Origin of the sequence: Nitrosomonas sp. (assembly GCA_016703745.1) — a bacterium.
Classification (GTDB): domain Bacteria; phylum Pseudomonadota; class Gammaproteobacteria; order Burkholderiales; family Nitrosomonadaceae; genus Nitrosomonas.
The window spans coordinates 1614667-1672337 of sequence record JADJBK010000006.1 but is presented as its reverse complement, the minus strand read 5'-3'; the positions used below and the strand labels follow the sequence as shown (position 1 = coordinate 1672337).

Sequence of the window (57671 nt, the reverse complement as noted above, 5' to 3'; positions counted from 1 at the left end):
CTGTAAGGTAATGCAGAGGAGAATAATCCAGAAAATTGTGATTGCGTAGATGGGAGCGTTGGACGGTTACGAATAATCCAGAAAATTATGATTGCGTAGATGGGAGCGCTGGACGGTTACCCAGCAGTTTGTACACCCGTGCATCGATTTCGTTGCTGCAGTCAATGAAATTCACGCGACCCATCTTTCCGGTAGCTACAGCACATCAGCAAACCCCTTACGGGTTTTCTGAAACCAGGCGTAGCCCGCCCACGCTACTACTATGGCGATAGCCGTATAGATGCCAAGCCCAGTCCAGTCGGGTAACTTCCCCCAGATGAGCACGGCTCTTGCCTGTTCGATAATAAAGGTAAGCGGGTTGGCCATAAGCCATGGCTGAATTGCTTCTGGCAATGCGGTTACAGGATAAAAAACGGGGGCAAGAAACAGCATAACGGTAGTGACAATGCCAATGGCTTGCCCGACATCCCGCAGGAAAACACCGAGCGAGGCCAGTATCCAGGCAAGACCCAGGGTAAGAATGATCAGCGGCAGTAATACCAGCGGGGTAAAAACAGCGGTCCAGTGCAGATATCCATTGAATAGCACGAAGGCAATCAGCAGCACACCCAGGCTGACCAGACTGTGAAACAGCGCAGCCCCCATGCTGATGGCCGGCAGAATTTCCAGCGGAAATACCACTTTCTTGACATAGTTAACATTGGAGAGAATCAATCCCGGCGCGCGGTTAAGCACTTCGGAAAACAGACCATGCACGATCATACCGACAAACAGCACCACGGCAAACTGGGTTTTACTTTCTTCGTCACCTATCCCCCAACGCGCCTTGAAAACCACAGAAAAGACGAAGGTGTAAACGGTAAGCATAAGTACCGGATTGAAGAACGACCAGGTAAGCCCCATGACGGAACCTTTATAGCGCCCCACCACTTCGCGCCGGATCATCTGCTCGATAAGCCGACGGTTATGCCATAGGCTCTTGCTCAATGCCAGCAGCGAAGTTGGACGGACAGCATGGGGATTAAAAGTCATTGCTGGGTCAGTCATACGAAACACTCCGGTTTGAATAAAAATTAGGTTGCCTGATTAGCTAAATTGTTGCCTGATGTTTTCAGTGCGGATCTGAAATCCCGGAATGATTACGGGCAGAATTTATTCCATTTCTTTTAAGGGTTTAATACCATCCAGCGTGGCGAAACACACTCGGTTGATCGTTTGCAGAAAATCCTGCAGATAATGAAGTGAGGCAGTATCTTCCCGGGTTGATAAATACAGGTTACTCCACAGACCATTTGCACCAATGCGCCGGGCGATGACGTAATCGTAATCCAGATAATTTTTGATTCCCCAGCCTGGTAATGCAGCAATACCCCGTCTGCTTGCCACCAGTTGCAAAATGGCCACCGTAAGCTCGGCAGTTCGCCTTTGCCAGATTATCCCTGCAGGCATCAATACTTGCCGGATCAGATCAATGCGTGTTTCTGGCACAGGATAGGTAATCAGCATATCCTGAGAAAAATCCGCCGCATCGAGTATGCGTTTCTTGCTGAGCACATGCCCCGGCGCCAAAACCGCCAAAATCTCGAAACAAAATAACGGAAAATGCACAATGCCTGGTTGAGGCTGGTTTTCAGAGCCAATGACGACATCGGCTATTCCTTTTCTAAGCAGCCCGACAGGATCGCTGTGAAACCCGGAAACCAGATCCAGCTCAACCGCAGGCCAGTCCGAACGGAATGTATCCATGATCGGCATCAGCCAGTCGAAACAGGTGTGGCATTCCAGCACGATGCGCAGGCTTCCTGCCGTCTGCTGGGTGATTTTTGCCAGATCACGTTCTGCTACCCGAATATCTTCCAGTATTTTCTCTGCCAGTTGCACGAGGCGCTTTCCTGCATCGGTCAACTGCACCGCATGTCCGCTACGCTGAATAATGGGTATTTGGTAATAATCCTGCAATACCCTGATTTGATGAGACAAGGCGGATTGCGTCAGATGCAGGCGTTCCGCCGCAAGCGATACGCTACCGGTTTCATGCAATGCATTCAGGGTACGAAGATGGCGCAATTCCAGCATATATGAATACTATTCATGATTAATTACAAAAACTATCATTTGATTCATTATAACGCATCCTTGACAATGTCTATTTCTCAATCAGCATAATAAGGTGCAACCATGACACTTACCCATAATCTCGGATTTCCCAGAATCGGCGCGCAGCGAGAGCTGAAAAAAGCGCTGGAGGCTTACTGGAATGGAAAATCCACAGCAGAGCAGTTGTTGGCAACCACCAGTAAAATTCAAACGACTAACTGGCAGATACAACAACAATCCGGGATTGATCTGATTCCGGTGGGAGATTTTTCGCTGTATGACCATGTACTCGACATGACGATGCTGCTTGGCGCCACCCCGCGACGCTTTGACGCGGATTCCCACAAGCCGCTCGATCTGTATTTTGCCATGGCACGCGGCAATGCCAGACAACCCGCAATGGAAATGACCAAATGGTTTAACACCAATTACCATTACATCGCACCGGAATTTGATGCCGACACCCCATTCAGGCTCGCCTCTACAAAAATTTTTGAAGAAATAAAAGCCGCGCAGGCCTTTGGCATCACTCCCAAGCCGGTTCTGGTCGGTCCTTTGTCTTATCTCTATCTGGGTAAGGAAACCGTTGCCGGGTTTGACCGCCTGCAGCTCTTGTCACGCTTGCTACCGGTCTATCAGCAAATTCTGCAGGAAATAGCAGCCCTCGGCGTAACCTGGGTACAGATCGATGAGCCAATACTGACGCTGAATCTCGACCCTGGCTGGGCAGAGAGCTTTCTGCCCGCTTACCAGACGCTCGCTACAACGGGTTGCCAATTGATGCTGACCGGTTACTTCGGTTCAGTCGCACATCACGCCGCCGTACTTGCCACGTTGCCGGTCGCTGGATTGCATCTTGATCTATGCCGCGCACCTGAGCAGCTCGATTCCTTTTTAAGCCATGATTTTACGGATAAGGTACTCTCGCTCGGCATCATTGATGGGCGCAATGTCTGGCGTGCCGATCTGACTGCCAAGTTGCAAACTCTGCTCCACGCCTCATCCACAAGAGAAACTCCTGTTTGGATTGCACCCAGTTGCTCATTGTTGCATTGTCCGGTTGATCTGGCGCAGGAAAGCCAGCTTGATGCAGAAATCAAGAGCTGGCTGGCTTTTTCTGTGCAGAAACTCCAGGAAATCTCCACCCTTGCGCGGGGCCTGAATCAAGGGCAAGCCTCGATCAGCGCGGAGTTATCCAGCTCCGATCAAGCCATTCAATCGCGGCGCGAATCAACCCGCATCCATAACCCGGTTGTTCGCCAAAGAGTCGCCACGCTCGATGCAGCCGATTATGCGCGTAGCCATCCTTTTACTGATCGACAAGTCGCACAACAGCAGCGTTTCAAATTACCGCTGTTACCAACGACCACTATCGGTTCCTTTCCGCAAACATCCACTATTCGCCAGACGCGTGCCGCTTTCAGGAAAGGTGATATCAGCCATCTCGATTATCTTGCCGCCATGCGTGCAGAAATCAAGGATGTCATCCACCGACAGGAAGCGCTCGGACTCGATGTACTGGTACATGGCGAGCCTGAACGCGGCGACATGGTGGAATATTTTGGTGAACAGCTGTGGGGGTATGCGTTCACCGAACTCGGCTGGGTGCAAAGCTATGGGTCACGCTGCGTCAAACCGCCGATTCTCTACGGCGATGTCTACCGCCCGGAAGCGATGACCGTGGAATGGCTCAGTTACGCACAAAGTCTAACCAAAAAACCGGTCAAGGGCATGCTGACCGGCCCGGTTACGATGCTGATGTGGTCATTTGTGCGTGATGATCAACCATACGCACAAACCGCATTGCAGCTGGCGATGGCCATTCGTGACGAGGTTCGTGATCTCGAAAAGACGGGTATTGGCATGATTCAGATCGATGAACCGGCCTTTCGGGAAGGCTTACCGCTGCGCAAAACGGAATGGCAGGCGTATCTCGACTGGGCTGTGAAAGCATTTCGTGTGGCAAGCTGCGGTGTTCGGGATGACACGCAAATCCATACCCATATGTGTTATTCCGAGTTTCACGATATCCTGCCTGCCATCGCCGCGCTCGATGCCGATGTGATCACGATCGAAACTTCGCGCTCGCGTATGGAATTACTGGATGCCTTCGCGCAGTTTTCCTATCCGAATGAAATAGGCCCGGGTGTCTATGACATTCATTCACCAAGGATCCCGGATGAAGCAGAAATGCAGGCTTTACTACAGAAAGCCACAGCAACGATCGACCCACGGCATTTGTGGGTCAATCCAGATTGTGGCCTGAAAACCCGCAACTGGCCTGAAACCAGCGCAGCTCTGGAAAAAATGGTGCGTTGCGCCAGAAGTATGCGCAGCATCCTGCAAGGCTAAGGAACGCTACCGGAGTGAAGGCTCAAAACCTTCACTCTGCTGCAACGAAGTAGGTTGCCACTTGCCTCAAATCGTCCAGCTCCAGCGTCCCAGCAAGAAAACGCAAGCGCAAATAGGCAAGCAGATAGTTATAGCGTGCCTCGGCCAGATTGACCTGAGCCCCATAGAACTGACTTTGCGCATCCAGCAGATCGAGATTGATACGAATTCCGCCACGAATACTTTTCTCGGTCGCTTCTACCAACAAACGTGCCGAGTCAACGGCAATTTCCAGTGATTGAATCCGCAAAATACTACTTTGCAGCAGTTGATACTGTCTGCGTAATTCCAGCATGGCCTGATCGGCCATGGCATCCAGTTCTGCCTCGGCACGCGCCAGATTTGCGCGCGCCTGATTGGTGATTGCATTGACCCGGCCTCCCGCAAAAATGGGAACATTGACTTCCACGCCAACACTGGCCAGCCGGGCATCACGATCCGCCGTAACAAATGATGCCGAATTATTTCGGCTGAGGCTGGCAACCAGATCTACTCTGGGTGCATGTCCTGCTCGACTGCGTGTGACTTCCTGTTTACTGGTTTCCACCAGATAACGCTGCGTTACCAGTTCTGCATTTCTCGCTTGTGCCATTTCACGCCAACTCTCAAAGTCAGCAGGAGCGAGGGGTTGTATCTGAAAAGCTTTACCCAGGGTGGTCAGGTGTTCAACCGGTTCTCCAACCAGTGCGGACAGGACAAGACGCGCGGCATCCCAGGCATCCTGAGTTTCAATCAGCTGCGCCTGCGCCAGAGCAAAACGGGATTGGGTTTCCAGCACATCGGTACGGGTGCCTTCCCCACGTTTGAACATGTTTGTATTCACCTGCTGCAACTCCGCCAGCGCATCACGTTGTGCTTTTGCCAAGGCCAATCGCTCTTTCGCCAGGAGTGCCTCGAAATAAACCTCGGTCAACCGCACGATCAGTCTATCCGCATCACCTTCAAATTTGGACCGACTGGAGTTGGCGCGCGCCACCCCCTGGCGGTAGCTTGCCACCGCTTCCATATTCAGCAGGGGTTGGCGCAAGGCAAGCGTGGTCACTTCATTGTTGAAATTGAGTGGGGCGCTGATTCCACCCTGACTCAGGGTTCCGCGATTAATCCCCTGTGTATGGGTCAACGTCAGACTGGGCAGCAAGCCTGACAAACCAATTTTTTCATTTTGTTGCCCGGCTTCATTTTCGTGTATAGCTGATCGAAAAACGGGATCATTGATCAAAGCAAGTTCATAAGCTTGCAGCAAATCAACGGCATACGCACTACCCAGTGGCAACAGCCACAGAGCCAGCATTATTTTATATTTTGGCAAACTCAATCGCACAACTAGTCTTCGCTCAGTGAGGTGTGGATTCTGTCCAGAATCGGTTTCAACAGATAATTCATCAAGGAACGCTCACCGGTCTTGACAAATATTTCCACCGGCATGCCGGCGCGGATCTGATGCTTGGCCAGCAAGGCCATGCTCTCGGACTTGACCTGTGCTTTCATCATGTAATACGGAATGCCGGTCTGTTCATCCGTAAAACGATCCGCTGATACCTGAGTCACCTCTCCCAGAATATGCGGGGTTTTGTTCTGATTAAATGCAGAAAAGATCAGATCCACTTCCAGGCCCGCATGCACCCGGTCGATCAGATGCACCGGAATCTGTCCTTCGACCACCAGCACATCTTCACTGGGAATAATATCCATCATGCGCGCGCCGGGAGCAACCACGCCACCTTGTGTAAACACGCTTATCCCCGCCACGAATCCATCCACCGGAGCTCGAACCAGTGCATTATCCAGTTCAAAATCCTGTGCGATCAAGCGACTTTGTAATGCCTGCGCTTCACGCTGAATGTCGGTCAGTTGCTGGCGCACTTCGCCCTGGTATTCTTCCACTCGCTGCACGCGACGCAGTTCCAGTTCAGCGATTTGCCGCTGAATCCGGCCTATATTTCCCACATCTTCAGACATTTCCCCCATCAACTGGGCACGCGCACGTTCCAGTTCCAACACGCGGTTACGCGGCACGAAACCCTCACCGGCCAGCGCCAGCATATTTTCCAGCTGTTCCTGCAGAAACCCGAGTTGCTGTTGTTTACTGCTGCGGGAAGCGTTGAGGCCGCTTAACTGTCCTTTCAAACCTGCGATATTTTCATGGATCGCTGCCAGATCATGCTTTACGACAGATTGCCGTGAGGTAAATAATTGATTCTGCAGTGCGACTACTTCCGCTACGCGTGGATCGTGCTGGTTTTCTAACAGGTACACAGGAAAGACAATGGTGGTGCGATTATCGCGCTCGGCAATCAGGCGGGCTTCCACCGCGCGCGCGGTAATCAATTGTGCGCGGGTAATTTCTGCCTGTGCCTTGACCTGAACATCGTTCATTTTTACCAGATGTTGTCCAGCCAATACTTTTTCACTTTCCTTGACCAGAATCTCATCAATAATTCCACCTGTCTGATGTTGTACCGCCTTGCGGTTGGTTGATACGATCACCGAACCAGACAGCGGTACTCCCTTGTCCAGGGGCGCAAAAGTCGCCCATAACAAAAATCCCCCCACGCCGACCAGGACAATCAACCAACCGAGACGGGCATGACTGGTTTCATCGGTATCGACCTGAACCGGTAACTGCGCGGGAGATTGATCATTCACTTTATTAATTTCCATTGACTTGCACCTTCTGCACTCAGTTAGCGGTATTCGTCAGTATTCCGGGGGTGCCGGGCGGGGAGGCGGGTTGTTGTGCCGCCTGCTGTTGCTTATGTTGCTCTGTCAGAGCAGCCATGACCTGATCGGTTGGGCCAAATAATTTGGCCATGCCATCCTGCAGTAACAGCAATTTGGTTGTCGCCGACAAAATTCGCGTTCGATGTGTAATCACCACGATGGTTTTACCTCTTTTACGCAAATCGAGAATCCCCATCAGTAGCGCCTGCTCACCGATATCATCCAGATTAGAGTTGGGTTCATCCAGTACGATCAGCGAGGGATCACCATACATGGCGCGTGCCAGGCCAATACGCTGTTTTTGCCCACCGGACAGGCCACCCCCCCCATCCCCCAGCAGCGTATCGTATCCTTTGGGCATAGTCAGAATCATTTCATGCACGCCAGCGCGTTTAGTTGCCAGGATTACCTTGTCTGCGTCAATCTCGCCAAAACGGGCAATATTTTCACTGATGGTGCCGGCAAACAGTTCGATATCCTGTGGCAGATAGCCAATGAATGCGCCGAGCTCGTCCTTGTTCCATTGATAGACATCCGCCCCATCCAGTCGCACCTTGCCGCTCGCTGCAGGCCACACGCCCACCAGCAACCGTGCCAGTGTTGATTTTCCCGAACCACTCGGCCCGATCACGCCCAGCACCTCACCGGGCGCAATCGCAAAACTCAAGCCCTTGATCACCGCAACCTTTGATCCCGGAGGGGCGGCCATAATATTTTCTACCGAAACTCGTCCTTCCGGCCTGGGTAGCGCCATACCGGCCTGCCGCAGCGGGTTTTCAGTCAGTAATTTGGACAAACGCTCATAAGCACTGCGCGTCTGTCCAAATTGCCGCCAGACACTAATCAGTAGCTGCACCGGGCCGATGGCTTTACCCAGCAGAATAGAGCCGGCAATCATCATCCCGGGAGAAATGCTGTCTTCCAGCACCAGCAACGCGCCCAATCCCAACATAATCGATTGCAATGCGACCGCGACCGCCTTGCTAATCGCCGTAATCGTGCCGGATTTTTCACTTGCCTGCGCCTGCAGATTCAGAAAGCGGCGATGCAGTTCATACCAGCGTGTCTGCAGATTAGGCAACATGCCCATGGCTTCAATCACCTCGGCATTGCGCAGATTGTTATTTGCCAGAGCAGACGATGCGACCGCAAGAGAATTGGCTTCCGCCAGCGGTTTATGCGAGAGCCGTTCATTGAGAAAAGCCAGCAATACCAGCAACGCGGTACCAAACAGGGCAAATAAGCCCAGCCAGACATTGAACAGAAAAATTACTAACAGATAAACCGGAAACCAGGGCGCGTCAAAAAAGGCAAACAGGGCATTACCGGTCAGAAACTGCCGCAGGTTGGTCAAATCCTGTAGCGCCTGACCGGCATTACCATTGGCCTGTCGCAGGTTTTGCTCAAAAGCGGCGGTATACACCCGCCGGTTCAGCTTCATGTCAAATTGTGCACCAATGCGGATCAACACAAAACTGCGCACATATTCCAGCGCCCCCATAAAAATATAGGCGCCCAGCATAATCAGTGTCAGCATCAGCAGCGTCATCTCATTACGGCTGGTCAGCACGCTGTCATAGAGCTGCAGCATATAGAGCGCGGGCATCAGCATCAGTAAATTGATAACTGCACTAAACACGCCCACTGTCCGGAATGCCCGTTTAAAGCTGGCCAGAATCTGCGCCAGCTCGCTTTGTGGCGATTGGCTGTTTTTTGGTAATGGCAGACTAGCCATAGCCCCCCCCCATCGGTAAAACAGCGCGACCATATGATTCAATCAAGCACGACTTTTTCAATACAAAGCAAAATTTTGCTGGAAAATCGTTCGTTATCAACACAACTCTTTCTTATTTAAGGTAAAAGGACCGGGAGTATAGCTAAAGTCATGAATAGCAGCTGAATAATCAAATACCAAATCCTGATTCATTCTGTCAATCATGCCTGGAGTGATATGCCGAAAGCGCGGTAACATTCTCACCATCTTCACAACAGCGTGTATCAGCCATTCCGGGAAAAAAAGCAATCGCGGTGTTCGTTCCATCGCGGCGAAAATCTTTTCTACCATACGGTGATAGGCAAGCGTCTCACTACCGGCGATATTGTAAACCTGATTGATTGTCTGCCCGGATAATAAAGCAGCCAGACACGCACGGGCGACATCTTCCACATGAACCGGTTGCCGCAACCCCGTTGCCTGGCCAGGCAACGGGAAGAAACCGAATCGGCGAATGAAACGGACAATCTGCATGATATTTTGATCCCGCCCCTGACCGTAAATCAAGGTGGGTCGCAAGATTGTCCAGCTCACGCCCTGCTGTTTCGCCCAATCCCCAAGACGGGATTCACCTTCCGCCAGCTGATGAGCCAATATTTGCTCGCTGCTATCAGTGGACTGACTTTTGGTCAACACACTGGTGGAGGACAACACCACTATTCGGCGCACCCCTTGGGCAATCAGCCAGTCAAATTTTTCCGGCAATGTCCAGATTGGCGCGAGATAAAACCAATCTGTGATTCCTGCGTCATCATCCCTGTCAATATTTTCTGGATGAATCTGTCGCCATGAAACGGCCGCTTGTTGTTCCTGAAAAAAGGTTTCCACATTGCGGCGTGTATACGCCACAACCTGCCAGTCATTTTTCAGCAATTCGCTCACCAGAGACTCACCGACAAAACTGGTTGCACCGATTACACCGGCAGATCGTTTATTCACGATGAAAACCTGCTGATTTTAATAAGCTCGCACCGGCATGATAAAGCACAACCATGCCAAAACGCATCCACACCCCGGTGGCCACTAGCCAAGTCAGTACAACAGGATAGCGATTCAAAAAAAATTTTCGGTAAAAACGCAGCATCCCCCTGTGTTTATGCCAGGCAACGAAAAAAGGACGTGCATGACTACAAGCTCCCTGAAAATGCAATACTGACACATCCGGCACAAACAGGATTTTCCAGTTTTTCTGCCGAAATCGCATACACCAGTCCAGATCTTCACAATGCAGAAAATACCCTTCATCCCAATTACCTACTACATCGATCGCCTGCCGACGAACCAACATCAATGCCCCGGAGATTGCTTCCACTTCAATGGGGTGATTCGGCAGTGGCTGCCGGTGTAAATGAAAATCAAACAAAAGTGCTGGAAAGCAGGGAGCAAAGCGATGCAGACCTGTTGCTCTGACAAACGCGCGCCATGGCGTGGGCATCGCGCGGCGGCTGCCCCCCTGCTCACTACCATCAGGATTGAGCAGGCGACCACCCACCATACCTGTCTGCGGATCTGACTCGATAACCTGTTTCAGTCGCTCTACAGCACCTGGACTGATCAGACTGTCCGGATTGATGAAAAGTATATAGGGTAATATGGCCTCGCGCATACCCAGGTTACAACCTGCTGCAAAGCCTACATTTTTTTGCAAGGAAATAATGTTAAGTCGGCGGTCATTAAGAAACGCATCGTTGAGTCTGGCAAGACTCGTATCTGTCGAAGCATTATCCACAACGATAATTTGCCCTACTTGTGTTGACAGAGCCAGGGCACAATCAACCAGTAATTCTCCGGCGTTGTAGTTTACGATTAAAGCAGTGATCGGGACTTGATAATTCAGGTTCATCCGGTAAATTTTTGGTGGGACAGTTGACTTATGGTTAAATTTGTTTGAATTGGCAATACCGCTGTCAGTTGAAAATCCGCCTGCCATACACGTTGACGTTGATAACTGGTACACGGAAAATTCGAGTATTTATAACGAGTCTAACCGTTACCTTTTCAGAAAAAATTCAACCTGATATTCCACCCACCCTGGCAGGGAAACTTTATTATACTACCGCTACCTGTCAAAACCTGTAAGCTGTGACCAGGCAATTCCGGTGATGTATTTATTTAACCCGATCCCCTTTTTCGGCCTGCTCACATCAAACCAATTTGTATTAAATGCTGGTTTTAGCATAACCATAAAATAGTTATAACTTGTTATCGCTATAACTGTTCGCAATAAGCCATACGTAAAAAAATTTATGCTGAAAATAGAACCCTTCTGGCACGATTGTCTGGCACAGTTTGATCAGGAATTAAATGGCCAGCAATTTAATACCTGGATCAAACCATTGCGGCTGGAAACCTCGCTGGAAGATGAAAATACCCTGATACTGATCTCACCTAATCGTTTTGTTCAGCAATGGGTCCGTGATAATTTTATGAATCGTATCGAACAAATCGCGCAGCAATATTTCTGCCAGGAAATTTTACTCAAGCTTGTTCTGGACGAAAGCAACAAGGATCAGCCTGAAATTAAACCCGATCCGGTATCGGACCACACAAAAATAAAAAAAATTAACGGAGTAAAAGCTAACCGTAAATCTCCCGCTAATGTAATCAAAAAAACGGATGGCAGTTGTCTGAACCCTAATTTCAATTTTGAGACACTGGTCACTGGCAAGGCCAATCAGCTGGCGCGTGCAGGAGCATTACAGGTTGCGGAACGCCCCGGCATTGCCTACAACCCCTTGTTTATTTATGGTGGTGTGGGATTAGGGAAAACTCATTTACTCCATGCGATCGGAAACGAGATATTACATTCGAACCCGGCTGCCAAAATACGTTATGTCCATGCTGAAAAATATGTTTCGGATGTGGTCAGTGCTTATCAACACAAATCATTTGATAAATTCAAGTCTTATTATCATTCCCTGGATTTACTCCTGGTAGATGATGTCCAGTTTTTCAGCGGAAAAAACCGCACCCAGGAAGAATTCTTTTATGCGTTTAACGCGCTTGTAGAAGCTCATAAACAAGTCATTATCACTTCTGATTGTTACCCTAAAGAAATCAGTGGGATGGAAGAGCGGCTGGTCTCAAGATTTGGCTGGGGACTAACCGTCGCCATCGAGCCACCCGAACTGGAAATGCGGGTGGCAATCCTATTGAAAAAAGCGCAAGCCGAGAAAATGAAGCTCGACGAAAATACGGCTTTTTTCATTGCCAAATATATTCGCTCCAATGTTCGAGAGTTAGAGGGAGCGCTGAAACGTGTGTTGGCCTATTCCTGTTTCACCAACCTGCCTATTTCCCTGGAACTTGCCAAAGAAGCGTTGAAGGATTTGCTGGCGGTTCAAAACCGGCATATTTCAATTGAAAATATCCAGAAAACCGTAGCAGAGTATTACAAAATCAAACTTACCGATATGTTCTCCAAAAAACGTACCCGGATTATTGCCCGTCCCCGTCAGATTGCCATGGCAGTTGCCAAGGAGCTGACCCAGATGAGTTTACCGGATATCGGCGAAGCCTTCGGTGGAAGGGATCACACCACTGTATTACACGCACATCGTAAAATCATGGAATTACGCCTGTCTGACCCGACTATCAGCCGGGATTTCAACGCGCTGCTGCATATTCTGCGTGGTTGATATTCCTGTATACGGAAGTGGTATGGATTGTGGATAACTATCCTTTTTCCAGACAGAAAAAATTTTATCCACAACTTATCAATAAACCATACGGTATTTATACCCTGATTAAAATAGGTATAACCTTATGATATAAAAATAAATTTATTTTTATACCGTTTTTGGTAATGCCTTATTAACTATTATTATTTTTTTTATTAAATGAAATTATTAATAACTGATCTCAATTTATTACTCAAACCACTCCAGATGGTTAGCGGTGTCGTAGAACGCAGACAAACACTGCCCATCCTGGCGAATGTATTGGTTGAAATTGGTGATGGAAAACTGAAATTTGTCACCTCTGACATGGAAATCGAGAGTGAGGCTACTTCTTCCAGTGAAGAATTGATCGCTATTGAACCCTTGCATACCACGGTATCGGTCAGAAAATTATTGGATATTCTGCGTGCACTCCCCAAAAATACGCCACTTGAAATCAGCAAGCAGGAAAACCGCTTGCTGATTATTTCAGGAAAAAGTCGTTTTCATCTTCAACTTTTGCCAGCAGAAGCCTTTCCACGGATGCATCAGGAAGTTGACAGTAATAAAATTACCTGCACGCTGCCTCAGAGAATCCTTAAAACACATTTACAACATGTTATCCATGCCATGGCCCAGCAGGATTTACGCTATTATTTAAATGGAATGATTTTTGCAATAGAAGCAGACAGATTAACGCTGGTAGCAACAGATACCCGTCGTTTAAGCCTTTCCAGTGTATCCTTAAATGAACACTTTGAAAAAAGTGTGACCATTCTGCCAAGAAAAGCAGTACAGGAGCTTGCCCGCCAACTGGAAGAGAGCGATGCGCCCGTGACAATTGAAGTTACTCCTAAAATTTTCTGTTTTATTTTTCCGGAAGCGGTATTGACATCCAAAACCATTGCCGGAAACATAATTGACTACAAGGCTGTGCTTCCCAAGGAACGGAACTATCAATTCTCATTGAATAGATTGGAATTTCTTTCGGCACTCAAACGGTTGGTGATCATATACAATCAGAATGATCCTTTCCACAACGTTCAATTTAAGCTTGCTGATAACAGCGTCCTCCTGTCAGTTGTAAATCTGGATCAAGAGGAAGCCAGCGAGGAAATTAAAACCAATTATCAGCTTGATCCTATCGATACCGTGTTCAATATACTGTTATTCATAGAAATACTTAATGATATAACCTCTGAAGTCATTGAATGCTCATTTGAAGAAACCCATGAAGATCGGTTATTGATCACCGTACCAGGTGAAAATGATTTTCTGCATATCCTGATGCCGATGAAAAGGTAAATAACACACTGTTTCAGCAATTTTGATTACTTCTATTTTAAATAAAGCGACCCTCGGTAATGAACGACAATCCATCCAGATTTACTAGCAAAAACAGTGACAATCCACAAGAATACAATTCTGACAATATCAAAATCCTGAAGGGACTGGACGCAGTTCGCAAACGCCCTGGAATGTACATTGGCGATACCAGTGATGGAACAGGATTGCATCATATGGTGTTTGAAGTGGTCGATAATGCCATCGATGAATCACTTGCCGGTTATTGCGATGATATCCTGGTCATTATTCATCCTGATAATGCAGTCAGTGTTCATGACAATGGCCGTGGTATACCCACGGGAATCAAACAGGACGATGATCTGAAACGCTCAGCGGCTGAAATTGTTATGACAGAATTGCATGCGGGAGGAAAATTTGACGATAATTCTTACAAAGTTTCCGGTGGCTTGCACGGTGTGGGAGTATCAGTGGTCAACGCCTTGTCGGAATGGTTACGCTTGACGATTCGTCGCGAAAGCAGGGTCTATCAGATGGAGTTTCGGAATGGTGTCGCGGTGGCACCCCTGAAAATTATCGGTGAGTCTGAAAAAACCGGAACAGAAGTCCATTTTCTGGCCAGTCAGGCCATTTTTGGTGACATCACCTATCATTATGAAATTTTTGCCAAACGGCTGCGTGAACTTTCCTTTCTGAATAATGGGATCAAGATCAGACTGGTTGATCAACGCGAAGACAAGGAAGAAACCTTTGCGTTTAGCGGCGGTATCCGTAATTTTGTCGAATATATAAACCGTAGCAAAACAGTGCTGCACCCTAAAATTTTTACAGCAAAAGGCATAAAGGAAGATATTTCAGTCGAAGTTGCCATGCAGTGGAATAACAGCTACGCCGAGCAAGTATTATGTTTTACCAACAACATTCCTCAGAAAGATGGCGGCACCCATCTGACCGGGTTGCGTGCCGCGATGACACGTACCCTGAATAACTACATCGAACAAAATGAGCTTGCAAAAAAAGCCAAGGTAGATACTACCGGCGACGACATGCGTGAAGGGTTAACCTGTGTGCTCTCCGTCAAGCTGTACGAACCTAAGTTTTCCTCGCAAACCAAGGAAAAACTGGTGTCTTCCGAAGTTCGCCCCGTAGTCGAAGAAGTAGTATCACAAAAACTTTCCGATTTTTTGCTGGAAAATCCAAATGAAGCCAAATTAATTTGCAGCAAAATCATAGAAGCGGCCAGAGCGCGCGAAGCAGCGAGAAAAGCACGTGAACTGACTCGCAGAAAAGGCGTGCTCGACAGCATGGGATTACCCGGAAAACTGGCAGATTGTCAGGAAAAGGATCCGAGTTTGTGTGAAATTTATCTGGTGGAAGGAGATTCAGCCGGAGGATCAGCCAAACAGGGAAGAGATCGTAAATTCCAGGCAATCATGCCGCTCAAGGGTAAAATTCTAAATGTTGAAAAATCACGTTTCGACAAACTGATTTCTTCGCAGGAGATCATTTCCTTGATTACTGCGCTGGGAACCGGCATTGGCAAGGACGAATACAACCCCGATAAACTGCGTTACCATCGTATTATCATTATGACCGATGCGGATGTGGATGGAGCTCATATCCGCACATTACTGCTGACTTTCTTCTACCGGCAAATGCCCGAGTTGATCGAACGTGGCCATGTTTATATTGCCCAGCCACCACTTTATAAAATCAAGCATGGCAAGCAGGAACGCTATTTAAAGGATGATCATGAGCTGAAACGCTACATGTTGAGCCTTGCACTCAAGGGAGCCGAACTATACCCCGGAGAGAATCGTGCCCCATTAACGGGCGAAACACTTGCCAGCATGGTTGACATTTATCTCCTTGCAGAAGCCGTTATTGAACGTATGAGCCACCTGATCGATCTTAAGGTTTTATACGCCCTATTGAAGCAACCGGAAATTGATTTAAGCTCGCTCGCGAGTGCAGAGGTTAGCGCACGCAATCTGACTAATATCGTGCAACAGGAAGCGCAGATTACAGCCGAGTACAATGAAGCATTTGAGCGCTATCGACTGAAAATAACCCGTAGCCTGCATGGAAATCAGTTGAATAGTTATCTTGATGAAGATTTTTTACATAGTGGTGATTTTGTCCATATTCAACACGCTGGCCAGATGCTGGATGGCCTGCTCGGAGAGCACGCCAGAATCAAGCGCGAGGAACGAGAATCGCCTATCCGGGAATTCAAGGATGCGCTCATGTGGTTGATGGAAGAGGCGAAAAAAGGTATTGGTATCCAGCGTTATAAAGGATTGGGTGAGATGAACCCGGATCAGCTGTGGGAAACAACCATGGATCCCAAAAACCGGCGCTTGTTACGTACCCAGATTGAGGACAGCATTTTGACTGATGAGATTTTTACGACACTGATGGGTGATGTGGTAGAACCCCGCCGTGCATTTATCGAAAATAACGCGTTACGTGCCAGAAATATTGATATTTAACAAGTAATAGTAGGAAAATAGTAAAAAATATGAACTTTTAAAAGCGCTCTGTTGGTCCGATATATTTAGAGGATACCAATCATGCTTGCCAAACGTAATAGTGATCAGCCAACAAAAACTGCGCAGATCCATCTCCTGCAACTGCACGAATCCTCGTTCATTCGCTGGCTGTATTTCGTAATTGGTTTGACCGCACTTATAGCAGGTATTCTCGGTATTTTCCTGCCAGTTTTACCCACTACCCCATTTATTTTACTGGCAGCGGGCTGCTTTGCACGCAGTTCCGAGCGTTTTCATGTGCTGTTGATGAATCATCGTATTGCTGGTCCAATCATTTGTGAATGGTGTGAATACCGTAGTATGCCCCGCAAGGTCAAGCGCTGGGCTTATCTGTTCATGACATTGTCTTTTGGCAGCTCCATTCTGATTGTCTCCTCCTTATGGTTGAAAGCCATGCTGGTGTTGCTGGCATTATTGCTGGCTTTCTTCATCTGGCGCGTGCCGGTGAGAGAGGTCGAGTCAAACGATAAGCAAAAGATGCCATAATAGCGCCCGCTGAAAACAATCCTGCTGTTTACGTTTTTTCCGCAAACCTGGGGTAGTCGTGCCCAATATTTTTTAGAAACAAACTGTTAATCAATATGAGTTTACTGTCAATTGTCCTTTTGCCTTTTTTTGGCGCACCTTTTGCTGCCATGATTTCCAGGCTGGGACGTTTGCACGCTGCCTGGTTTGCTGGAGCGGTCAACCTGCTGGTGCTCGGCCTCTTGCTTTTGCAGGCGGTTGCTGTATTCGACGGACAAACCCTGCTGTCGCGTTTTGAGTGGATGCCTGCGTTGGGGCTCGATCTGGTGTTTCGTCTCGATGGTCTGGGAATGCTGTTTGCCTTGCTGATTCTCGGTATCGGTTTTCTGGTCATCGTCTACGCGCGATATTACCTCTCCGCGCACGATGACATGGGGCGGTTTTATGCCTATCTGCTGTTGTTCATGGGTTCGATGTTGGGGATTGTACTGGCGGAAAATCTTATTCTGCTGCTAATTTTCTGGGAATTGACCAGTCTTTCGTCTTTTCTGTTGATCAGTTACTGGCAACATCGCCAAGAGTCGAGAAGTGGTGCGCGCATGGCGCTGACCATTACCGGGGCGGGTGGACTGGCTCTGCTGGGTGGATTTTTGCTGCTGGGCGAGATCGTTGGCAGCTATGAATTGACTACCGTTCTTGCTTCTGGTGAGCTGATCCACGCGCATCCACTTTATCTCCCGATGCTGCTGCTGGTGTTATTGGGCGCGTTTACCAAGTCAGCACAGTTTCCGTTTCATTTCTGGCTGCCCAATGCGATGGCGGCTCCTACGCCGGTTTCAGCCTATCTGCATTCAGCGACAATGGTCAAGGCCGGTGTGTTTCTGCTGGCGCGACTGTTCCCGGCTTTATCCGGTACGCCGGAATGGTTCTGGCTGGTTAGTGGCGCGGGCTTGATCACGCTGATCCTCGGTGCTTACATTGCGCTGTGGAAGCATGATCTCAAGGGACTGCTCGCCTATTCGACCATCAGTCATCTTGGTCTGATTACGCTGCTGTTTGGCATCAGCACACCGATGGCAGCGGTTGCGGGTATCTTTCACATCATCAATCACGCTATTTTCAAGGCTTCTCTGTTTATGGCGGCGGGTATCATTGATCACGAAGCAGGCACACGTGACATGCGTCGCTTAAGTGGCCTTTGGCAATTTATGCCCTATACCGCAACACTGGCGATGGTCGCAGCGGCATCAATGGCAGGCGTACCATTGATGAACGGTTTTCTCTCCAAGGAAATGTTTTTTGCCGAGACCCTGCATGATATTAATTTACCATGGGGCTGGCTGCTGCCAGCGGGCGCAACCTTGGCAGGTGTATTTGCTGTGGCGTATTCCTGGCGTTTCATTCACAACGTTTTTTTTGGCGCGGCACCGACGGGTTTGCCAAAAACACCACATGAGCCGCCGCGCTGGATGAAGGTGCCGGTAGAAGTTCTCGTCGTGTTGTGTGTGATTGTGGGCATCTTTCCCAATCTGACGGTCGCGCCACTGCTGGCGGTTGCGGCAAGCGGCACATTACAGACAGCGCTACCGCAGTATACGCTTGCCATCTGGCACGGCTTTAATCCGGCGCTGGGAATGAGCCTGATCGCGCTGGCTGGCGGCATTACTGTCTATCATCTGTTAAGCCATTTTTTCTCGTTGCGACAGCATGGTATCGAATGGCTATCGATGAAAACACTCTATCAGTTTATGCTGGATAAACTGTTCCTGACCATGAATTATGTGACGAACCTGCTGCAGACAGAGTCGCTGCAGCGCATGGTATGGGTGCTGATTCTGTTTGCGATACTGCTCGGCACAGAGGGGTTTACCGGTGAATCATTTTCTCTCACAGGCGAACGGGCATTATTGCCTGTGGATGGTGTCAGTCTGGTTGTTGCCATTGTGATATTGCTCGCGGCAGTGGCAACCGTGCTGTTTCACCGTCAACGACTGATATCACTCATCATGATCGGCACAGTCGGTCTGGGCGTTGCGCTGATATTTGCCAAATTTTCCGCACCTGACCTGGCGCTGACCCAGCTTTCGGTAGAATTTGTGACCATCGTGCTGATGTTACTGGCACTGTATTTCCTGCCGCAAATTACGCCACCGGTTTCCAAACCCATATGGCGGTGGCGTGATGCCACGCTTGCATCCTGTGCGGGCATTGGTGTGGCGGCGTTGGCCTGGGGGGTGCTGACCCGGCCATATGACACGATCGCTGATTTTTTCCTGATGTACAGCTTGCCGGAAGGGGGAGGGAAAAATGTTGTTAACGTTATTCTGGTTGATTTTCGTGGTTACGATACTCTTGGGGAAATTACTGTATTGGCACTAGCGGGCTTGGGAGTTTATGCAATGCTGGAGGGGTTGAAGCTCAAAAGTCTGGCTACTGATTTCAGTACCCAAACCTGGGATGAAGATCGCCATCCACTGATCATGGGTGCACTGACCCGAATATTGTTTCCGCTGATGCTGATGGTGGCTATCTTTATCCTGTTGCGCGGCCATAACCAGCCAGGGGGCGGCTTTATTGCCGGACTGATTACTGCGGTTGCGCTGATTACGCAATATCTGGCGCAAGGTACCGCCTGGACGCAGGTGCGTCTGCCAGTCAACATGCACACCGTGATCGGCAGTGGTTTACTGATTGCCCTCGTGACAGGGTTTGCCAGCTGGTGGTTTGGCTATCCATTTCTGACATCCACCTTCGGCCATGTACAACCGGCCATAACCGGAGAATTTGAGCTGGCCTCGGCGATGGCATTTGATCTGGGCGTTTTTCTCGTGGTGGTGGGCGTGACCGTGCTCATTATCGTCAACCTTGGTATGGTGCACAGCGATAGTCATGTACGCGGCCACTCTACTCATTCTCATCCGAAAACACCTTAATGGAAGCACTAATTGCAATCATCATTGGAACGCTGACGGCTTGCGGCGTTTATCTGGCGCTGCGTGAGCGGACCTTTCCGGTCGTGCTGGGGCTGACATTCCTGTCCTACGCGGCCAACATTTTCTTGCTGGCGATGGGGCGGCTGACGATCGGCGCCCCGCCGATCATTGGACAAAATGGGGAAGTTTATGCGGACCCGATTCCTCAGGCACTAGTGCTGACCGCGATCGTGATCAGTTTTGCCATGACGGCGTTTGTGATTGTGCTATCACTCAAGACCTACAAGGAAATGGGCAATGACCATGTAGATGGAATTCATAAGCCATGATGGCGCATAGTGTCATTGCTCCAGTATTGTTGCCGCTGCTGACCGGCATCATTCTGATATTACTGCGGGAAAAAAATCTGTTACTGCAGCGCAGTGTTAGTGTTCTGTCGATTCTGCTGCAGATTCTTCTGGCTGGAGGGCTGCTCTTTCAGGTTAATGGCGGGGAAATTTTGACGTATTCCCTGGGTAACTGGCCGGCGCCTTTCGGTATTGTGCTGGTAGCAGACCGTCTTGCTGTCTGGATGCTGCTGGTGACCTCCCTGGTTGCCCTGTTTTCCCTGCTCTATGCGTTGAACGGCACCGACAGCAGTGGACACCATTTTCATGCGCTGTTTCAGTTGCAGTTGTTTGGTTTAAACGGCGCGTTTCTTACCGGCGATTTGTTCAATCTGTTTGTTTTTTTCGAAATTCTGCTGATTGCATCCTATAGCCTGCTGCTGCATGGCGGTGGCCGGTTGCGAACCAAAGCCGGTTTGCATTTCGTCGTGATCAATCTCGTGGGCTCGACCCTGTTCCTGTTCGCAGTGGGAGTGCTGTATGGGTTGTTGGGTACGCTCAATATGGCGGATCTGGCAATGAGGATCGCAGTAATGCCGCAGGAGCAGGTTCCCTTGATTAAGGCCGCCGGGTTATTGCTGTTTGGTGTGTTTGCGCTCAAAGCCGCTCTGGTACCGCTTTATCTGTGGTTGCCATCGGCGTATGCACACACATCGGCACCGGTTGCAGCATTGTTTGCCATCATGACCAAGGTCGGTGTCTATAGCATTCTGCGTAGTTACACACTGATATTCGGCTCGCAAGGAGGGCTGGCGGCCAACCTGATCGAACCGTGGCTGTTGCCGCTTGCGTTGCTGACATTGCTGATCGGCATGGCGGGGGTGGTGGCGAGTAAGGGATTGCGTCAGCAAACGGCTTATCTGGTCGTGGCTTCTGTCGGTTCGTTGCTGGTTGCATTGGGGCTCAATACCGAAGCAGGTATTGCAGCAGGTTTGTATTATCTGCCACATTCGACTTTTGCTGCATCAGCCTGTTTTTTACTCGCCAACAGCATTGCCAGTCGGCGTGGCATGTTGACGGACCGGTTTGAATCGGCTCCTCCAATTGAGCATGCGCGGCTACTGGGTGGTCTCTTTTTCGTTACGGCTGTTTTGCTGGCAGGTTTGCCACCGTTGTCAGGTTTTATTGGCAAATTCATGATTCTACGCGCGGCATTAGCACATTCGCAATTTGTGTGGATCATGGCGGTGATACTGATCACCAGCCTGCTGGCATTGGTTGCGCTGGCACGCAGCGGTAGTCTGCTGTTCTATAAGGTACAGGGCGCGCCGGTACCCGCTCGTATGGGTACCCCTTCCATTTTTGCGGAAACCATTCCGATTGTCGGGCTGTTGAGCCTGTGCCTGGCGCTGGTGTTGTTCGCAGGGCCGGTGAGCGGTTATCTGCAGCTCACAGCCGAACAATTGCTGCAGCCAGCCGGATATATCCGTGCCGTTCTGTTGATGGGGGAACCAAACTAATGCGACGACTGCTGCCCCACCCGTTGTTGACCCCCATATTGGCAATTCTGTGGTTGTTACTGGTTAATAGTGTGGAATCCGGACAGATCGTGCTGGGATTGTTTCTGGGCTGGCTATTACCGCAACTGACCATCTCATTCTGGCCAGAGCAGATTCGGATTAAACGACCATGGCTTCTGCTGAAATTCCTGGGTATTTTCCTGCTGGATATTGTTGTTGCAAATTTCACGGTTGCGCGCCTGATTCTGGGTAATCCAAAAAATCTGCATCCGGTATTCGTAACGATTCCGCTTGATGTCCAATCCGAGCTGGCAATCAGCTTTCTTGCCAATGTGATCTCTCTGACGCCAGGAACGGTATCTTCACTTGTGTCACCTGATCATCGTTATCTGCTGGTGCATGCCTTGAATGAAACCGAACCTGATGCACTGATTGCAACTGTCAAATCGCGTTACGAAGCCCCATTAAAGGAGATTTTCGAAAAATGATTTCCATTGCCGTAATGATTGCCCTGACGTTAGTAACATTCGCGGTGGCGCTCAGCTTTTGGCGACTGCTGCGCGGCCCCAGCCTGCCGGATCGCATTCTTGCGCTCGACACGCTCTATATCAATTCCCTCGCGTTGTTGATTCTGCTTGGCATACATCTGGGCAGCGCGCTTTATTTTGAAGCGGCGCTCTTAATTGCCGTGATGGGGTTTATCGGTACGGTAGCCGCATGTAAATATCTATTGCGTGGCGATATCATCGAATAAAGGAAGACCTGCCATGCTCGAATTTCTGATTTCTCTGCTAATTGTTACCGGTGCGGTTTTTGCGTTTATCGGCTCGCTAGGGCTTGCCCGCTTGAAGGATTTCTACACCCGCCTGCACGGCCCGACCAAGGCAACGACCCTGGGTGTAGGCTGTCTGCTGATTGCTTCGGCGCTTTATTTCAGCCTGATCGAGCAAAGCATCAGCCTGCATGAAGTGCTGGTGACCCTGTTTCTGTTCATGACCGCGCCGGTGAGCGCGCACATGCTGGCGAAAGCCGCGCTGCATCTTCGACTGGATTCTCTTGCCAAACCGCCCGTATCGCCACCGGCAGATCTGCGGACCGACCAGCAGGATGCAGCCCATCGTTGACAGATAGTGGAAAAAATACGTCTTTCCAGATTGATGTCGATGCAGGGGCTGTGTTCTCGGCGCGAAGCAGATCGCTTTATCGAGCAGGGCCGGGTTTATGTCGATGGCCAACCCGTGAGCGAGCTGGGCATCAAGGTTTACCCCTCGCAATCCATTACGCTGGATGCCGTTGCGCATGCCGAACAGCAAAATCTGATAACGATATTAATGAATAAACCCGTCGGCTACGTATCCGGCCAGCCGGAAAAAGGCTACCTGCCCGCCATCAGCCTGGTGAACAGTCGTTCACAATATTGCCCCAATCCAGCCACCCTTCGCTTTCTTCCGCAACATATCAACCACATTGCTCCCGCTGGCCGGCTGGATATCGATTCGCAGGGGCTGATGGTTTATACCCAGGATGGCCGTATTGCCCGTCAATTGATCGGTGAACACTCAAAAATCGAAAAAGAATATCTGGTCCGGATTCAAGGAAAGCTGACCCATGAAGGGCTGGCTTTGCTCAACCATGGCTTGCAGCTCGACGGCCAACGCCTGAAACCGGCAAAAGTCAGTCGACTGAATCAGGATCAGCTACGGTTTATTTTGCAGGAAGGCAAAAAACGTCAGATCCGGCGTATGTGTGAGCAAGTGGGATTGCAGGTAACCGGCCTGAAACGCGTGCGTATCGGTCAGGTCAGACTGGCGGATCTGCCGGAAGGCAAATGGCGTTATTTGAGCAGAGATGAATCTTTTTCTCCCTAATTCCAATTTTTGATAGACATGAAAATTATAAAATATATAACTAACTGTTTTTAATAATTTAAACTAATATAATTATTGCTGTTTCTATCTGTAATTGGAATTAGGAGTCGTTCATAGATGACTGTAACACTTATTTTTTTACGGCTTCCAACTGATTAATGATCCAGTCTGGCTCGCCACGTTGTGAAAAAAATCACAACCTGACATAGTGGCTGATCTCCAGTGCAAACTGGCGAAAATCTTGAATGGAATGTTCACAGACAGCATAAACAATTTCCCAATTAATCGCTTCATATTGATGAATTGCAACATTTCTGAAGCCCACGGCTTTTTTTAACCGGTGACCTGTCGGTTCGGAAATGGCGCCGATTTCCTGAAGTATGGTAAATACGTTTCCCATGGTTTGCGGCGCCGCGTGATCGGCGTGACTGATGATATGGCTGCCGATATCAACGCTTAGTTGTACGGCGCGGGTGAGATTGAGTACCAGAATATCCTGCAGATCGATATTCTGTTTCAATTGATCGACACTACCTGGTTTTTTATCTTCTATCCGCTGGATGGAACGCCGAAGGGACTCCAGTTTTTCGGCCAGTACTACCGTATCCATCGATCGCGTCTTTCCTTCAGTATTCTTTCCCGCAGCGGGACAAAATCGGCAGTATTCAGCAGATGACGTGTCAGCAGGCGTGCGTAAACCGTATCGTCTCCCAGCAGGCGCTGACCTTTGAAAACCTCCCCAAGTATCGGTTCCGGAGCGTCATTGACATCAACAATATCCACCGGGCAGCCTAACTCTATGCCGATTGTCTCGATCAATTCCATTTTAAAATGATCGCTTACCGGCGCATCGGTCATGATCGCCAGATCGATATCGCTGCCGAAGTGTTTTTGTCGTTCAGGATTTGCCTGAGAACCAAACAATATTGCCAGCCTGATATTGGGATAGCGTGACAGCAATCCGGTCAATTGCCGCGCAAGCTGTGGCTTGATGGTTGTCATGTTCATAACGCGGACGAAAGCGTCTGGTATGTAAAAAGTGTAAGAAATAACGCGGTTGACATCATAGCATTGACCGTGAATTCATCAATGACCTCGATCAACACGAAAGCCCGATGACACAAAACCAGTCGGGCCTATGCGGACTAACTGATCATGTTAACCAGCACTATGTAGATGATTACCTGTTGGTGATCGCAATTCAAGCAGGCTGAGTATTCTGAGGATAGTACAGATAGGGAAGGCAAATAACACTTCACCCGCAACGGGAAGGTTAGCGAGTGAAGTGTCGATGATTTTTACATCAAGACACTACGTCGACGGGCAGCTACCAAGCCGAACAAACCCAGACCCAATAGCGCCAAAGAAGCGGGTTCGGGCACCTGGTTTCCGCTACAAGCTGGATCATTGGGATTCAGTCTGCAAAAATCAATGATTTCCTGGAGTTTTCTGTTTGCAAAGTCGGTGACAAAAGCTTGCACGACAGTTTGGTCGGTTGTGTTGAACTGGTTTAAATCAAACACTGTACCACCGTGATCAGTAATCAAAGTGGAATAGGAATTAATGGTGCCTGTATTACGCAATACACCGTTATACAGCGCATTATTATCGGTCAACACACCGTCCAGAATAGCAGCGGATACCGCTACACCACCAACCGCACCGCGATTTACTCTGTCGCCATTTGAGGGTTCATCCGTCAGAATGATGATGTTTTTTACAGCATTTGACCGGAATGAAAACAAGGAAGTCTGACCATCCAGCGCATTTAATGCAAATGCAGTGGCGGTGTAGCCTGGTTCAGTTCCACCATTAGTGCGCAATCCCAGTGCGGCAGTAGCGAAGGTTGTTGGATCCGTCAGATCAGTCACCATTCTCGGAACAACCAAGTTGTTTCCATAACCTACCAGCCCGTATTGAGCGTCTACCTGGCCGGTACCCGTCAAAATGCTGGCAAACAATCCAATATTGCTTCTCAGGTTAGCTTGAACGTTACCCATGGAACCGGATTCATCAACGACAAAAATCACGTCGCTCAATATGGGTGCCGCACTCAGAGACGTAGCAAATAAGCTGGAACAAACGGCGATGGCCGAAAATATTTTTTTGTATTGCATGGTAAACCTCATTTATAAAGATAAATTAATAATCGTGCTATCGGGGTATTGCTGCTTAATCAAGTTGAAATTCAAGCAACTCCCAATTTAAAATAAGCACAAAAGATGCCATAAAATATTTTTGTTTATTATCAACAAGATAAACTGTAGTTAGTATTTTCATTGCCCAAAGTGTAAAAATTTCCGACAAGGACGATTTTCTTTTCACGATTAATGATGGATTGTTTGAGGGTTAATTTGCTTCACGGTTTTCCCGGCTATCCGGTAACATCATCTATCACCTGACTTGGTGAATATTCGGTTTTCTACTGATCACTTTTTCAGGATAGTCATACGATGTGTTTTTCGGCACAAGCCAGTTTTATCGTTGGGGGTACGCTTGCGCTTATCGGGGTGAGTGCGGTCAGGCGAGCCAATAATAGCCCGCTTATTTTCGTTGCATTTATTCCGCTACTATTTGCCTTGCAGCAGTGGGCGGAAGGCTTTCTCTGGATAGTGCTGCAAGACGGGTATCCGCCGTGGGCACTGTTCTGGCTGCCCAGTCTGTACGGAATCTTTATTGGCGTGATCTGGCCGGTTTACGCCCCGTTTGCGGTTTATCGGGCAGAAGCCGATGACCATACGAAAAAAATTATTTTGCCGATGCTGCTGGTGGGGTTAGGTTTGGCGGGTTATACCATCATCGGGTTGATTGATGAACCGATCGTGGCGCGGATCGTCAATCAGAGTATCTATTATGACCACGATGTTGAGGGTCAGCAGCTTGTCCTGATAATGTATTTATTTGCCACCTGCGTGCCGTTCATTCTGTCGAGTGACCGATGGCTGAATGTGGCGGGTGGCGTCATCGTGCTGGGGTTCTTAGTGGCATTTTTTGCTTACCGGCAGACGTTTGCATCGGTCTGGTGCTTTTTTGCCGCAGCGGCCAGCGCGTTACTCTATTTTTACATTGCTAATCAGGTTAAAAATCGGCAGGATCGTGAGATACGGTGAATACTTGATCACCTGAAATTCAGAAATCGAATTCAGCAAATCCTCGGCAGCAATTCACCGCTTGGCATATCGAGAATACGTTGGCCGCCGATGGCGGTTTTCATGGTAACGAGCCCTGCTTCGCCTGCCGTAACTTCTCCGATGCAGGCCGGATCACCTTGATTGAAGCTCGCCATGATTTCCCGTGTCTTTTTCACGGCAGTGGGCGTGACAAAAGCAACGAAGCGGCCTTCACAGGCAACATGCAGCGGGTTGAGTCCGAGTAATTCACAAGCGCCGCTGACGGCATCGCTCACGGGAATCTGCTGCTGGTCGATGTCGATCTGTATCGCGGCACTTTGAGCAATTTCGCACAGTACCGCAGCAAGTCCACCACGGGTAATATCGCGCAGGCAGTGAATATCGAGTCCCGCATCGAGTAATGCCATCACGCAATGGTTGAGCGGCGCGGCATCACTCGCCAGATCGCTTTCGAACGAAAGTCCTTCGCGTTGCGCCATCACGGCCATGCCATGGCGGCCAATATCGCCGCTGACAATGATCTTGTCACCGGGTTGTACGGATTGGGGATGGATGCTGACAGCATGGTGCATTTCACCGATGCCGGCAGTATTGATGTAAAGCCCGTCACCCTTGCCTTTTTCGACGACCTTGGTGTCACCCGTGACGATTTTCACCCCGGCGAGATCCGCCGCCCGGCGCATCGAGCAGACCACCTGCCATAGTGTTTCCATGGCCAGACCTTCTTCCAGAATGAAGCCTGCCGATAGATAGCGGGGTCGCGCACCGCACATGGCGAGATCGTTGACGGTTCCAAAGATCGCAAGCGAGCCGATATCACCACCAGGAAAAAACAGGGGTCGAATCACGTAGGAATCAGTGGTAAACACAACCTTGCCAGCCTCGATTCCTCCTACGTCGAGCGTAACGCCATCGTGTCCCGAGAGTAGTTCCGGGTTGTCGAACGCGCGGTAAAACATTTTTTCGATCAGCTGCTGCATCATCCGCCCGCCGCTGCCGTGCGCCATCAGCACGCGAGGATAATCCACCAAGGGAATGGGGCAGGTAAGCGTAAAAGATTCTGCTGTCGTCTTTGTCATGGTATATGTTGCTCCTTGCTGTTCGGGCTGGCCGGGGAGGGCGTGCTTCTGCGGTAATGATAGTAAGCTGCGCAGGCGCCTTCGCCGGAAACCATGGTCGCGCCAAGTGGGTGTTCCGGAGTGCAGGTTGTGCCAAACGCGGGGCACGCAAGCGGCGTCTGGATGCCCTGCAAAACCTGGCCGCTGATACATTCCGCCGATTCTGCAGTGGAAACGTCCGCCACATCAAAACGCCGTTCGGCATCGAATGCCGCGTAGTCATCCGCGAGTGACAGACCACTTGCCGGAATTTCTCCTATGCCGCGCCATTTACGCGCGCTGACCTGAAATACGGTGCTGACCAGTTGCTGCGCATGGCGATTGCCAGCTGCAGTGGCTGAGCGGGCATACTGGTTCTCGACTTCATGGCGGTTTTCCTCCAGCTGGCGCACGCACATGTAGATGCCCTGCAGCACATCCACTGGCTCGAAACCGGTGACGACGATGGGCACGCGGTATGTTTCAGCCAAAGGGGTGTACTGGGTAAAGCCCATCACGGTACAGACGTGACCGGCCGCCAGAAACCCCTGCACCTGGGTGTCTGGCGAAGTCATGATCGCTTCGATCGCAGGAGGAACCAGCACATGGGACACCAGCGCCGAAAAATTCCGGATATCCCGGGTAGCCGCCTGGTGAATGGCCAGCGCATTGGCAGGCGCGGTCGTCTCGAAACCGACAGCAAAGAAGACGACCTGCCGATCCGGATGGTCTGCCGCAATACGGACGGCATCAAGCGGCGAATAGACGATGCGGATATCGGCACCTTCGCCCTTGAGTGACAACAGGTCGCAATCGGAACCCGGCACGCGCAGCATATCGCCGAAAGAGCAGAAAATCACGCCAGGCTTTTGCGCAATGGCAATGGCCTTGTTGACCATCTCGACCGGGGTGACGCATACCGGGCAGCCCGGCCCGTGGATCAAGCGGATCGCTGCGGGCAAGAGATCAGTAATCCCATATTTGACGATCGAATGGGTCTGTCCGCCGCAGACTTCCATGATTGTCCACGGGCGGGTCGTGATCTGCGCGATGGCGGCGAGATATTGCTTTGCTGCCTCGGCATCGCGGTATTCGTCGAGATATTTCATGCACTCTCCTCACCGACTTTTCCGGTAGCGCCAATTTCGTCGAGATAGGTAAATGCTTTGTCCGCCTGAGCCGGATCGATTCTGGAAATGGCGATACCGACATGAACCAGCACATAATCACCGATATCTGCTTCCGGCACGAATACCAGATTGACTTCCTTCACGATCTGCCCAAAGCGTACCCTGGCAAGACGGCCCTCTGCTTCTCCTGATATGGATTCAATTAACCCCGGTATTGCCAAACACATGGTTATGTCTCCTGAAAGATGGGTATCGCGGTCATGATCTGCCCGGCGGCCAGGCCACCATCATTGGCGGGCAGCAGATGATGATGATATACCTCGAATCCAGCCGTTTTCAGTGCCTGACAGGTTTGTTCCTGTAACAGTCGGTTCTGAAAACAGCCACCGCTGAGCAGGATGACTTTTTCGCCAATCTGCTGCGCGACGGCAACGGCCATTTGCGCCAGCGTCATATGGAAATTTGCAGCAATCCGGCCAACCGCATGGTTATGGGCAACCTCATCGATGATCTGACGCAGCATGGGCCGCCAGTCAACATTCAGGCCACTTTCATCAAGCGGTGAAATAACAAAAGGATACACCGTATTGTCCGCCATGGCTGCGGCGGCTGCATGTTGCAGCGCCATCGCGGCTTCCCCCTCGAAGTCGCTCACATGACATAAGCCAGTCAGTGACGCGACCGCATCGAATAGCCGCCCGACGCTGGACGTCATCGGACAGTTTGTCCGGTTGGTGAGCATTTGCTGCAATATTGCCAGTTCGGCTGTGGAGAAATCGTTTGTACTGACATGCAAATCAGCAAAACAGTCGTCGCCGTCGATTGCGTAGCGAACGCCCAGCGCCGCACGACGCGGCTCACGGATCGCCCGTTCGCCACCCGGTAGTGGAAAGGGCAGAAAATGAGCCACACGTTGAAAGCCACGGATATTAATCTGCAGAAATTCCCCGCCCCAGATGGTGCCATCGGTGCCGTAACCCGTGCCATCCCAGACAATGCCAAGCGCCTTGCCGCGTAACCTATGTTCTGCCATGCAGCTGCGTGCATGGGCTTCATGATGTTGTATGCCTGTAAGTGGCAGCCCGAGTTTTTCGGCTGTCCGTGTTGACTGATAATCGGGGTGCAGATCACATGCCACCCTCTCTGGTTGAATGGCGTATAGCGAACACAACGTTTCAATCGTCTCTCGCTGCGCCCTGACAGTTGCCAGCGCTGACAGATCGCCGATATGCGGACTGATAAGCAAGCTGTGCCCGGCTGCAAGCGCAACTGTGTTTTTGAGCTGTCCGCCGGTCGCCATCAGCGGGCGTAATACGGCCTCGTCAAGCTCGATATGGAGAGGCGCATACCCCCGGGAAGCGCGCAGCATCACCGGTTTGCCATGGGATACGAACAACACCGAATCATCAATGCGGTTCGCAATCGGACGATTGTGGGCAAGATACGCATCGGCAATCTGACCAAGCATTGCCACCATCTCCGTCTCATCCTTGCATAGTGGCTCATCCGACAGATTGCCACTGGTTGCGACCACCGGAAAGCCAAGCGCATCAAGCAGCAGGTGGTGCAGCGGCGTATACGGCAGCATCACGCCCAGTGTGGGTTGATCCGGCGCCACCGCTTTACAGACAGCCTGATTTTCTTTGAGGCGTTGCAGCAACACAATCGGTGCCTGAGGGGAGGCAAGCAGGCTGGCTTCTTCAGCAGATAATTCACAAGCGGTTGCTACTTGCGCCAGATCGGGAAACATGACGGCAAATGGCTTACGGCGGCGGTGCTTGCGTGTTCTTAATCGCAGCACGGCTTCCTCGATTCTGGCATCGACCAGCAAATGAAATCCGCCCAGCCCTTTGACCGCAATGATTTTCCCATCACGCAACGCGGTGATTGCCAGCTGCAAGGCGGCATCCGCCGTGGCAACGACCGTTCCGTCCCGGTTGCCGTATTGCAGAACGGGCCCACAGCGCGGACAGGCGTTTGGCTCGGCATGAAAGCGGCGATTTCCCGGATCATGGTATTCCGCCGCACACGGGTCGCACAGAGCAAAGGCCGCCATTGTGGTATTCGCCCGGTCATAAGGCATACCGGTCAGAATGCTGTAACGCGGGCCGCAATCGGTACAGTTGATAAACGGATAACGGTAACGCCGGTTGTCGGGGTCAAACAGCTCTTGTTTGCAGGCATGACAGGTTGCCAGATCAAGCGGTAGATGACGATGATTGCCGGGATTGGCAAGACTGGGTCGAATCACGAACCCCGCGATGTAATGACAGGGAATCAGTCGGGTTTGCAGGCTGGCAATTATCGCATGTGGCGGCTTCTGTTGCGGCAGTGTGTGGATGAAACTCGCCAGCACCGCTGCCTCTCCTTCTACCTCAATTTCAACACCGTTACTACTGTTACGCACCCAGCCGAAAAGCCCCATGCCGGTTGCCAGTCGATGCACATAAGGCCGAAAACCAACACCCTGCACCCATCCGGTTACCTCGATGTGATAGCGTTTTTTCGATAAGGAAATAGTAGCCACCAGAAATAATCAAACCTGTATTTCATTGAATCTATAGGCTGTTTTAGCTAAATACCCCGCTATCATTAACTGGCCAGCCGCACACAACGCTAACGATATTGGAGCCCCAATTGGGCTATTTGCGGTGTGGACAGTTCTCCTTGGTGCAATCTGCATATAAGGACAGAGAATGTTCCTGAAGAATGAACCCTCGTTCTTTTGCAATTTTGGTCTGGCGTTTCTCGATTTCTTCGTCGAGGAATTCTTCAACACGCCCGCATTGCAGGCAGACAAGATGATCGTGATGATTAGTACTGGCAAGTTCAAATACCGCTTTGCCACTTTCAAAGTGATGACGCTCCAGTAATCCGGCTTGTTCAAATTGCGTGAGTACGCGATAAACCGTTGCCAGACCAATATCTTCACCTTCGGCAAGTAACTCCTTGTATATATCCTCCGCCGACAGATGACGAATCTGGCTATTTTCAAATAAATTTAATATCTTTAAGCGAGGTAGTGTCGTTTTAAGACCAATATTCTTAAGCTCGGCGCTCTTTGAATTTCCCGGTTTATTCATGGTTTCATCCTTCAAAAAAAGAGATTTGCTGTATCATACAAGGACTCAAAAGCTTGGTATTTTGGGTCGCTGCCCGCACTATTTACTTTGGACATTCAATTTTATTGCGTTATTTATCTGGCTTCACTCTTCACTCCCGCTGGATCCAGAAAAAATTGCCCGGCATGAATCTATCTTTACTACAGTTACTTCTGCTGTTGCTTTGTTCTGCCATCTTAACCGGCTGTTCCTACCTGCCGGCCTTCCCATACCGAATCAATATCCAGCAGGGCAATGTGGTAACGGAAGAGATGATCGCTAAACTCAAAATGGGCATGACGCGCTCACAAGTTCGTTTCGCATTGGGTTCGCCGCTGATAACCGATCCTTTTCACAACAACCGCTGGGATTATGTCTATCGTCTTGCGCCCAGCGGGCGGGTTGCGGAAGAAAAAAGGCTGACTATTCTTTTTGAAAATGATCGTTTGACAAGGATCGACGGGGATTTTCCTGTACCTGCCACCTTCAGTGAAGCAGAGGAAATTATACCTGCATCTGGACAGCCATTTGATTCAATCGAGAATCCCAACCGCTTGCCTCAGAGTGAAGTAAACGATAGTCGAGCGATTGATTTCATGAAACAAAATCAGGATGAATTTTATAGAGGCAGGGAATGACGATATCGAATATCGCAGTAGCCGGCAGTACTGGCCGCATGGGCAGAACATTGATAGAGGCCCTCGCAGAGACAGAAGACCTGAAGCTGTCAGCCGCGCTGGAGCAACCAGGTAATCCGCTGCTATCTCAGGATGCCGGCGCATTGCTGGGCACGCCTTGCGGGGTTTCGATCAGCTCTAACCATATCGATGCCCTAAAAACCAGTGACATTCTGATTGATTTCACCCGTCCGGCTGGAACGCTGGCCTATCTGGCCGTCTGTCGTGAACTGAATATAAAAATGGTCATTGGCACCACGGGATTTACTGCTGCCGAAAGAACGATTATTCAGGATGCCGCGAACGAGATTGCCATTGTGTTCGCACCAAATATGAGTATTGGCGTCAATGTGTTGTTCAAACTCCTCGAAGTTGCAACAGCCGCCTTACAGAAGGGCTATGACATCGAAATCATCGAGGCGCACCATCGCCACAAGGTTGATTCCCCTTCGGGAACAGCATTACGTATGGGAGAGATTATCGCTCAGGTGGCGAATCGGCAGCTGGATCAGGTGGCAATTTACGGCAGACAAGGTCATACCGGTGAGCGGACTTCCGATACGATCGGCTTTTCGACCATCCGTGGCGGTGATATTGTTGGAGACCATACCGCGCTGTTTGCCGGTATTGGGGAGCGCATCGAAATCACTCACAAGGCAAACAGCCGTAAAACATTTGCCACAGGCGCACTGCGCGCAGCTCGCTTCCTGGCCACCCAAAAATCCGGCCTGTTCGATATGCAGGATGTTTTAGGACTACGTTAACTGTCGAAGCCATTACGTGTCGACTTATGCCATAGGTGATCTGCAGGGCTGTTATCCACATTTTCAGCAGTTGCTGGAAGTGATCGGTTTCAACCCCAGCCGTGACAAGCTGTGGTTGGCAGGGGATGTTGTCAATCGGGGACCAGATTCGCTCGCGGTATTGCGCACATTGATGCAGATGGATGATGCCGCGCTTATGGTGCTCGGCAATCACGACCTGCATCTTTTGATGGTTGCTGCTGGCGTTGCAACAGAACAACCACGTGATACCCTGCAATCTATTTTGCGGGCGCCCGATCGGGAAAACCTGTTGAACTGGTTACGACGTCAGCGTCTGTTTTACCACGAGGACGAGTATGTGCTGGTTCATGCCGGTTTGCTTCCTGGCTGGAGCGTGGATCAAGCAGAATATCTCGCACAGGAAGTTGAGCATTTATTACGCGATGAGCGGTCTTTCCAAGCGTTTTCTCCCAGCATGTATGGCAACGATCCTGACCACTGGCAAGACAATCTGCGAGGAGAAAATCGCTGGCGCGTCATCATCAATGCCATGACGCGACTGAGGGTCTGCACACTTGATGGCAAAATGAATTTTGCCTTTAAAGGCAATCCGGCCGGGATTCCTGCAGGATATTTACCCTGGTTTGATGTCCCGCATCGCGCAAGTAAAACACACACAATCCTGTTTGGCCATTGGTCGGCTTTGGGATTACGCATGGAACGCAATCTCATTTCGCTTGATACCGGCTGTCTGTGGGGAGGGAATCTCACGGCAGTTCGCCTGGAAGATCGCAAGGTTTTTCAGGTTCCCTGCGCCTGATCTCAACTATCGGCGTGTGCGCAATCGCCTGTGCCAGAATGCGGCAAAAACTCTGGCTTTCTGTGCTAGCCAAACCCGGAATGCCATCGTTTTTTGATCGATTATCACCACGTTTGACAGTTGAACGAGCTTTTCGTACATTCAGGCTCCATGTCAAGCGTGCAGCTGAATAGGGCAGAAAATAGAATATGATAAAAAATTATGCAGGAATTAGCCTTTGAAATGAAAAATGTAGATGCTGATAAATAAGTGCCTCGTCTACGGGTATTTTTTGGTTTTACCGTCGCTGTTTACCCTCCGTTCTTACGTCTGAAGTGGAGAAATACTTGAGTCTGATTAAATCCAAACGACGTGTCGCTGATCATGGGGAAGTGTTTACGCCTCCATGGATGGTTGAAGCCATGCTTGATTTGGTGAAAGGTGAATCGGAGCGGATTGATGCGCGGTTTCTGGAGCCGGCATGCGGCAACGGCAATTTTCTCGTGCCGGTTTTGCAGCGCAAGTTAGCAGCAGTTGATTTTAAATTCGGGAAATCTGATTTTGAAAAAAAGCACTACGCCCTTCTTGCATTGATGTGTATCTATGGCATTGAACTGTTGATGGACAACATCAGCGAGTGCCGCGCTAATTTGCTGCAGATATTTGCCGACTACCTCAGGCTGGAACAATCACATGAATGCTATCGCGCGGCATTTTATGTGCTGTCATGCAATCTTGTACACGGTGATGCGTTGACTATGCGCAATAATGATGGCCAGCCTGTTACCTTTGCCGAATGGGGCTACCTTGGAAAAGGCAAATTCCAGCGCCGTGATTTTCGTCTCGATACACTTACCCGGATGTCGTCGCTGGCTAAGGAAGGCTCGCCTGGAGCGTCGCATGTACCAGCACAAGCATCATCTGCTTGAAGGATTTACCAGCAAATACGATGTAACCCGCTTGATCTGGTTCGTCCAAGGTGACGATATTGCTTCGGCAATCAGTTTTGAAAAGAAAATCAAAAACCGCAACAGGCAATGGAAGATTGACCTGATCGAAAAGACCAATCCGGATTGGATTGATTTGGCCGCAAACTGGATGGATTCTGTACCCACCAACACGGAAACCGGCATGCCGCACGCAAAAGCACCGGTCATTCCGCGCGGAGAGCATGTCACCCTGCGCGGTCGCAATCCCGATGTGCTAAGCTGCATCGCCAACCTGTCTAACGACGAAGTATTCACCCCGCCAGAGTTCGCCAACCGCATGCTGGATACCCTGGCCGAGGCGTGGGCGGCCAGCCACGACGGGGCGAACCTCTGGGCGGACAAGACGGTGAAGTTCCTCGATCCGTGCACCAAGTCGGGCGTATTCCTGCGCGAGATCACCCGCCGCCTCACCCAGGGGCTGGCGGAAAAGGCCTCGATGATTTCAGAGAAGCTATGCTTACCGATAATCGCTTGCGCTCCATTGATGGCTACCTCAGTGCGGCAGATGTATTTCCGGGCGTGGGTCTCAAAGGTGGCGTGTGTTACTTCCTATGGGAACGCGACAATCCGGGGCGATTCAATTGACGCGAGACAAAGTCGCTTATATATCAAGCGGGATGACCGAATCTATTTTGTCCGAGGGCGTAGAGAATGACCGCAGAAGAACTCAAGGCCGCCATGGCGGAATACAAGCAGAGTACGAAAACATTGGCATAACAGTGTATGCCGTACTAAAAGACGCCGAGACACCCGGACCGGTCAAACTGGATATCGAGGCTGAAGCACTGGAAAGTCTCAAGGCGCTGTTCATGCAAAGCCTGCGTGAGGCCATTTCGGGGGTGTAAATAATTTTCTTTATTCCTCCTCTTCCGCAGGCAGAACCTTGCGATTATGATCCATCGCGTCATTAAATCCGTCTGGCACCGGCTTGAAGGGTTTACCGAGAGAGCGGTGACTACTCTGAAATTGACGCAGGGACTGCACGTCGATTTCACCAATCACACAATAGTCGGTAACACCGCCCTTAACGCGCAGCACGTCGGTAACCGTCCAACGCTCCCATCTACGCAATCACAATTTTCTGGATTATTCTCCTCTGCATTACCTTACAGGAGGATAATCCATGGCATTACAGGATGATAAGCAAAAGCATATCAGCAACTGGCAAGCGAGCGGTTTGTCGCAGGCGGCCTATTGCCAGGCGCGCGGGTTGAATGCGAAGACGTTTGGGAATTGGTTGCGCGCTCACCGGCGTGGGCGCGATGATATCAAGCTGCCAGCCTTGATTCCGGTTACGATCAAGCCGACAGCAGCGTCAGTGGAAGTATTGCAGCTTCGCTGTCGCGGTACGCATGTGCTGGAATTACCACTGAGCGTTTCCCCGCGATGGTTGGGAGAATTGCTGTCATGTCTGGGTTGATTGCGCACGCGGGTAAGATCTGGCTGGCGGTCGATCCGGTGGATATGCGTCGCGGCATGGATGGCTTATCTATGATTGTGCAGCAGGTATTGGGTCACCCGCCCTGCGCGGGTTCGGCGTTCATATTCTGCAATCGCGCGGGCAATCGCATCAAGGTCTTGCTGTGGGATGGCACGGGAGTGTGGTTATGTCAGCGCCGCCTGCATCAGGGGCGGTTTGTCTGGCCGAGGCAGGATGCGGCGTGTGTCGAGTTAGCGCTATCGCAGTGGGAATGGCTGATTGCCGGCGTAGCCCTGCAACCATTGGTCGATCGCCTAACCTGGCATCTACTGCAGGGCAACACGCTGCATGCCGATGAAACACCAGTTGCACAATTGGAACCCGGTCGCGGCAAAACCCGTAAAGCCTACCTGTGGGCCTACCGCAGCAATGACCTTGAACCCGGGCCGCGTATCATCATCTTCGACTATCAAGCTGGCCGTAGCGGTCAGCATGCACGGCACTTTCTGCAAAATTGGCAAGGACACCTGATGGTCGATGACTATGCTGGGTATAAAGCACTTTTTTCCACAGCCACATCGCCTTGTGTCGAATTGGCCTGCTGGGCGCATGCGCGACGCAAATTCTTCGACCTGCACCAGGCCAATGCCAGCACGATGGCATTGGCAGCGATACAGCGCATCAGCGTCTTATACGCAATCGAAGCAGAAGGCAAAGACCTGAGCATCGAAGATCGCCTGCAATTGCGGGCAGACAGAAGCCTGCCCGCACTGCATGCATTGCATGACTGGCTGATGCAAACCCGTAGCCAGACCGCAAATGGCGGCGGCTCCGCCAAAGCACTCGACTATACCCTCAGACGCTGGCCAGGTCTCATCCGCTACGCACAAACCGGCTTTCTTCCGATCGACAACAACCCGGTGGAGAACACCATCCGCCCGATCGCAATCGGTAAAAAGAATTGGCTATTCACCGGATCGGAACGTGCCGGTCAACGCGCCGCTGCCATTCAAACCTTGTTCGGTACCGCGCAACTCAACAAACTCGATCCCGCCGCATGGCTTGCAGACACCCTCGCCAAACTACCCACCTGGCCCAATAACCGCATCGATGAATTGCTACCGCTTACACCAGCGTTCATTCAATCACTTAAACAGCAGGAAAGATAGTAACCGTCCAACGCTCCCATCTACGCAATCACAATTTTCTGGATTATTCTCCTCTGCATTACCTTACAGGAGGATAAGCCATGGCATTACAGGATGATAAGCAAAAGCATATCAGCAACTGGCAAACGAGCGGTTTGTCGCAGGCAGCCTATTGCCGGGCGCTCGGGTTGAATGCGAAGACGTTTGGGAATTGGTTGCGCGCTCACCGGCGTGGGCGCGATGATATCAAGCTGCCAGCCTTGATTCCGGTTACGATCAAGCCGACAGCGGCGTCAGTGGAAGTATTGCAGCTTCGCTGTCGCGGTACGCATGTGCTGGAATTACCACTGAGCGTTTCCCCGCGATGGCTGGGAGAATTGCTGTCATGTCTGGGTTGATTGCGCACGCGGGTAAGATCTGGCTGGCGGTCGATCCGGTGGATATGCGTCGCGGCATGGATGGCTTATCGATGATTGTGCAGCAGGTATTGGGTCACCCGCCCTGCGCGGGTTCGGCGTTCATATTCTGCAATCGCGCGGGCAATCGCATCAAGGTCTTGCTGTGGGATGGCACGGGGGTGTGGTTATGTCAGCGCCGCCTGCATCAGGGGCGGTTTGTCTGGCCGAGGCAGGATGCGGCGTGTGTCGAGTTAGCGCTATCGCAGTGGGAATGGTTGATTGCCGGCGTAGACTGGCGGCGTTTATCGGCGCGGCCACAATGGCATTTTCAGGTGTAGAAAATATGTAATAGTTGTTTATTAACAGGCGGTTGATTGCGATTTCGTGGTATAATTCATCTCATGAATTCACTGGCGCAACTGGATCAACTCAACCTCGATACGGCCACCAAACAACAGGTGGTCAATCTGGTTCAGGCATTTCAGCTTGATCTGACCCAGCAAACACAGCAGACAGTTTATGCGCTGGAACTCAAGATTCAGGCGCTCACCCTGGAATTGGCGCATCTGCGCCGTATCCGATTTGGCAGGAAAAATGAAGCGTTGTCTGCCTTGTCACCCAGGCAGCTTTCTTTGTTTGAAGAATCGGCGCTGACCGATATCACGGCCATTGAGGCTGAAATCGAACAGATCAACAGCACACCAACCCCCCAATGCCACCAAAGTGCCGCGTACCCGCGCCGGTCGTCAGCCGCTGCCAGATCACCTGCCGCGCATCGAACACCGGCATGAACCCGCATCCTGCCAATGTGACCGATGCGGTTGCGATCTGACTAATATCAGAGAAGACATCACCGAGCAGCTTGACGTGGAACCCGCCAGATTCTTCGTTCATCGCCACATTCGCCCACAGTACGCCTGCAAATCCTGTGAAACCATCACGGCAGAACCCGTGCCACCGGCAGTCATCGATGGCGGCATGGCCGCCCCGGGCCTGCTTGCCTGGGTGATGACAAACAAATACCTGAATCACCTGCCACTTTATCGCCTGGAGCAGATTGCTGCCCGTGACCAGGTCACGCTGCCCCGTTCCACCCTGGCCGAATGGGTAGGCCGTACCGGCGTAGCCCTGCAACCATTGGTCGATCGCCTAACCTGGCATCTACTGCAGGGCAACACGCTGCATGCCGATGAAACACCAGTTGCACAATTGGAACCCGGTCGCGGCAAAACCCGTAAAGCCTACCTGTGGGCCTACCGCAGCAATGATCTTGAACCCGGGCCGCGTATCATCGTCTTCGACTATCAAGCTGGCCGTAGCGGTCAGCATGCGCGGCACTTTCTGCAAAATTGGCAAGGACACCTGATGGTCGATGACTATGCTGGGTATAAAGCACTTTTTTCCACAGCCACATCGCCTTGCGTCGAATTGGCGTGCTGGGCGCATGCGCGACGCAAATTCTTTGACCTGTACCAGGCCAATGCCAGCACGATGGCATTGGCAGCGATACAGCGCATCAGCGTCTTATACGCAATCGAAGCAGAAGGCAAAGACCTGAGCATCGAAGATCGTCTGCAACTGCGGGCAGACAGAAGCCTGCCCGCACTGCATGCATTGCATGACTGGCTGATGCAAACCCGTAGCCAGACCGCAAATGGCGGCGGCTCCGCCAAAGCACTCGACTATACCCTCAGACGCTGGCCAGGTCTCATCCGCTACGCACAAACCGGCTCTCTTCCGATCGACAACAACCCGGTGGAGAACACCATCCGCCCGATCGCAATCGGCAAAAAGAATTGGCTATTCACCGGATCGGAACGTGCCGGTCAACGCGCCGCTGCCATTCAAACCTTGTTCGGTACCGCGCAACTCAACAAACTCGATCCCGCCGCATGGCTTGCAGACACCCTCGCCAGACTACCGACCTGGCCCAATAACCGCATCGATGAATTGCTGCCACTTACACCAGCGTTCATTCAATCACTTAAACAGCAGGAAAGATAGATGGGAGCGTTGGACGGTTACCACGTAAGTAGCTCTCCCGGATTTCAAAGGCCTGTTGACCATAGGCTTTAAGGATGCGCGGAACACCGGAGCCAAGGTGTTCGACAATTTCCAGGTCACGCAGCACACGCATCAATTCTTTGTTGCGGGGCACCGAGTAGCCGCCAAAGAAATCCGTTTCGGTGACACCATAGGGCAGGCCGCCCATGGAAGTGACTTCTGCCCGATCCGCGAAAAACTCGACCTTGGGTGTTGCGCCATAGGAGTAATCGTTATGGGCCACGGCATTGATGATGGCTTCGCGCATGGCGATGGAGTCGATCATTTCCCGTTCCTTCCGCAAGGGGTAGCCAATTTTGGTATAGACGGTATTCTCCACATTGACCCGGTCCAGCATGGCTTTTAAGGCCTTGACCAGGGAGCAGCGGCCGTAGTCGCGATTTTCAATCAGATTAACCCGGTCGGTGCCTGCGTATTTGGCGATTTGAAATGATGCGCCGTTCTCATCGGCGAGCAGGTAGGCGGCATAGCTGGGCTTGCCTTCGGGGGTAAGTAGCTCCAGGTTTTTCATGAAGGCGTTATTGAGTTGCAGGTCCTTGGTATCATAATAGATCTTGAGTTGTTCAAAGGTCAGATCATGGCGCGGAGACTCTATGCGGCCGATGGTATTGCGGATACGTTTGCCGTAGAACGCTTCAATCATCTCCCGGGGCATGGGCTCGGAAGCGCTGCCAATCCGTAAAAAACAGCCTTTTTCGGTCATGCCGTATTTTTTCAGATAGTAGGGCTTTTCCAGACCACCTGCCACGGTGAGGCGGATAACATCTTTATCATCATGTTTTTCATGCAGAATTTCAAATAGACCCATGATGGAGGGTTGGATATTGTTTTTCAGGCGGTCTTTGATAATGAGCTGAACCTGATCGCAGTTTGGCACACCGACAGCTTTACCGTCATCATCGATGCCAATATAAAGTACGCCGCCTTCACGGGCATTCAGAAAAGCGACAACCTCTTTCTCCAGATTGCCGGTTAATTCGCGCTTATATTCGATGCGATGATTTTCGGTCATATCAGGCAGCCAAGCTTTCGGTGAGCTGTAATATTTCGTTGATCTCGGCCGGGCTGAACACACCGCGTATGCCTTGCGGGTGGATCACCGTAAACGGTGCGTTGATCAAATCTTTCTTTTCCACCTTTTCGCGCTCGATGATGAAGTTTTTCAATAGATTGAGAAACTCCAATTGCCGGCTGCTGAGATTGCTGTGTTGCCGGATAAATTGCTCAAACGCCTCACTGACGGTCTCGGGGAAGCTTTTCAGAATCTCGATGCCGAGGATGTGACGGATAAACTGGATGAAGCCAGCCTTGCGATTTTGATAGACCTGGCGCAACAGTTCCTCAGTAATGTGCGGGTGTTCGGCGTGCAGTAGCTCGGCCAGGTTATAGGCCTCGTCCGCGCTGACCGCTTCACCGTTTTTAATTTTCAGCAGCACAGAATTATGCTCGGTTAGTTCGGTGATCAACGCTTCGACCATTTCCCGGTAGCGGCTGATACTCACGGCTTCGTGCTGCGGACCGAATTCCACCCGGTCTTTAAAATGCAATGTGTCGGTCAGGTCAAGATGGATGGGGCCAGGACTGGTGATCGGTTCGCGGAACTTCATCAGCGGGCCGAGTTTAGTTGTCAGCTCATTCAGCGCATCCTCTATTTCAATTGGGTTGATCCTGGCCCAGTAATGGTTGGTCTGGGCAGCACGGATGAGTGCTTCCTCGGTTTTGACGAAGTTGACGCTGAGCGGAAGTTCGCTGATTTGTTCGATGATGCCTTCCCTGAGAGTGTCGGCTTGTTCCTTGTCTTCGTTGAGCAAAGCCAGCGAGTATTCCAGCAGATCGCGCTCGAAACGCATCGCCTTGAAATCTGTTTCGGATACGGTGCGGAACAGCGGTTTGATTTCGGCGCGCAGGAATTCCAGCTTTGGATGGGTAAGGGCGATCCAGAAGTTTTCTTCTGCCAGGCGATTGAGCGCGGTTGCGGCCTCTTTGATCACGACCGAATTTTGTGGCAGTGCGGTGATTTGCTGGCGCAGTTTGATGATTTCGCGCTCGGCAATGTTGTGTTGATTGCGATCAATCGCCTTTTCGATTTTGTCGAGACGCAGGCCAGCCAGCCGCACGGGTAAGGGCAGTTGCGGTTTCAATTCTTTGCCTTTGGGCTGGAGCTTGAAATATTCGAAGTTGTCCCAGCAGTCGAGAATCAGGAACACGTCTTTTTCGGTACACCACGGTTTAGGCTTGTTGGTTTCCAGCAAGCGAGTGCCGCGACCGATCATTTGCCAGAATTTAGTGTAGGAGTAGACTGGTTTGGCAAAAACAAGATTGATGATTTCACGTACATCGATGCCGGTATCCAGCATATCCACACTGATGGCGACGCGGGGCATATCATTATTGGTAAATTGATCGAGCAGACCACCCTTGCCATAAACGCGCGGGTCGTCCGAAACCAGCACCTTAGGGAACCTCTGAAAAACAAACATTCTGAACGGCAGTCACTCAAAAACTGACCACTACTTCAAATAGTGACGCTGATTTTTATGAAAACAGCCGTTCCTCTCTGGAAACAAGCTCATTTACTGGCTTGTTTTCAAATTTCAGACGCAACAAGACATCGACGTTCATAAGCATCACCACGGATGACGTTGGCAATGGCTGTCAGGAAGGTCAAACGGGCCGCATTTTTGGCCAGGCCGCGATAGCGATTTTTAGCATACCCAAAGCGGATTTTGATATCCCGAAACACGTGTTCGACTTTGGCGCGGCGTTTCGCCAGTTCGCGGGCGGCCCCGCGCAGTAGTTGAGCCGCGCCGGAATCGTCTTTCGTGAGCCTGGCCAGTTTGCCCGGACGCATCGTGATTACGCAGACTGGAGGGTTTTCTGCCGGCATCTCCGGGCGTTTATCCAGCCCCTGATATCCGGCATCGCCATGGACAAACTGTTCCTCGCCATGCAGCAGGGCGGCGGCTTCGGCAACGTCGCTGACATGCCCCGAGGTTACTTTGAGCGTATGCACCAACCCGGTTTCATGATCGACGCCGATATGAAACTTGCTGCCGAAAAACCATTGATTGCCCTTTTTGCTGGAATGCATTTCTGGATCACGCGACCGGCTCTTATTTTTGGTTGAAGTCGGCGCGGCAATCAGGCTGGCATCGACGATGGTGCCGGCTTTCAAGAACAACCCACGCTCACCCAGCGTTTGGTTGATGACCTGGAAGATCTGATCCATTAACCCGTGTTTTTCCAGTAAATGCCGAAATTGCAAAATGGTGCTTTCATCCGGCACGGCTTCCAGACGAATGCCGCAAAAACGGCGCAGTGATTCAATCTCATACAGCGCATCTTCCATGCCCGGATCGGAATAGTTGTAGATAATTTGCGCAACATGCGCGCGCAGCATCAATTCCAAGGCAAATGGTTTGCGGCCACGCCCATTGCCTGGCGCATAGTGTGGTTCAATAACATCAATCATAGCCTGCCAAGGCAATAACCCGTCAAGTTGATCGAGAAACTTCTCGCGGCGCGTGACTTTGCCCTTATTGGCGTATTCGGCATCAGCAAAACTCATCTGTTGGTAAGGTTTCATGAATAGCTTCTCGAAAAAGTTTGATGCAGAATTATATTACTTGCGGGGAATTAATCAGAGGTTCCTTAAATATATTTAGTAAACCGCCACCGGAATACAAAATTGAATCTGCGTATAAATACTTCAAACCGAATCTTACAAGTATTCGTTATTGCCTCCATGTGTATGAGTTGCGCACCCATTCCTGTGCGCTACTATTACCTGGAATCTAATAGTGGAGAAGCAATATATTCCTCCTGTTTTATCAATGAAGATATTCCTAATAGGATTCGCTTTTCACAGCAAGGCATACAAATATACTCTGCATTAGAGAAACTCAAGGGCAAGAAATATATTGTCATCCACATTGAGATTCCAGAGGGGAAAATAGTTAAGCTGAAAAGCGCTGCTGTGCAAGTTTTTTGGAGCGATAATAATTAGCTAGATAAAACAGCGTTTAGAAAAATTAATCTTACGGATAAAATTCTCATGCTCAATCCGGCGACTCAAGAACATATACTGGATACCGATGAGCCAATGGTGGGTAAGAGAATAAAATCAGAGTTGGGAGAGGGGGGTAAGCATTACTCATTGGCAGCCCATTTGGGCATACCAGAGATCGATGAATTTCGCGTTGTTCTACCTCAACTTATAGTTAACGATGTGCTGGTAACACCTCCTGAACTACGCTTCCACAGAAAATGGATTATGATGCTTATCAATCTGATAGGTGAGTTTCATTGTTAGAGAACCTCTGAAAAACAAACATTCCGAACGGCAGTCACTCAAAAAGAGGGTGTTCAAAACTCTGTGTCAGCCAATCAGCGGTTACAGGCTGATGTGGTCATCGAGCCGCTCCGGGAAGTGCATGGTCAGCTGCGACAGCGTCAGGTTCCAGTTCTGGATCGGATGCGTCCAGCGCTCCTATTACGGTGACAGTTTATCAAATTCACTGGTTATACCATATTGTCAGCATGACTATTTGGTCTGAAAAATTAGATCGAAAAGCTAACGGCCAGTCATTGCTGTTAACTTTTCGCTCTAATCCTCCAAACCGAATAACCGGGCATTACAATACGAGGTAAGCGAGCTATGCTGACAATATGATATATATTTAGTAAACTGTCACCGTAATTTCCACCGTAATTTAAATTTTAAAATCTGTTTTCGGGCAGATGCTAACTATTTTTTTGATGAGCGCGGCGCGCCATTCTGATTGGTATCTCGCGTCAATTATCTTGGCCGCTTTGACGACAATTATGATGGCCGGTTGAGTTTATTAGCTACTTCATGATTTTTTCTGGTTTTTCCTCCTATAACTTTCACTGTCGATTTCGATGATGGTTGCGTGATGGATGATCCGGTCGATGGCGGCAACAGTCATCATAGTGTCGGGGAAGATTTGATCCCACTGGCTAAAAGGCTGGTTTGAAGTAATGATGAGACTTCCGCTTTCATAGCGATGGGCAATGAAGTCAAACAATACTTGTGTTTCCGAATCGGTCTTTTTGACATAGCCGATATCATCAACGATCAGTACACGGTATTTATCCAGCCGCGTCATGGCGGACATCAAGTCCAGTTCTTTCCTGGCTTGCTGCAGGAGTTGAACCAGTGCGGTAGCCGATATCCATTTGACGCGGATGCCTTGTTCAATCAAATGCAACCCCAATGCTGCCGCCACATGTGATTTGCCGACACCGGAGGGACCGATCAGCAACACATTGTCTGCCTGGCTCGCCCAGTAGGTATTGTCGCGCAGCGTGATGATTTTTTCTGAGCGGCTTGAGGCAGTTCGGTCAGCGCCAGAGTGGCAAAGCTTTTGCCGCACGGTAGTCTGGCTTCATGCGTCCAGTTGCTGATTCTGCTTTGGAAGCGCTGGGCGACTTCCTGTTCGCACAGGGCGGCGAGATATTGGCTGTAGCTCCAGGCGTGTTCTGCGGCTTGATCCTGGAAGTGCCGGTAATGCTGGCCAAAGGCAGGGAGTCTGAGTTCCTTGAGCATCAGTGGGAGCGATTCAGACATGAGCTGCCTCCTTGTGTTGCCCAGTTTCCGCTGAGGAGTTGATCGTAGGTATCCGCAGTGTGTTGTTTAATTGGGATGTCCGGCTGTGGCGCATGCTGCCGCAGAAATCGCTTTTGCAGTGTTTGCAGTTCAGGTAGCGGATGTTGTTGCAACAATTCAGCGGCCAACTGGCTCTCGCAATCATAGTCGTAGGCAAAACGCAGCACCGATACCATCCATTTGCAAGCGAGTCCGGGATCAAATTGTTGTTGTACCCGCGCCCACAGCTGGTGATACGTAACCGTCCAACGCTCCCATCTACGCAATCACAATTTTCTGGATTATTCTCCTCTGCATTACCTTACAGGAGGATAAGCCATGGCATTACAGGATGATAAGCAAAAGCATATCAGCAACTGGCAAACGAGCGGTTTGTCGCAGGCAGCCTATTGCCGGGCGCTCGGGTTGAATGCGAAGACGTTTGGGAATTGGTTGCGCGCTCACCGGCGTGGGCGCGATGATATCAAGCTGCCAGCCTTGATTCCGGTTACGATCAAGCCGACAGCGGCGTCAGTGGAAGTATTGCAGCTTCGCTGTCGCGGTACGCATGTGCTGGAATTACCACTGAGCGTTTCCCCGCGATGGCTGGGAGAATTGCTGTCATGTCTGGGTTGATTGCGCACGCGGGTAAGATCTGGCTGGCGGTCGATCCGGTGGATATGCGTCGCGGCATGGATGGCTTATCGATGATTGTGCAGCAGGTATTGGGTCACCCGCCCTGCGCGGGTTCGGCGTTCATATTCTGCAATCGCGCGGGCAATCGCATCAAGGTCTTGCTGTGGGATGGCACGGGGGTGTGGTTATGTCAGCGCCGCCTGCATCAGGGGCGGTTTGTCTGGCCGAGGCAGGATGCGGCGTGTGTCGAGTTAGCGCTATCGCAGTGGGAATGGTTGATTGCCGGCGTAGACTGGCGGCGTTTATCGGCGCGGCCACAATGGCATTTTCAGGTGTAGAAAATATGTAATAGTTGTTTATTAACAGGCGGTTGATTGCGATTTCGTGGTATAATTCATCTCATGAATTCACTGGCGCAACTGGATCAACTCAACCTCGATACGGCCACCAAACAACAGGTGGTCAATCTGGTTCAGGCATTTCAGCTTGATCTGACCCAGCAAACACAGCAGACAGTTTATGCGCTGGAACTCAAGATTCAGGCGCTCACCCTGGAATTGGCGCATCTGCGCCGTATCCGATTTGGCAGGAAAAATGAAGCGTTGTCTGCCTTGTCACCCAGGCAGCTTTCTTTGTTTGAAGAATCGGCGCTGACCGATATCACGGCCATTGAGGCTGAAATCGAACAGATCAACAGCACACCAACCCCCAATGCCACCAAAGTGCCGCGTACCCGCGCCGGTCGTCAGCCGCTGCCAGATCACCTGCCGCGCATCGAACACCGGCATGAACCCGCATCCTGCCAATGTGACCGATGCGGTTGCGATCTGACTAATATCAGAGAAGACATCACCGAGCAGCTTGACGTGGAACCCGCCAGATTCTTCGTTCATCGCCACATTCGCCCACAGTACGCCTGCAAATCCTGTGGAAACCATCACGGCAGAACCCGTGCCACCGGCAGTCATCGATGGCGGCATGGCCGCCCCGGGCCTGCTTGCCTGGGTGATGACAAACAAATACCTGAATCACCTGCCACTTTATCGCCTGGAGCAGATTGCTGCCCGTGACCAGGTCACGCTGCCCCGTTCCACCCTGGCCGAATGGGTAGGCCGTACCGGCGTAGCCCTGCAACCATTGGTCGATCGCCTAACCTGGCATCTACTGCAGGGCAACACGCTGCATGCCGATGAAACACCAGTTGCACAATTGGAACCCGGTCGCGGCAAAACCCGTAAAGCCTACCTGTGGGCCTACCGCAGCAATGACCTTGAACCCGGGCCGCGTATCATCGTCTTCGACTATCAAGCTGGCCGTAGCGGTCAGCATGCGCGGCACTTTCTGCAAAATTGGCAAGGACACCTGATGGTCGATGACTATGCTGGGTATAAAGCACTTTTTTCCACAGCCACATCGCCTTGCGTCGAATTGGCGTGCTGGGCGCATGCGCGACGCAAATTCTTCGACCTGCACCAGGCCAATGCCAGCACGATGGCATTGGCAGCGATACAGCGCATCAGCGTCTTATACGCAATCGAAGCAGAAGGCAAAGACCTGAGCATCGAAGATCGCCTGCAACTGCGGGCAGACAGAAGCCTGCCCGCACTGCATGCATTGCATGACTGGCTGATGCAAACCCGTAGCCAGACCGCAAATGGCGGCGGCTCCGCCAAAGCACTCGACTATACCCTCAGACGCTGGCCCGGTCTCATCCGCTACGCACAAACCGGCTCTCTTCCGATCGACAACAACCCGGTGGAGAACACCATCCGCCCGATCGCAATCGGTAAAAAGAATTGGCTATTCACCGGATCGGAACGTGCCGGTCAACGCGCCGCTGCCATTCAAACCTTGTTCGGTACCGCGCAACTCAACAAACTCGATCCCGCCGCATGGCTTGCAGACACCCTCGCCAAACTACCCACCTGGCCCAATAACCGCATCGATGAATTGCTACCGCTTACACCAGCATTCATTCAATCACTTAAACAGCAGGAAAGATAGATGGGAGCGTTGGACGGTTACGTTCTTTCTCCTTATATAGAAAAGAACTCATACTGATACTTTCACTCAACCGGTCAAGATAATTGTCGCCTGACCGGACAGGTTAATTGTCGTCTAATAGATTGGTGGATCGAGTAAATTTCTTCTGGCCTGGGTGCGAACTATGCCCGATTACCTTTATTTCATTTTATTTGCCACATATACAGAACGGAACCACTGAAATCATCAAGTGTGATACTGCGATCAGGCATGACGCCCGGCACCGGGAAGGTATTACTGATAAACAGACTGCCTGGACGCATTTCCCGGGTGACTTTTTGCCACAGGTCGGACATGGGCACAGGGGAGAGATAGGCATACACCACATCGTAGGAATCCAGGTTATGTTGCCAGATATTTTTCCAGCGAAACTCGCAGGGCTGGTGAAATAGCCAGGCTCTCAATTTGCCAATCCAGCAGGGTAAAACTGCCGCTTCTACGCCATCATAGCGGCCATTGGGCAGAACCCTGGCCAGTTTACAAATAACTCCCCCGCAACCAGAGCCAAGATCGACCATACTGAAGGGTTGTTTTTGTGGGAGTAATTCAGCAAGCGCATGGATAGTTTGCTGACTGGACAAAAAAAGTGGAACCTGGGTGCGATAAGTTCTGCCGAAAACCAATGCCAGACTGATCAATCCAATTAAATACCAGTAAGCAGGTAATTGCAACAATGAGACTGTGAGCAGTGCTGGCGCAAAAACCAGATGAATAAGTCGCCACCAATAGGGCGTCCCTGGCAAGCAGAAGCTGATCATTACGGCCACGCTGCTCTGTAACCCCGCTGCCTGGAACCAGTTGATGTCCCATGGCAGCAGGATGACTGCCAGCACTGTGATAGTCAGGCTGGCCAGTTGTACGGCAAGGGCTTTTATGACTGAATGATTCAAGATTACGGTTTGATGTTGCCGGTTATTGCTGAAGCGGCATATTTTGCTCGATTACTGCCGAATCAATCTCATCCGAATGTTGTATCTCCATGCTCTGGTTTTCGAGGTTGATGGATTCTTCCGCTTTCTTATTCATGATGATAATACTGATGCGACGGTTGAATGGATTATATGGATCATTTTTGTCAAATAGTACCGCTGAAGACAAGCCGATAACGCGCAGCATTTTCTCGGAATGCATTCCACCAGCAATAAGTTCACGTCGGGAGGCATTGGCGCGATCCGCAGATAACTCCCAGTTACTGTAGCTTTTTTCTCCGCTGGGGTAGGGTGTGGCGTCGGTGTGCCCGGAAAGGCTGACCTTGTTGCTCACATCGTTGAGTGTTTTACCGATTTCACGCAGAATTTCGCGTGTGTAGGGCTGGAGCTCGGCTTTGCCAATCGCGAACATGGGCCTGTTTCGCTCATCAACAATCTGAATTCTCAATCCTTCGGAGGTAATATCCAGCAAGAGTTGTGCCTTATAATTTTTGAGCGCCGGATTATTCTCAATGGAATGCTCTATCTTCTTTTTGAGTTTTTTGAGCTGTTGCAGTTCGATGCGCTCCTGTAATGCCAGCGCTGTTTTGAGATCAACCGATTGTTTCAGATTTTCAAAATCGGCGCGTTTGCGCTGCCCGGTTTGTCGCGTCAGATCTTCCCCGCCTCCCTTGAGGATACTGGAACTGTCGCCACTGCCATCTCCGCCTTGCAAAGCAATTTTCAGCGGTGTTTTGAAATAATCCGAGATACCTTCTTTATCGCCCTGTGTGGTAGAACCCAATAGCCACATCAGCAAAAAGAAAGCCATCATGGCCGTAACAAAGTCGGCGTAAGCAATCTTCCATGCGCCGCCATGATGCCCGCCAGCAACTTTCTTAATGCGCTTGATAACAATAGGTTTTTGTGCGATATTCTCAGCCATTTGCAGTCCAGTTTAAGGTTGTGGCGCAGCTATTTCGCCTTGCTTTGCTTGACGTGGCTTTCCAGCTCCATGAAAGAGGGGCGCTCAGTAGAAAATAATACTTTTCTACCGAATTCGACTGCAAGCGCGGGCGCATAGCCGTTAAGATTTGCTAACAGAGTTACTTTGATACATTCGAGTAATTTGCTCGATTCATGCAATCTCTGCTCCAGACGACTGGCCAGTGGTCCAATGAAGCCATAGGCAAGCAGAATTCCTAAAAAGGTTCCCACTAACGCTGCAGCAATTAATTTACCCAGCTCAGCGGGAGGGATGCCCACTGATTCCATTGTATGCACAACCCCCATGACTGCCGCGACAATACCGAAAGCAGGCAAGCCATCACCGAGTTTGCTGATAACGTGAACGGGTACTTCACCTTCCTGATGATGGGTTTCAATTTCACCATCCATCAGATTTTCGATTTCCATTGGATTCAGGTTGCCGCCAACCATCAGGCGCAGATAATCTGTAATGAATTCAGTAACATGGTGATCTGATAGGATTTTGGGATACTTTGTGAAAAGCGGACTTTTATCAGGCTCATCCACGTCCGCTTCGATTGACATCAAACCTTCTTTGCGAATCTTGCCCAATATTTCATAGAGCAAGGTCATTAACTCCATGTAAACTTCTTTGGTGTACATGGCACCTTTGAATACCTGTGGCAATGCAGTAAGTGTCGCTTTAATCGCCTTGCCGGAATTGCCGACAAAAAACGCACCTGCGGCTCCTCCGCCAATCATCAGTAATTCAACCGGTTGAACCAGTGATCCCAAATGACCTCCAGCCAGAGCAAAGCCACCAAATACAGATACTATGACAACAAGATAACCGATGGATACCAGCATGATGATTTCATCCCTTGAAATTTTCATACTGTAACGGCTCTGACCGGATTGTCTTTAGCCTCGCACACGTTATGTGGCGGAAATACTGAAAAAGGAATACGTTATTTTTTAATCGCAGCAAATTGCTGGTCTCAGTAAAATACAAATTTCAGCCAGGCTGAGTCCTTTTCAGAACTTAGTATTTTTGGGCGTGGCTCCCAACGTATAATTGGACTTACTTGCGTGTGCGCATCCGGAGTGAAAGAAGCCTGGTTTAGCGCATACTTTTCTTGACGAATTTATGGGGGGTCATTCAATGATCAAGGTTTTGCTGGCAAATCCCAGGGGGTTTTGTGCGGGAGTTGATCGTGCCATTGAAATTGTAGAGCGCGCACTGGAGATGCATGGAGCGCCGATCTATGTGCGGCATGAAGTCGTGCATAATCGTTTTGTTGTTGAGGGCCTGGAGCAGAAAGGGGCCGTTTTTGTGGAGGACTTGCATGAAGTGCCTGAGGGCAGCATTCTGATTTTCAGTGCGCACGGCGTTTCCAATGAGGTGCGCAGAGAAGCGGCCAAGCGTGAACTGAAAATATTTGATGCGACTTGTCCGCTCGTAACCAAGGTGCATGTCGAGGTTGCGAAAATGAGTCGGGAAGGTAAGGAGATCATCATGATCGGCCATCAGGGACATCCTGAAGTTGAAGGAACCATGGGGCAGATTGAAAAAGACAACGGTCTGATTTATCTGGTAGAAACAACGGACGATGTTGCCGACCTGCAAGTTCGGGATGCGAATAACTTGACTTATGTCACGCAGACTACCTTGTCCATGGATGACGCTGCCAGGGTTATCGAATCGCTGAAGCAGCGCTTTCCTGGCATTACCGGACCGAAGAAGGATGATATTTGCTACGCCACCCAGAATCGTCAGGATGCCGTTAAGAAAATGGTTAGCCTATGCGATCTGATCATTGTTGTTGGCTCACCCAATAGTTCAAATTCGAATCGCTTGTGTGAAGTTGCCCGCAATGCGCAGGTGGAAGCATATATGGTCGATCAGGCATCGCAATTGCAGGAAAGCTGGTTAAGAGACAAACATTGCGTGGGGATTACCGCCGGAGCTTCTGCGCCAGAAATACTGGTTCGGCAGGTGCTGGAACGACTGGAACAGATAGCCGTCAGCCAGACTGATCATGGGGTAGTTATTGAAGAGCTGAGTGGCGTCGTCGAATCAGTAACCTTTCCCCTGCCTAAGGCTGAACCACTCAATCTGAGTAAATTTATTTTATAGCAGGCAGTGCGGATGAGGGATGATTTGCCACCCTTGTTGATAAGGTGAAATGGCAAATGGTTGCGGGTAGCCGGTAATCTCATTTAACAGTATCTCGGCGCTACCTGGCGCCATGGTTACGCCATAACGAAAGTGTCCACTGTTGATGTAAAGATTTTTTAGAATGGGGTGACGACCAATCATCGGCAGATCTCCGTGACTGGCGGGTCTGAGGCCAGCCCAGTGTTGCAGTGGCGGGATATTTCTTAATACCGGCAACAGGTTGCTTGCCCAGCCAGAAAGCTGGTTACGCGCCTCAATGGTAGTATTTTTGTTGAATCCCGTGTTTTCAGTCGTACTGCCAACCAGAATGTGGCCGTCTTTCCTGGGAATGAGGTAATGCGCCTGTTCCGCAATGATAGACTGGATCGGACTTTGTGGAAGCTTGTACAGCAGCATCTGGCCTTGAATCGGTCTGATATCAAGATTGTGTGCATGCTTGCCGAGTAGCTGGCTACTCCAGGCGCCAGCAGTCACAATGTATTGATCACCAGCCAAGCGCCCATGGGATGTCTGCAATCCCGTTACTTCCGTATTGCAGCTATCCAGATGAGATACCTCGCAATACTCGATAATATTGCCATTGAGTTGCTCAATGCGCTTTTTTAATGCGCGCAGTAAGCGCGGGTTGCGTACTTGCGCCACATTTGGCATAAACAACGTGGCGTGTGCAGAATGGTCTGAAGATAATTCCCCGGCATTTTCCGACTCGCCGTCGCCAAAGATAAAGGATTGTGGCCCGATTGTAACCGCATGGGCAGCACACCAGTTCTGCGCTCTCGTCTGAGTATTCTCGTCCGAATGGAGGATATGCAATCCACAAACGCGGTATTCGGGATCGATACCAGTTTGAGCCTGGAGCGCTGCAATCCAGTGAGGATAGAGCGAGGCACTATGCATCGCCAGCTGGTTAACACTTTCCGGGTAGTCCCAGGGAAACAACGTTGACAAGATGCCGCCACCCGCCCAAGACGCCTCATTACCCACCATATTCCGCTCCAGCAGAGTGACGGAAGCACCGGCCTCGAGCAATCTGGCTGTCATGGCAAGACCAACAACCCCGGCACCTATTACGATGAAATCCTTTTTCACGACACCATTCCGCTTGAAAGGCATGTATGCATGCCGCGACCCCAATCGATCAGGGGGCCTGATTATATATCTTTCGCTAACTTCGGAGAAAATGCATAAAAATCTGTACAATATCGGGCTGACAGGCCATAATTCTGAAACAGACTTATTTTAATACTGGCAACTTGTAATTGCTGTTGCTGCGAGTTTTATTTGAGGTGATGATCAAGTAGCTTTCTCAGTTAGATGTCGATTTCTGTCGTGGTGTTAAGCCACGTTATTATCCAACCCATTAATAAGTAACAGCATGGTGACAAAAGTCCTGGTTATTCATGGACCCAATTTGAATCTGCTGGGTGTGCGCGAACCCGAAGTATACGGCCGCACAACCCTGGAAGATATTAACAGGAATTTGACAGAAATAGCGCAGGCTGCTGCTGTCCGGTTGACAGCATGGCAGAGCAATGCCGAGCATGAATTGATTGATCGAGTACAGGCTGCAATGCGCGACGGTACAGATTTCATTATCATCAATCCTGCCGGACTAACGCATACCAGTATTGCCTTGCGAGATGCGCTCGCGGCTACTCAATTGCCTTTTATAGAAATACACCTTTCTAATATCTACGCGCGCGAAGCTTTTCGCCGGGAGTCTTATTTTTCTGATATTGCGGTCGGTGTTATCAGCGGCCTGGGTGCGGCGGGATATGAGCTTGCACTGAGATTCGCACTGAAAAGTACGCACAGATGACTGGTTCTGTCGGAACAGAATTTAAAAATCTCCCTAATGCATCCTGGAGGAAAATATGGATTTGAGAAAACTTAAAAAACTAATTGAACTGGTTGAGGAATATAGCATCACTGAATTGGAGATCACTGAAGGCGAAGAAAAAGTACGCATCAGTAAATCCACCATCTACACACCATCTCCAGTAGTCTTGCCACAGCAGGTTAATGCAGCTGTTGCGGTGACAGCTGCGGTTGAAGCGGCAGAAGGGCCAGACGCTGCGGAAACTACCCGATTGCCTTCAGGACATATTGTAAAATCACCCATGGTTGGCACGTTTTACCGCTCTTCAGCGCCAGGAGCCAAGCCTTTTGTTGATATAGGACAGATTGTCAAGACAGGTGATACCTTATGCATCATCGAGGCAATGAAACTCCTGAATGAAATTGAAGCCGACCGAGGCGGGAAGATCAAAGCGATTCTGCTCGAAAACGGGCAACCGGTTGAGTATGGTGAGCCACTGTTTGTTATTGAATAAACGATACGGGCAGTTTTCCTTTTTTAAGCCATCTACCTGAGGCTGTTCCCTATTATTGCAAATATGTTTGAAAAAATATTGATCGCTAATCGTGGCGAAATTGCATTACGAATCCAGCGCGCCTGCCGCGCGATGGGCATCAAGACGGTTGCGGTATACTCGGAAGCCGATGCAGAAGCCAAATATGTCAAGCTGGCTGATGAATCAGTCTGTATCGGCCCGGCAGCTTCTGCACAAAGCTATTTGAATGTTCCCGCCATTATCAGCGCTGCTGAAGTCACAGATGCCGAGGCCATTCATCCAGGATATGGTTTTTTATCTGAAAACGCCGATTTTGCCGAAAGAGTGGAAAAAAGCGGCTTCTTTTTTATTGGCCCGCGACCGGAGACCATTCGGTTGATGGGTGACAAGGTCAGCGCTAAAAATGCCATGCGCCAGGCTGGAGTGCCCTGTGTGCCGGGATCAGAAGGCGCTTTGCCGGAATCGGTGGAAGAAGTCAAACGCATTGTCAAAGCAATTGGCTATCCGGTGATTATCAAAGCAGCTGGCGGCGGGGGAGGACGTGGCATGCGTGTCGTGCACACTGAAGCGGCACTTTCCAACGCAGTTATCACCACTCGCAATGAAGCAAATGCCGCGTTTGGCAACGCCACAGTTTATGCAGAGAAATATCTGGAAAATCCAAGGCATATCGAGTTTCAGGTACTGGCGGATGAATATGGCAACGTGGTGCATCTTGGAGAGCGGGATTGCTCCATGCAACGGCGACATCAGAAAATTCTGGAAGAAGCGCCCGCACGAGGGATTCCACCCCGGTTACGCGATAAAATCGGGGAACGGTGCACGGAAGCGTGTTCCCGTATTAATTATCGCGGAGTGGGCACCTTTGAGTTTTTGTATGAAAACAATGAGTTCTACTTTATCGAAATGAATACGCGCTTGCAGGTGGAGCACCCGGTGACCGAAGCTATTACGGGTGTCGATCTCGTACAGGCACAAATTCATGTGGCGGCGGGCGAGAAACTGACTTTGCGGCAGAAGGATATTGTCTTTAGAGGCCACGCCATAGAGTGCCGGATCAATGCAGAAGACCCTTACAAACTGACTCCGTCGGCTGGGCGAATTACGCAGTACCATGCGCCGGGCGGGCCGGGAATCAGGGTGGATTCGCACATTTATCACAATTATCGGGTACCGCCCTATTATGATTCGATGATTGCCAAGATTATTGCTTATGGGGATGACCGGGGGGCGGCGATTGCCCGCATGCGTATTGCATTATCAGAGATGGTGATCGAAGGAATCAAAACAAATATTCCGTTACACCTGGACCTGTTGTCAGACAGCAACGTGCTGAGTGATGCTGTTTCAATTCATTACCTCGAACAAAAACTTTCGAGATATAACAAGAAGTAGTTGGCAACTTGCGGGCATTTCTAAAAATTCATATTTCGTTACGAAACATCGTTACTTACGAAGAGTATCTTCTTACATATCAATCACGTGCTGTGTCAATATTTTTTTGCTTCTCTTGTTTAACACTCTGTATTTTTAGAGATACCCCTGTAGTGCCGAGATGACATCTTAGCTGCTCATGTTCTGGTTATCACTGACTTTTAGGGTAGATGCGCTTCACGTCGATGCGGTTGGCGACTGCCTGCTGGAACTGGGCGCGCTGTCAGTCGACGTGCATGACGCAGAGGCCGGAACGGCTCAGGAGCAACCTTTGTTTGGTGAACCTGGCGCGCCTTTGATGCGATTCTGGGAACAGGCGGAGCTGACCGTCCTGCTCAAACCTGATTGTGATATCGCAGCAATTATGCAAGCCGTCACACAATCAGCTCATCTTTTAGCGCAACCCGCCTATTCCGTAACAGACATTCAGGAACAGGATTGGGTCAGGTTAACCCAATCACAATTCTCCCCCATTCAAATTTCACCGCAACTGTGGATTGTGCCGTCATGGCACACACCGCCAGATCCCACTGCCATTAATCTAAAACTGGATCCGGGAATCGCGTTTGGGACGGGCAGTCATCCCACTACCCGATTATGTCTTGAATGGCTGGAGAAAACCGTGCAGCCATCTGACAGCGTACTGGATTATGGCTGTGGTTCTGGCATTCTAGCCATCGCCGCCCTTAAGCTGGGTGCCAATCAGGTTATAGGTGTTGATATTGATCCCAACGCCATTACGGCCAGTCGAGAAAACGCAGCGATCAATCACTGTGACAGGCATCGCTTATCATTCGGCAGTCATTTTTCTTCGTCTGACCCTATCGGCAAAGCGAGCGCTTCACCTGTGATCACGCTGGTAGTGGCCAATATCCTCACGAATCCATTGATCATGCTAGCCCCTATACTGACACATGCCTTGCAGGCTGGGGGACGTATCGGACTCTCCGGCATACTGGAAACTCAGGCTGAGGAAGTCATGCAAATTTATAGTGACCATTGCAAAATGCAGATCGCAGCATGTGATCAGGGCTGGGTATTGCTGACCGGCAAGAAATTGCCCGACCGGATCGCATGATTTTCATCACACGCTGCACAAACTGTCACAGCATTTTCCGTTTAACAGTAACGCAGTTGCGAGCTCAGGACGGCAGGGTACGCTGCGGACAATGCAGAAGTATTTTCAACGCGTTATTAACCCTGTCGATTGC

The 57671-nt window shown here is 50.4% G+C and carries 52 protein-coding genes and 7 pseudogenes (1 of these 59 running past the window's edge); 34 read left to right on the top strand and 25 right to left on the bottom strand.

The annotated features are described in order from the left end of the window. Positions 1 to 195 precede the first annotated feature (195 nt). Positions 196 to 1047: an ABC transporter permease gene (locus IPG31_09005; protein MBK6618478.1), complete on the bottom strand. Its 852-nt coding sequence runs from the start codon at positions 1045 to 1047 to the stop codon at positions 196 to 198. Positions 1048 to 1152: 105 nt separating this feature from the next. Beyond that, positions 1153 to 2076, bottom strand: a complete 924-nt coding sequence (locus IPG31_09000; protein ID MBK6618477.1) for a LysR family transcriptional regulator — start codon at positions 2074 to 2076, stop codon at positions 1153 to 1155. 102 nt (positions 2077 to 2178) lie between these two features. Here IPG31_09000 and metE point away from each other — a divergent pair, with 102 nt between their 5' ends. Beyond that, positions 2179 to 4449: a 5-methyltetrahydropteroyltriglutamate--homocysteine S-methyltransferase gene (metE, locus tag IPG31_08995; GenBank protein ID MBK6618476.1), complete on the top strand. Its 2271-nt coding sequence runs from the start codon at positions 2179 to 2181 to the stop codon at positions 4447 to 4449. Positions 4450 to 4480: 31 nt separating this feature from the next. Here metE and IPG31_08990 read toward each other — a convergent pair whose 3' ends face one another. The 5 genes from IPG31_08990 to IPG31_08970 all read right to left on the bottom strand — a co-directional run bounded on the left by IPG31_08990 (position 4481) and on the right by IPG31_08970 (position 10826). Then, complete coding sequence (locus IPG31_08990) at positions 4481 to 5779, bottom strand: TolC family outer membrane protein (protein MBK6618475.1); 1299 nt, start codon at positions 5777 to 5779, stop codon at positions 4481 to 4483. Positions 5780 to 5811: 32 nt separating this feature from the next. Then, positions 5812 to 7149 (bottom strand): HlyD family type I secretion periplasmic adaptor subunit, encoded by a 1338-nt coding sequence (locus tag IPG31_08985; GenBank protein MBK6618474.1) that lies wholly within the window; start codon positions 7147 to 7149, stop codon positions 5812 to 5814. Positions 7150 to 7168: 19 nt separating this feature from the next. Then, complete coding sequence (locus tag IPG31_08980) at positions 7169 to 8944, bottom strand: type I secretion system permease/ATPase (GenBank protein MBK6618473.1); 1776 nt, start codon at positions 8942 to 8944, stop codon at positions 7169 to 7171. Between the two features lie 96 nt (positions 8945 to 9040). Next, the gene (locus IPG31_08975; GenBank protein MBK6618472.1) at positions 9041 to 9922 is read right to left on the bottom strand and encodes an NAD-dependent epimerase/dehydratase family protein; all 882 of its coding nucleotides are present in this window, start codon (positions 9920 to 9922) and stop codon (positions 9041 to 9043) included. Continuing rightward, positions 9915 to 10826, bottom strand: coding sequence for a glycosyltransferase family 2 protein (locus tag IPG31_08970; protein ID MBK6618471.1), 912 nt, complete (start codon positions 10824 to 10826; stop codon positions 9915 to 9917). Before IPG31_08970 ends, IPG31_08975 begins: the two co-directional genes overlap by 8 nt. A gap of 403 nt (positions 10827 to 11229) precedes the next feature. On the opposite strand from IPG31_08970, the gene dnaA reads away from it, so the two are divergent. The 11 genes from dnaA (at position 11230) to IPG31_08915 (ending at position 23611) form a co-directional block, all read left to right on the top strand. Then, complete coding sequence (gene dnaA / locus IPG31_08965; protein ID MBK6618470.1) at positions 11230 to 12621, top strand: chromosomal replication initiator protein DnaA; 1392 nt, start codon at positions 11230 to 11232, stop codon at positions 12619 to 12621. A gap of 201 nt (positions 12622 to 12822) precedes the next feature. After that, positions 12823 to 13947, top strand: a complete 1125-nt coding sequence (locus IPG31_08960) for a DNA polymerase III subunit beta (GenBank protein ID MBK6618469.1) — start codon at positions 12823 to 12825, stop codon at positions 13945 to 13947. A 59-nt stretch (positions 13948 to 14006) separates the two neighbouring features. Beyond that, complete coding sequence (gene gyrB / locus IPG31_08955; protein ID MBK6618468.1) at positions 14007 to 16439, top strand: DNA topoisomerase (ATP-hydrolyzing) subunit B; 2433 nt, start codon at positions 14007 to 14009, stop codon at positions 16437 to 16439. Between the two features lie 81 nt (positions 16440 to 16520). Then, complete coding sequence (locus IPG31_08950; protein MBK6618467.1) at positions 16521 to 16985, top strand: YbaN family protein; 465 nt, start codon at positions 16521 to 16523, stop codon at positions 16983 to 16985. 95 nt (positions 16986 to 17080) lie between these two features. After that, complete coding sequence (locus IPG31_08945; protein ID MBK6618466.1) at positions 17081 to 19897, top strand: monovalent cation/H+ antiporter subunit A; 2817 nt, start codon at positions 17081 to 17083, stop codon at positions 19895 to 19897. After that, positions 19897 to 20226: a Na+/H+ antiporter subunit C gene (locus tag IPG31_08940; GenBank protein MBK6618465.1), complete on the top strand. Its 330-nt coding sequence runs from the start codon at positions 19897 to 19899 to the stop codon at positions 20224 to 20226. The genes IPG31_08945 and IPG31_08940 overlap by 1 nt, the downstream gene beginning before the upstream one ends. Further along, a complete protein-coding gene (locus IPG31_08935) occupies positions 20226 to 21743 on the top strand; it encodes a monovalent cation/H+ antiporter subunit D (GenBank protein ID MBK6618464.1) in 1518 nt (505 codons plus the stop codon). The genes IPG31_08940 and IPG31_08935 overlap by 1 nt, the downstream gene beginning before the upstream one ends. Beyond that, positions 21743 to 22231, top strand: a complete 489-nt coding sequence (locus tag IPG31_08930; GenBank protein ID MBK6618463.1) for a Na+/H+ antiporter subunit E — start codon at positions 21743 to 21745, stop codon at positions 22229 to 22231. The genes IPG31_08935 and IPG31_08930 overlap by 1 nt, the downstream gene beginning before the upstream one ends. Next, positions 22228 to 22497, top strand: a complete 270-nt coding sequence (locus tag IPG31_08925; GenBank protein MBK6618462.1) for a K+/H+ antiporter subunit F — start codon at positions 22228 to 22230, stop codon at positions 22495 to 22497. Before IPG31_08930 ends, IPG31_08925 begins: the two co-directional genes overlap by 4 nt. A gap of 13 nt (positions 22498 to 22510) precedes the next feature. After that, positions 22511 to 22867: a Na+/H+ antiporter subunit G gene (locus IPG31_08920; protein ID MBK6618461.1), complete on the top strand. Its 357-nt coding sequence runs from the start codon at positions 22511 to 22513 to the stop codon at positions 22865 to 22867. A gap of 6 nt (positions 22868 to 22873) precedes the next feature. Then, positions 22874 to 23611, top strand: a complete 738-nt coding sequence (locus tag IPG31_08915; GenBank protein ID MBK6618460.1) for an rRNA pseudouridine synthase — start codon at positions 22874 to 22876, stop codon at positions 23609 to 23611. Between the two features lie 193 nt (positions 23612 to 23804). On the opposite strand, the gene IPG31_08910 is transcribed toward IPG31_08915, so the two are convergent. The 3 genes from IPG31_08910 to IPG31_08900 all read right to left on the bottom strand — a co-directional run bounded on the left by IPG31_08910 (position 23805) and on the right by IPG31_08900 (position 25374). Continuing rightward, positions 23805 to 24221 carry a DUF86 domain-containing protein gene (locus IPG31_08910; protein MBK6618459.1) on the bottom strand — a complete coding sequence of 139 codons (417 nt, stop codon included), beginning with the start codon at positions 24219 to 24221 and terminating at the stop codon, positions 23805 to 23807. After that, the gene (locus IPG31_08905; protein MBK6618458.1) at positions 24209 to 24613 is read right to left on the bottom strand and encodes a nucleotidyltransferase domain-containing protein; all 405 of its coding nucleotides are present in this window, start codon (positions 24611 to 24613) and stop codon (positions 24209 to 24211) included. The genes IPG31_08910 and IPG31_08905 overlap by 13 nt, the downstream gene beginning before the upstream one ends. A 296-nt stretch (positions 24614 to 24909) precedes the next feature. Then, on the bottom strand, positions 24910 to 25374 hold the full coding sequence (locus IPG31_08900) for a PEP-CTERM sorting domain-containing protein (protein ID MBK6618457.1): 465 nt from the start codon (positions 25372 to 25374) through the stop codon (positions 24910 to 24912). Positions 25375 to 26064: 690 nt separating this feature from the next. On the opposite strand from IPG31_08900, the gene IPG31_08895 reads away from it, so the two are divergent. Then, positions 26065 to 26721 (top strand): hypothetical protein, encoded by a 657-nt coding sequence (locus IPG31_08895; GenBank protein ID MBK6618456.1) that lies wholly within the window; start codon positions 26065 to 26067, stop codon positions 26719 to 26721. Positions 26722 to 26753: 32 nt separating this feature from the next. Here IPG31_08895 and hypE read toward each other — a convergent pair whose 3' ends face one another. From hypE to fur, 5 genes are all read right to left on the bottom strand, one after another. After that, entirely contained in the window at positions 26754 to 27821 is a 1068-nt protein-coding gene (gene hypE / locus IPG31_08890) for a hydrogenase expression/formation protein HypE (protein MBK6618455.1), read from the bottom strand. Then, positions 27818 to 28948 carry a hydrogenase formation protein HypD gene (gene hypD, locus IPG31_08885; protein ID MBK6618454.1) on the bottom strand — a complete coding sequence of 377 codons (1131 nt, stop codon included), beginning with the start codon at positions 28946 to 28948 and terminating at the stop codon, positions 27818 to 27820. Before hypD ends, hypE begins: the two co-directional genes overlap by 4 nt. Beyond that, positions 28945 to 29196, bottom strand: a complete 252-nt coding sequence (locus IPG31_08880) for a HypC/HybG/HupF family hydrogenase formation chaperone (protein MBK6618453.1) — start codon at positions 29194 to 29196, stop codon at positions 28945 to 28947. The genes hypD and IPG31_08880 overlap by 4 nt, the downstream gene beginning before the upstream one ends. A gap of 2 nt (positions 29197 to 29198) precedes the next feature. Continuing rightward, complete coding sequence (gene hypF, locus IPG31_08875; protein MBK6618452.1) at positions 29199 to 31496, bottom strand: carbamoyltransferase HypF; 2298 nt, start codon at positions 31494 to 31496, stop codon at positions 29199 to 29201. Positions 31497 to 31611: 115 nt separating this feature from the next. Beyond that, complete coding sequence (gene fur / locus IPG31_08870) at positions 31612 to 32052, bottom strand: ferric iron uptake transcriptional regulator (protein MBK6618451.1); 441 nt, start codon at positions 32050 to 32052, stop codon at positions 31612 to 31614. Between the two features lie 164 nt (positions 32053 to 32216). Between fur and IPG31_08865 the strand changes: the two genes are divergently transcribed. From IPG31_08865 to IPG31_08840, 6 genes and pseudogenes are all read left to right on the top strand, one after another. Next, a complete protein-coding gene (locus IPG31_08865) occupies positions 32217 to 32708 on the top strand; it encodes an outer membrane protein assembly factor BamE (GenBank protein ID MBK6618450.1) in 492 nt (163 codons plus the stop codon). Further along, complete coding sequence (dapB, locus tag IPG31_08860; protein MBK6618449.1) at positions 32705 to 33511, top strand: 4-hydroxy-tetrahydrodipicolinate reductase; 807 nt, start codon at positions 32705 to 32707, stop codon at positions 33509 to 33511. The genes IPG31_08865 and dapB overlap by 4 nt, the downstream gene beginning before the upstream one ends. A 16-nt stretch (positions 33512 to 33527) precedes the next feature. Next, the gene (locus IPG31_08855; protein ID MBK6618448.1) at positions 33528 to 34331 is read left to right on the top strand and encodes a symmetrical bis(5'-nucleosyl)-tetraphosphatase; all 804 of its coding nucleotides are present in this window, start codon (positions 33528 to 33530) and stop codon (positions 34329 to 34331) included. 326 nt (positions 34332 to 34657) lie between these two features. Further along, complete coding sequence (locus IPG31_08850) at positions 34658 to 35239, top strand: SAM-dependent DNA methyltransferase (protein MBK6618447.1); 582 nt, start codon at positions 34658 to 34660, stop codon at positions 35237 to 35239. A gap of 202 nt (positions 35240 to 35441) precedes the next feature. Beyond that, positions 35442 to 35872, top strand: a pseudogene (locus IPG31_08845) (Eco57I restriction-modification methylase domain-containing protein). An 8-nt stretch (positions 35873 to 35880) separates the two neighbouring features. Beyond that, positions 35881 to 36144 carry a hypothetical protein gene (locus IPG31_08840; protein ID MBK6618446.1) on the top strand — a complete coding sequence of 88 codons (264 nt, stop codon included), beginning with the start codon at positions 35881 to 35883 and terminating at the stop codon, positions 36142 to 36144. Between the two features lie 10 nt (positions 36145 to 36154). On the opposite strand, the pseudogene IPG31_08835 reads toward IPG31_08840, so the two are convergent. Further along, positions 36155 to 36340 (bottom strand): annotated as a pseudogene (locus tag IPG31_08835) (hypothetical protein). Between the two features lie 82 nt (positions 36341 to 36422). Between IPG31_08835 and IPG31_08830 the strand changes: the two are divergent. The 5 genes and pseudogenes from IPG31_08830 (at position 36423) to IPG31_08810 (ending at position 40269) form a co-directional block, all read left to right on the top strand. Continuing rightward, positions 36423 to 36719, top strand: a complete 297-nt coding sequence (locus tag IPG31_08830; GenBank protein MBK6618445.1) for an IS66 family insertion sequence element accessory protein TnpB — start codon at positions 36423 to 36425, stop codon at positions 36717 to 36719. Further along, positions 36707 to 37888 carry an IS66 family transposase gene (locus IPG31_08825; GenBank protein ID MBK6618444.1) on the top strand — a complete coding sequence of 394 codons (1182 nt, stop codon included), beginning with the start codon at positions 36707 to 36709 and terminating at the stop codon, positions 37886 to 37888. Before IPG31_08830 ends, IPG31_08825 begins: the two co-directional genes overlap by 13 nt. An 80-nt stretch (positions 37889 to 37968) precedes the next feature. Continuing rightward, positions 37969 to 38265 carry an IS66 family insertion sequence element accessory protein TnpB gene (locus tag IPG31_08820; GenBank protein ID MBK6618443.1) on the top strand — a complete coding sequence of 99 codons (297 nt, stop codon included), beginning with the start codon at positions 37969 to 37971 and terminating at the stop codon, positions 38263 to 38265. After that, positions 38253 to 38603 (top strand): IS66 family insertion sequence element accessory protein TnpB, encoded by a 351-nt coding sequence (gene tnpB, locus IPG31_08815; GenBank protein MBK6618442.1) that lies wholly within the window; start codon positions 38253 to 38255, stop codon positions 38601 to 38603. Before IPG31_08820 ends, tnpB (IPG31_08815) begins: the two co-directional genes overlap by 13 nt. Before the next feature lie 63 nt (positions 38604 to 38666). After that, a pseudogene (locus tag IPG31_08810) lies at positions 38667 to 40269 on the top strand (IS66 family transposase). Between the two features lie 22 nt (positions 40270 to 40291). On the opposite strand, the pseudogene IPG31_08805 reads toward IPG31_08810, so the two are convergent. The 3 genes and pseudogenes from IPG31_08805 to IPG31_08795 form a co-directional block, all read right to left on the bottom strand. Continuing rightward, a pseudogene (locus IPG31_08805) lies at positions 40292 to 41341 on the bottom strand (putative DNA binding domain-containing protein). Position 41342: 1 nt separating this feature from the next. Beyond that, positions 41343 to 42785: pseudogene (locus IPG31_08800) on the bottom strand (restriction endonuclease subunit R). Between the two features lie 131 nt (positions 42786 to 42916). Next, positions 42917 to 43897 (bottom strand): IS5 family transposase, encoded by a 981-nt coding sequence (locus IPG31_08795; GenBank protein ID MBK6618441.1) that lies wholly within the window; start codon positions 43895 to 43897, stop codon positions 42917 to 42919. 120 nt (positions 43898 to 44017) lie between these two features. Here IPG31_08795 and IPG31_08790 point away from each other — a divergent pair, with 120 nt between their 5' ends. Further along, positions 44018 to 44335 (top strand): hypothetical protein, encoded by a 318-nt coding sequence (locus IPG31_08790; GenBank protein MBK6618440.1) that lies wholly within the window; start codon positions 44018 to 44020, stop codon positions 44333 to 44335. A gap of 847 nt (positions 44336 to 45182) precedes the next feature. Here the strand turns inward: IPG31_08790 and IPG31_08785 are convergent. Both IPG31_08785 and IPG31_08780 read right to left on the bottom strand, forming a co-directional pair. Continuing rightward, positions 45183 to 45919, bottom strand: a pseudogene (locus IPG31_08785) (ATP-binding protein). Next, positions 45898 to 46224, bottom strand: a complete 327-nt coding sequence (locus tag IPG31_08780) for a hypothetical protein (GenBank protein ID MBK6618439.1) — start codon at positions 46222 to 46224, stop codon at positions 45898 to 45900. The pseudogene IPG31_08785 and the gene IPG31_08780 overlap by 22 nt, the downstream one beginning before the upstream one ends. Before the next feature lie 52 nt (positions 46225 to 46276). Here IPG31_08780 and IPG31_08775 point away from each other — a divergent pair, with 52 nt between their 5' ends. The 3 genes and pseudogenes from IPG31_08775 (at position 46277) to IPG31_08765 (ending at position 48577) form a co-directional block, all read left to right on the top strand. Beyond that, on the top strand, positions 46277 to 46573 hold the full coding sequence (locus IPG31_08775) for an IS66 family insertion sequence element accessory protein TnpB (protein MBK6618438.1): 297 nt from the start codon (positions 46277 to 46279) through the stop codon (positions 46571 to 46573). Continuing rightward, positions 46561 to 46911, top strand: coding sequence for an IS66 family insertion sequence element accessory protein TnpB (gene tnpB / locus IPG31_08770; protein ID MBK6618437.1), 351 nt, complete (start codon positions 46561 to 46563; stop codon positions 46909 to 46911). The genes IPG31_08775 and tnpB (IPG31_08770) overlap by 13 nt, the downstream gene beginning before the upstream one ends. A 63-nt stretch (positions 46912 to 46974) precedes the next feature. Beyond that, a pseudogene (locus IPG31_08765) lies at positions 46975 to 48577 on the top strand (IS66 family transposase). Positions 48578 to 48759: 182 nt separating this feature from the next. On the opposite strand, the gene IPG31_08760 reads toward IPG31_08765, so the two are convergent. From IPG31_08760 to motA, 3 genes are read right to left on the bottom strand one after another with little or no spacing between them, the layout of a single operon-like run. Then, positions 48760 to 49506 carry a hypothetical protein gene (locus tag IPG31_08760; protein ID MBK6618436.1) on the bottom strand — a complete coding sequence of 249 codons (747 nt, stop codon included), beginning with the start codon at positions 49504 to 49506 and terminating at the stop codon, positions 48760 to 48762. Between the two features lie 22 nt (positions 49507 to 49528). Beyond that, positions 49529 to 50470 (bottom strand): flagellar motor protein MotB, encoded by a 942-nt coding sequence (gene motB, locus IPG31_08755; protein ID MBK6618435.1) that lies wholly within the window; start codon positions 50468 to 50470, stop codon positions 49529 to 49531. 29 nt (positions 50471 to 50499) lie between these two features. After that, positions 50500 to 51360, bottom strand: a complete 861-nt coding sequence (gene motA / locus IPG31_08750) for a flagellar motor stator protein MotA (GenBank protein ID MBK6618434.1) — start codon at positions 51358 to 51360, stop codon at positions 50500 to 50502. Between the two features lie 295 nt (positions 51361 to 51655). Between motA and ispH the strand changes: the two genes are divergently transcribed. Then, on the top strand, positions 51656 to 52630 hold the full coding sequence (gene ispH, locus IPG31_08745; GenBank protein MBK6618433.1) for a 4-hydroxy-3-methylbut-2-enyl diphosphate reductase: 975 nt from the start codon (positions 51656 to 51658) through the stop codon (positions 52628 to 52630). Here the strand turns inward: ispH and thiO are convergent. After that, a complete protein-coding gene (gene thiO / locus IPG31_08740; GenBank protein ID MBK6618432.1) occupies positions 52625 to 53761 on the bottom strand; it encodes a glycine oxidase ThiO in 1137 nt (378 codons plus the stop codon). The genes ispH and thiO overlap by 6 nt on opposite strands. Positions 53762 to 54047: 286 nt before the next feature. Between thiO and aroQ the strand changes: the two genes are divergently transcribed. From aroQ to IPG31_08715, 5 genes are all read left to right on the top strand, one after another. Next, on the top strand, positions 54048 to 54491 hold the full coding sequence (aroQ, locus tag IPG31_08735; protein MBK6618431.1) for a type II 3-dehydroquinate dehydratase: 444 nt from the start codon (positions 54048 to 54050) through the stop codon (positions 54489 to 54491). Between the two features lie 55 nt (positions 54492 to 54546). Then, positions 54547 to 55005 carry an acetyl-CoA carboxylase biotin carboxyl carrier protein gene (locus IPG31_08730; GenBank protein MBK6618430.1) on the top strand — a complete coding sequence of 153 codons (459 nt, stop codon included), beginning with the start codon at positions 54547 to 54549 and terminating at the stop codon, positions 55003 to 55005. A 63-nt stretch (positions 55006 to 55068) separates the two neighbouring features. After that, positions 55069 to 56421 (top strand): acetyl-CoA carboxylase biotin carboxylase subunit, encoded by a 1353-nt coding sequence (gene accC, locus IPG31_08725; GenBank protein MBK6618429.1) that lies wholly within the window; start codon positions 55069 to 55071, stop codon positions 56419 to 56421. A 178-nt stretch (positions 56422 to 56599) separates the two neighbouring features. Further along, a complete protein-coding gene (gene prmA, locus IPG31_08720; protein ID MBK6618428.1) occupies positions 56600 to 57538 on the top strand; it encodes a 50S ribosomal protein L11 methyltransferase in 939 nt (312 codons plus the stop codon). Next, positions 57535 to 57671, top strand: the 5' portion of a protein-coding gene (locus tag IPG31_08715; protein ID MBK6618427.1) for a DUF3426 domain-containing protein. The gene runs 622 nt beyond the window's last position; only the first 137 of its 759 coding nucleotides appear in the window; its start codon is at positions 57535 to 57537; its stop codon lies beyond the right edge, outside the window. The genes prmA and IPG31_08715 overlap by 4 nt, the downstream gene beginning before the upstream one ends.

Bases quoted from the DNA above. Each gene is read 5' to 3' on its own strand.
- IPG31_08925 (MBK6618462.1), top strand. From the start codon at position 22,228: ATGATTTCCATTGCCGTAATGATTGCCCTGACGTTAGTAACATTCGCG.
- metE (MBK6618476.1), top strand. From the start codon at position 2,179: ATGACACTTACCCATAATCTCGGATTTCCCAGAATCGGCGCGCAGCGA.
- motA (MBK6618434.1), bottom strand. From the start codon at position 51,360: ATGCTGGTATCCATCGGTTATCTTGTTGTCATAGTATCTGTATTTGGT.
- IPG31_08950 (MBK6618467.1), top strand. From the start codon at position 16,521: ATGCTTGCCAAACGTAATAGTGATCAGCCAACAAAAACTGCGCAGATC.
- IPG31_08935 (MBK6618464.1), top strand. From the start codon at position 20,226: ATGGCGCATAGTGTCATTGCTCCAGTATTGTTGCCGCTGCTGACCGGC.
- gyrB (MBK6618468.1), top strand. From the start codon at position 14,007: ATGAACGACAATCCATCCAGATTTACTAGCAAAAACAGTGACAATCCA.
- hypE (MBK6618455.1), bottom strand. From the start codon at position 27,821: ATGACAAAGACGACAGCAGAATCTTTTACGCTTACCTGCCCCATTCCC.
- prmA (MBK6618428.1), top strand. From the start codon at position 56,600: ATGTTCTGGTTATCACTGACTTTTAGGGTAGATGCGCTTCACGTCGAT.
- IPG31_09005 (MBK6618478.1), bottom strand. From the start codon at position 1,047: ATGACTGACCCAGCAATGACTTTTAATCCCCATGCTGTCCGTCCAACT.
- IPG31_08930 (MBK6618463.1), top strand. From the start codon at position 21,743: ATGCGACGACTGCTGCCCCACCCGTTGTTGACCCCCATATTGGCAATT.
- IPG31_08940 (MBK6618465.1), top strand. From the start codon at position 19,897: ATGGAAGCACTAATTGCAATCATCATTGGAACGCTGACGGCTTGCGGC.
- IPG31_08970 (MBK6618471.1), bottom strand. From the start codon at position 10,826: ATGAACCTGAATTATCAAGTCCCGATCACTGCTTTAATCGTAAACTAC.
- IPG31_08775 (MBK6618438.1), top strand. From the start codon at position 46,277: ATGGCATTACAGGATGATAAGCAAAAGCATATCAGCAACTGGCAAACG.
- IPG31_08945 (MBK6618466.1), top strand. From the start codon at position 17,081: ATGAGTTTACTGTCAATTGTCCTTTTGCCTTTTTTTGGCGCACCTTTT.
- dnaA (MBK6618470.1), top strand. From the start codon at position 11,230: ATGCTGAAAATAGAACCCTTCTGGCACGATTGTCTGGCACAGTTTGAT.
- IPG31_08905 (MBK6618458.1), bottom strand. From the start codon at position 24,613: ATGACAACCATCAAGCCACAGCTTGCGCGGCAATTGACCGGATTGCTG.
- dapB (MBK6618449.1), top strand. From the start codon at position 32,705: ATGACGATATCGAATATCGCAGTAGCCGGCAGTACTGGCCGCATGGGC.
- hypD (MBK6618454.1), bottom strand. From the start codon at position 28,948: ATGAAATATCTCGACGAATACCGCGATGCCGAGGCAGCAAAGCAATAT.
- IPG31_08910 (MBK6618459.1), bottom strand. From the start codon at position 24,221: ATGGATACGGTAGTACTGGCCGAAAAACTGGAGTCCCTTCGGCGTTCC.
- IPG31_08825 (MBK6618444.1), top strand. From the start codon at position 36,707: ATGTCTGGGTTGATTGCGCACGCGGGTAAGATCTGGCTGGCGGTCGAT.
- tnpB (MBK6618437.1), top strand. From the start codon at position 46,561: ATGTCTGGGTTGATTGCGCACGCGGGTAAGATCTGGCTGGCGGTCGAT.
- IPG31_08895 (MBK6618456.1), top strand. From the start codon at position 26,065: ATGTGTTTTTCGGCACAAGCCAGTTTTATCGTTGGGGGTACGCTTGCG.
- IPG31_09000 (MBK6618477.1), bottom strand. From the start codon at position 2,076: ATGCTGGAATTGCGCCATCTTCGTACCCTGAATGCATTGCATGAAACC.
- IPG31_08830 (MBK6618445.1), top strand. From the start codon at position 36,423: ATGGCATTACAGGATGATAAGCAAAAGCATATCAGCAACTGGCAAGCG.
- IPG31_08795 (MBK6618441.1), bottom strand. From the start codon at position 43,897: ATGAGTTTTGCTGATGCCGAATACGCCAATAAGGGCAAAGTCACGCGC.
- ispH (MBK6618433.1), top strand. From the start codon at position 51,656: ATGATCAAGGTTTTGCTGGCAAATCCCAGGGGGTTTTGTGCGGGAGTT.
- IPG31_08730 (MBK6618430.1), top strand. From the start codon at position 54,547: ATGGATTTGAGAAAACTTAAAAAACTAATTGAACTGGTTGAGGAATAT.
- IPG31_08920 (MBK6618461.1), top strand. From the start codon at position 22,511: ATGCTCGAATTTCTGATTTCTCTGCTAATTGTTACCGGTGCGGTTTTT.
- tnpB (MBK6618442.1), top strand. From the start codon at position 38,253: ATGTCTGGGTTGATTGCGCACGCGGGTAAGATCTGGCTGGCGGTCGAT.
- IPG31_08820 (MBK6618443.1), top strand. From the start codon at position 37,969: ATGGCATTACAGGATGATAAGCAAAAGCATATCAGCAACTGGCAAACG.
- IPG31_08985 (MBK6618474.1), bottom strand. From the start codon at position 7,149: ATGGAAATTAATAAAGTGAATGATCAATCTCCCGCGCAGTTACCGGTT.
- motB (MBK6618435.1), bottom strand. From the start codon at position 50,470: ATGGCTGAGAATATCGCACAAAAACCTATTGTTATCAAGCGCATTAAG.
- IPG31_08990 (MBK6618475.1), bottom strand. From the start codon at position 5,779: ATGCTGGCTCTGTGGCTGTTGCCACTGGGTAGTGCGTATGCCGTTGAT.
- IPG31_08880 (MBK6618453.1), bottom strand. From the start codon at position 29,196: ATGTGTTTGGCAATACCGGGGTTAATTGAATCCATATCAGGAGAAGCA.
- IPG31_08980 (MBK6618473.1), bottom strand. From the start codon at position 8,944: ATGGCTAGTCTGCCATTACCAAAAAACAGCCAATCGCCACAAAGCGAG.
- IPG31_08960 (MBK6618469.1), top strand. From the start codon at position 12,823: ATGAAATTATTAATAACTGATCTCAATTTATTACTCAAACCACTCCAG.
- accC (MBK6618429.1), top strand. From the start codon at position 55,069: ATGTTTGAAAAAATATTGATCGCTAATCGTGGCGAAATTGCATTACGA.
- IPG31_08865 (MBK6618450.1), top strand. From the start codon at position 32,217: ATGAATCTATCTTTACTACAGTTACTTCTGCTGTTGCTTTGTTCTGCC.
- aroQ (MBK6618431.1), top strand. From the start codon at position 54,048: ATGGTGACAAAAGTCCTGGTTATTCATGGACCCAATTTGAATCTGCTG.
- fur (MBK6618451.1), bottom strand. From the start codon at position 32,052: ATGAATAAACCGGGAAATTCAAAGAGCGCCGAGCTTAAGAATATTGGT.